We start from the raw sequence: 57,671 nt of genomic DNA on the forward strand, positions 1-57,671 counted from the left end.
CGGCATCCAGGTCGAACTGAAGATCTCGCTGCCGGGTTTCGAGCGCGAGGCTGCCGAAAAGCTGGTCGAACAGGCGCACCAGGTGTGCCCCTACTCGAACGCAACGCGCGGCAATATCGACGTGACGCTGACTGTGGTCTGATCCTGCAGGCATGGAAAAGGCCGGTATCGCGAAGGCGATACCGGCCTTTTTGTTTGGTCGCCCTGGGGGCTACTGATCCGGCTCGCCTGCTGGCAGTTGCGCGCAAAATGCCCGCTTCTGCGTCGAACTCAAGCGCTTGATCTCGATTTCCGCCTTCAACGCTTCGGATTTCGTCTCGAAGCGCAATTGGCCCAAGACGCGTATGGGCTTGCGCGATCGCGTGTATTTGGCACCTTTTCCGGACAGATGCTCGGCGAAGCGGCGGGCAACATCGGTCGTGATTCCGGTGTAGATGGAATCACCGGTGCATTCGAGCAAATAGAGATACCAGGCGCCGTCAGCCGACATGGATGGGTAATGGGGGATTCAGCGAGGAATTCAGCGGTAATGGTATTACGCCGGAGCGGCGGCGAGCCATTGCATTTTCGCCGCGCCAAAGCAAAAACCCCCAGCCTTTTGGGGCTGGGGGTTCTGCGGAATAAGAGCCTGGCGATGACCTACTTTCACACGGGTATCCGCACTATCATCGGCGCGGAGCTGTTTCACGGACCTGTTCGGGATGGGAAGGGGTGGTTCCAGCTCGCTATGGTCACCAGGCATGAGGGGTTGCAGCGCTGAGGTTGAGGTCAACGCTGCGAATAGGGATGTAGTTGGGGTTGTGCGTCTTGTGTCAACTGTTTCGGCACAGTCGCGATCACACACCAGGTGAAACACACTGGTTATAGGATCAAGCCTTACGGGCAATTAGTACTGGTTAGCTTAACGCATTACTGCGCTTCCACACCCAGCCTATCAACGTCCTGGTCTCGAACGACCCTTCAAGGAGGTCAAGCCTCCAGGGAATCCTCATCTTCAGGCGAGTTTCCCGCTTAGATGCTTTCAGCGGTTATCTCTTCCGTACATAGCTACCCTGCGATGCCTCTGGCGAGACAACAGGTACACCAGCGGTACGTCCACTCCGGTCCTCTCGTACTAGGAGCAGCCCCCGTCAAGATTCCAACGCCCACGGCAGATAGGGACCAAACTGTCTCACGACGTTTTAAACCCAGCTCACGTACCTCTTTAAATGGCGAACAGCCATACCCTTGGGACCGGCTACAGCCCCAGGATGAGATGAGCCGACATCGAGGTGCCAAACACCGCCGTCGATATGAACTCTTGGGCGGTATCAGCCTGTTATCCCCAGAGTACCTTTTATCCGTTGAGCGATGGCCCTTCCATTCAGAACCACCGGATCACTATGTCCTGCTTTCGCACCTGCTCGACTTGTCGGTCTCGCAGTTAAGCACGCTTTTGCCATTGCACTTTAGGTACGATGTCCGACCGTACCAAGCGTACCTTCGAACTCCTCCGTTACACTTTGGGAGGAGACCGCCCCAGTCAAACTGCCTACCATGCACTGTCCCCGACCCGGATTCACGGGTCAAGGTTAGAACCTCAAACAAACCAGGGTGGTATTTCAAGGACGGCTCCACGTGAACTAGCGTCCACGCTTCAAAGCCTCCCACCTATCCTACACAGATCGGTTCAAAGTCCAATGCAAAGCTACAGTAAAGGTTCATGGGGTCTTTCCGTCTAGCCGCGGGGAGATTGCATCATCACAAACACTTCAACTTCGCTGAGTCTCGGGAGGAGACAGTGTGGCCATCGTTACGCCATTCGTGCAGGTCGGAACTTACCCGACAAGGAATTTCGCTACCTTAGGACCGTTATAGTTACGGCCGCCGTTTACCGGGACTTCAATCAAGAGCTTGCACCCCATCATTTAATCTTCCGGCACCGGGCAGGCGTCACACCCTATACGTCCACTTTCGTGTTTGCAGAGTGCTGTGTTTTTATTAAACAGTCGCAGCCACCATTTTATTGCAACCCCTTCACCCTTCTGGCGCAGGCCAGTCAAGCTACCAGGGCGTACCTTATCCCGAAGTTACGGTACCAATTTGCCGAGTTCCTTCTCCCGAGTTCTCTCAAGCGCCTTAGAATACTCATCTCGCCCACCTGTGTCGGTTTGCGGTACGGTCTCGTATGACTGAAGCTTAGAGGCTTTTCTTGGAACCACTTCCAATTGCTTCGCAGCACTAGGCCGCTCGCCCCACATCCTTGAATTCCGCGCCCGGATTTGCCTGAGCGCCTTCTCCAATGCAGGGACCGGGACTTCCAACACCCGGACAACCTTCCGCGATCCGTCCCCCCATCGCATCATACGACGGTGCAGGAATATTAACCTGCTTCCCATCAGCTACGCATCTCTGCCTCGCCTTAGGGGCCGACTCACCCTACGCCGATGAACGTTGCGTAGGAAACCTTGGGCTTACGGCGAGGGGGCCTTTCACCCCCTTTATCGCTACTCATGTCAGCATTCGCACTTCCGATACCTCCAGCATCCTTTACAAGACACCTTCACAGGCTTACGGAACGCTCTCCTACCACGCACATTACTGTGCGTCCGCAGCTTCGGTATATAGCTTAGCCCCGTTACATCTTCCGCGCAGGACGACTCGATCAGTGAGCTATTACGCTTTCTTTAAAGGGTGGCTGCTTCTAAGCCAACCTCCTGACTGTTTTAGCCTTCCCACTTCGTTTCCCACTTAGCTATATTTGGGGACCTTAGCTGGCGGTCTGGGTTGTTTCCCTCTTGACACCGGACGTTAGCACCCGATGTCTGTCTCCCGTGATTGCACTCTTCGGTATTCGGAGTTTGCTATGGCGGGGTAATCAGCAATAGACCCCCCAACCATGACAGTGCTCTACCCCCGAAGGTGAGACACGAGGCACTACCTAAATAGTTTTCGGAGAGAACCAGCTATTTCCAGATTTGTTTAGCCTTTCACCCCTATCCACAGCTCATCCCCTAACTTTTCAACGTTAGTGGGTTCGGTCCTCCAGTACGTGTTACCGCACCTTCAACCTGGCCATGGATAGATCATCTGGTTTCGGGTCTACACCCAGCGACTCAACGCCCTGTTCGGACTCGCTTTCGCTACGCCTTCCCTAATCGGTTAAGCTTGCCACTGAATGTAAGTCGCTGACCCATTATACAAAAGGTACGCCGTCACCCGTTGCCAGGCTCCGACTGTTTGTATGCATGCGGTTTCAGGATCTATTTCACTCCCCTCCCGGGGTTCTTTTCGCCTTTCCCTCACGGTACTGGTTCACTATCGGTCGATCACGAGTATTTAGCCTTGGAGGATGGTCCCCCCATCTTCAGACAGGATTTCACGTGTCCCGCCCTACTTGTCGTACACCTAGTTCCACAACGCTGTTTTCGCATACAGGGCTATCACCTGCTATGGCCGGGCTTTCCATCCCGTTCTGCTAACAATGCTGCTAAAGAGTACAAGGCTCTTCCCATTTCGTTCGCCACTACTTTGGGAATCTCGGTTGATTTCTGTTCCTGCAGCTACTTAGATGTTTCAGTTCGCCGCGTTCGCTTCCCTGACCTATGTATTCAGTCAGGGATGACCCATACGGGCCGGGTTTCCCCATTCGGACATCTCCGGATCAAAGCTTGTTTGCCAGCTCCCCGAAGCTTTTCGCAGGCTACCGCGTCCTTCATCGCCTGTGATCGCCAAGGCATCCACCACATGCACTTGTTCGCTTGACCCTATAACGAGTGTGTCTCGATTGCTCGAAACAGTCGCTACAGGATGAGTTCTCGCATTTGTGCCGTATTCCAAGTCATCTTTCGATCACTTAAATACATTTTGGTTGATACAATCACAACCCGGTATCGCGTTTGGTACTGCAGCGTCTCATCAACGCTTCGCGACACCTTTACTACATCCCATATTGTTAAAGAACAGCCGATCTTGCGATCGCTTGGCAATGCCAAATGAAAACACTCGCAACTCAGCGTCGCGAAGCGCTTTCATTTGACAACCAATCCAAGGTACCAGGTGATGGTGGAGGATGACGGGATCGAACCGACGACCCCCTGCTTGCAAAGCAGGTGCTCTCCCAGCTGAGCTAATCCCCCTTCCGGATAACTTGGTGGGTCTGGTAGGACTTGAACCTACGACCCCCGCCTTATCAAGACGGTGCTCTAACCACCTGAGCTACAGACCCTTGGCTGTAACAGCAAACAAACCGATAAGTGTGAACGCTAGGCTTGAGACACAAGCCTCTAGAAAGGAGGTGATCCAGCCGCACCTTCCGATACGGCTACCTTGTTACGACTTCACCCCAGTCATGAACCCTGCCGTGGTAATCGCCCTCCTTGCGGTTAGGCTAACTACTTCTGGCAAAACCCACTCCCATGGTGTGACGGGCGGTGTGTACAAGACCCGGGAACGTATTCACCGCGGCATGCTGATCCGCGATTACTAGCGATTCCAGCTTCACGTAGTCGAGTTGCAGACTACGATCCGGACTACGATGCGTTTTCTGGGATTAGCTCCCCCTCGCGGGTTGGCAACCCTCTGTACGCACCATTGTATGACGTGTGAAGCCCTACCCATAAGGGCCATGAGGACTTGACGTCATCCCCACCTTCCTCCGGTTTGTCACCGGCAGTCTCTCTAGAGTGCCCTTTCGTAGCAACTAGAGACAAGGGTTGCGCTCGTTGCGGGACTTAACCCAACATCTCACGACACGAGCTGACGACAGCCATGCAGCACCTGTGTCCACTTTCCCTTTCGGGCACCTAATGCATCTCTGCTTCGTTAGTGGCATGTCAAGGGTAGGTAAGGTTTTTCGCGTTGCATCGAATTAATCCACATCATCCACCGCTTGTGCGGGTCCCCGTCAATTCCTTTGAGTTTTAATCTTGCGACCGTACTCCCCAGGCGGTCAACTTCACGCGTTAGCTACGTTACTGAAGAAATGAATCCCCAACAACTAGTTGACATCGTTTAGGGCGTGGACTACCAGGGTATCTAATCCTGTTTGCTCCCCACGCTTTCGTGCATGAGCGTCAGTGACGTCCCAGGGGGCTGCCTTCGCCATCGGTATTCCTCCACATCTCTACGCATTTCACTGCTACACGTGGAATTCTACCCCCCTCTGACATACTCTAGCCTTGCAGTCACAAGCGCCATTCCCAAGTTGAGCTCGGGGATTTCACGCCTGTCTTACAAAACCGCCTGCGCACGCTTTACGCCCAGTAATTCCGATTAACGCTCGCACCCTACGTATTACCGCGGCTGCTGGCACGTAGTTAGCCGGTGCTTATTCTTCCGGTACCGTCATCGACCCCGGGTATTAACCAGAGCCATTTCTTTCCGGACAAAAGTGCTTTACAACCCGAAGGCCTTCTTCACACACGCGGCATTGCTGGATCAGGGTTGCCCCCATTGTCCAAAATTCCCCACTGCTGCCTCCCGTAGGAGTCTGGGCCGTGTCTCAGTCCCAGTGTGGCTGATCGTCCTCTCAGACCAGCTACTGATCGTCGCCTTGGTAGGCTTTTACCCCACCAACTAGCTAATCAGACATCGGCCGCTCCTGTAGCGCGAGGCCTTGCGGTCCCCCGCTTTCACCCTCAGGTCGTATGCGGTATTAGCTAATCTTTCGACTAGTTATCCCCCACTACAGGGCACGTTCCGATGTATTACTCACCCGTTCGCCACTCGCCACCAGGCCGAAGCCCGTGCTGCCGTTCGACTTGCATGTGTAAGGCATGCCGCCAGCGTTCAATCTGAGCCAGGATCAAACTCTTCAGTTCAATCTCTGTGTGGACCCTCGCGGGCCCTCGCTCTTTCGAGCGGTCGCTCACTCTCAGAAAACTGACTGACCAGATCCGAAGATCCAGTCACGTTTTGCTGTGCGAGCACTGTATAACTTGTGAAGCAACACCGTCCGAAGACAGTGGCGTCCGCTACCCAGCGCCCACACTTATCGGTTGTTTGTTTGTTAAAGAACTTCGCTGCCGGCTTTGCCGTTCAGCGCTGCTGCGTTGTCTGCAGCAGAGAAACGAGATTATGCAGAGCTTTCTTCGTTTCGTCAACCGTTTCAGCAATCTTTTTTCGCTGCGGTCAGCGCGCTAACTTCGCTGCGCCAACCTCTCCGGTCGACCCCGCAACCCTTGCTGCGTCTGCTTTGCAGCGCTGCGTTGTGTTGCGAGGGGGCGAATATTAAGTGACCGCAGCGGGGTTGGCAAGGGGTATTTCGAAAAAAAGCCAAACCACCTAGGAAATGCATTTCAAGCCACTTCAGCCCCCGCCCGGCGCTGCTTATAGAATGGTTGCTCCGGCCCGCCGGGCCGCTCTCTTATAGATGGGGACGTTTGATGACTATCCAAGCGACCTGGCAACCAAGCCAGGGCAACAGCATCTGCCACCTGACCAATGGGACTGCCGAGTGGCAGGCCGACCTGGATGCATCTGCCGGCGGCGACACCCAATACCCGAACCCGCATGACCTGCTGGATTCGGCCCTGGCCGCCTGCACCACGCTGACTTTGCAGCTGTACGCCAAACGCAAGGGCTATGCGATCACCGAAGTCCATGTATCGGTCGGTCATGAAGAGGCCAACGGGACCTACACCATGAACCGCGAGGTCAAGGTCAGCGGTGAGCTCACGCCCCAGATCCTGGATGACCTGCTCCGCGTGGCCAACCGCTGTCCGGTGCACAAGACCTTGTCGGGACAGTTTTCCATCCAGACTTCGATTGCCTGACTCCAACCGGCAAGATCGCCCTTTGCTATTGTCAACTCAAATGATAATCGTTATCATTTGAGTTCTCAGACTGTGACACGACCTGAGTCAGCAAATGGGTTCACCGGACACGCACGTGTCCGGTCTTTTCTTTCCGGCGACCACCGTCGCGGCCGTCCCGTTCCGGCTGATTCCCTCCCGCCTGATGTCATCGTCCTGACGCACGCGGTGCGATACCGTACCTGCCGTGAACCACACACGTGCCCCACCCGTTCGAGGGGCATCCTGCCCCGGTGTGTTGGCTGGCCCACCAAGGTTTCGTCGCATTCCGGTCAAACCGGCGCCGCGCGCTTTATCTGCCATGCACCGCAGGCTTAGCATGAACGGAAAGCAGAACAAGTAGAAGGCGCCAATAGAAAGCGCCGATACATCGAAGCGAGCGGGGGGATTCCTTGACCAACTTCATCGAAGCGTATTGCGCGCAGGTTCGGCTTGCGGGCGCAGTCGGCGTGATCGCCAAACCGGTTGTGGTGGCACAGGACAGCACCTACGCCATGCACTACGTGCCCTGCGAATACCTGAACACCCAGGCACCCCTGGTGCTGGTCAGCACCACGCCCGGCCACGCCCATGTGCGGCTGGCCGCCGCCGTCACCGAGGAACTGATGCGCGCCCATGCACCCGGCCGCGTGATCCAGCGCGAGAACAAGCGGCGCGTCGAGCTGGGCGGCAAGCTGGTGCGGCCCAACCTGATCCGGATGCTCGACCATTTCCGGGTGCCGGAACTGGTCGGCCTGCCGCACGCCGCGGCATTGTGGAACGACGGGTTCGAGCGCCTGCAACCGCTTGCCTTGCTGCCGCATGCCACCACGCGGCGCTGTCTGGCGTTCGACGGGCCACTGGAAGAACTGCTGGAGACACCGATGCTGCGCGAGGTATTCGAAGCGCAGTTCCTGGGCGCCGTGCGGCAGATGCGCACGGATGCGCTGTACATCGCGCTGGGCCGTACCGCATGGGCAGGGCTGCGGCATGCAGTCAGCCGCCGGGTGCTGGCAAAGCATCAACTGCTGGGGATGATGCCAGTGCCGGCGCGCGCCGGCAGCATGGTGCGCTACTTCCTGCGCGAGATCGCCGCCAGCGACCTGTCGGCCAAGGACCCGGTGCGCCATCGCGTGGCCTGGCTCGATGCCGCCCATGCGGAACTGGAAGCCAGCGTGCGCAAGCTGCGCACTGCCATCCGGCCGGACCCGCACTCCACCTACCTGATCGCGTAAGGGATCGCTCGCCTCCATGATTATGCTCGATAGACCCCACCAAAGTGGGGTCTCGGTGGCCCACACTGTGCCGATAACGTCTCCTGAGGCATCTGACACGCCTCGCATTCCCGATTTTTAGCGGCCCCGCGTGGGCCGCGATTTTTTTGAGATCACCAATCGGCATCTCCCGGTCAGGCGGCTACGCCGGCGGCGGCGTCTGCCCGACGCTTCGCCGCAGCGCATCCGATACTTGCGCCATCAGCGCGCCCTCGTCATCGACCGTGCGGTCGCCGGCCAGCAATGCCTCGCGCACGCTGACGACCTTGCCCGCGTCATAGCGCCGGCCGCTGTCGATGGCCGCTTCGAACGCATTGGCGCGCGCGTTGATCTGCACGGGGTCGGCGCTGACCAGCAGCACCGCATGGGCCAGCACCAGGTGGCGCTGCCCGTCGGGCGCTTGCAGGGCCGCGGGTGCGCGCCGCCAGTACTGCGCCGTGCCGGCGATCTTGCGCGCGGCTTCGGGCGGGCCCCAGGCCAGGTTGAAGCGGCCGTCGCAGAAGGAGCCGTCCACCGCCTGCCAGTGCGTGTCGACGCCCAGCGCTTGCAGCGCGTTGCCGATGACCTCGCACAGGTGCAGGTAGACCGCGTCACTGCGCGCACCCGGCGGCTGCCCCACTGCGTAGGCCAGGCTCAGGTTGAGGATGCCGGGGCCCTGCGGCACCAGCCCGCCGCCCGACATGCGCAGGAACACCGGGCATCCCTGCTGCGCGAAGTCGGCGCGCGCGGTTTCCAGCGCGGCGTGGCGCAGGTAGGTGCGAGGCACCACCAGCGACAGCGGCGCCTCCCACAGCTGCGCCACCTGCCGGCCCAGTGCCGCGAGATCGAGCAAGGCCAGCTCATCCTGCAGCGGGTCGCCGCCCGCCTGCCCGGCATGAGCCGCATCAACAAATTCAAACGGCATGGGATAGCACCGGCCTCCGGATGGCAACGTGCGGAGTCTAGCAAGGCTAGCCGTTGAGCACATCGAAGTATGCCAGCGCCTTCGACGCATACATGGCGCCGGGTCCGCCCCCCATCTCGATATTGATGGCCAGTACTTCGGCCATCTGCTCGCGCGTGGCGCGATGGCGCAGCGCCTGGCTGGTGTGGAACAGCACGCAGTCGTCGCAGCCCTTCTGCACCGCCAGCGCAACGGCGACCAGTTCCTTGACGGCGGCCGGCAGGCTGCCGTCCTGCGTGGCGGCCTTCATCACGCCCTGGAAGGCGCTCATGGCGGCGGGCTGGGCCTGGCCGAGCGCACCGAATTGCTTGTTGATCTCGGTCAGGCGGGTCTTCAGGTCTGTGGTCATGAGGTGTCCTGTCTTGAATTCGAACAAGGCGAACTGGCCAAGCGGATGGCGCCCTGGGGCGGCGCCATCCGCGCGCGGCATCAGCCGGCCAGATGCTTCTTCAGCAGCGCGTTGAAGTCATTGGCCTTCTCCATCTGGCTCATGTGGCCAGCATCGGCAAAGACCTTGACGGTTGCTCCCGGCGGCACGGCTTCAGCGTGCGCGACCGGGATGATCCGGTCCTGACCGCCCCACACCACCAGCACGCGCTTGCCGCTGCCGGCCAGCCGCTGGCCAGGCTGCTCGCTCTGGCGGCCGCCGCCGAAGAGTCCCTGCCCCAGTGCCGTCAGCGCCTCGGTGACGCCGTCCAGCCGCTTGTAGCGCAGCAGGTCGTCCAGCATCTGGCGGCTGACCAGCCCCGCGTCGGCGAACAGCAGTTCGACCACGGGCTTGAGCTCGCGCCGGGACTGGGCACTGACGAAGCCTTCGGTATAGCCGCTGTTGACGGCGTCGCCAAAGCCCACCGGCGACACCAGCGCCACCGACAGCACCCGCTGCGGTGCATCCACAGCCAGCTGCGCCGCCACGCCGCCGCCCATCGAATGGCCGACTACATGCGCTGCCTCGATCCCGGTCTCGTCCATGAAGCGTGCTACAAAGCCGGCCATCTGCGCCAGCGTCGTGCCCGCGAGCCGCGGCGACGACTGTCCGTGGCCGGGCAGGTCGAGGGCCACGACGGTGTACGCGTCGGCCAGTGGATCGAGGTTGAACAGCCAGTTGTCCAGGTCTCCGCCAAATCCGTGGATGAAGAGCACGGTTTCGGCGCCGCCACCCTTGCGGGCATAGCGGACCCGGATGCCGTCGACGTCGGCAAACTGGTACGCGGCAGCGGCGTCTTCTTCGCCAGCGTCGTCCGCCGGCGTTTCATAAGCCGCGACATAGTCATCGATTTGCGCATCGCTCACCTCCGCAGGTGCCAGCACGCCGAGCAGCGCCTTCACCGGCAGCACGTCGCCGGCCTGCGCCACCTTGCGGCGCAGCGTGCCCGCGTCGGGCGCCTCCACCGCATTGGCGATCTTGTCGGTTTCCACGTCGAGGATCGGCAGGCCCACGGTAATCTCGGTACCTTCGTCGACCAGCCAGGCATTGACCGTGCCTTCCTTCATCGACAGGCCCCACTTGGGCATCACGATCGGGACAATCGTGGGGGAAAGTTCGGTTGCCATCAGTGCTTGCCTCCCTTCATGGTCTTGCGCGCGGCGGCCACGATCTGCGCGGCGCTGGGGATATACAGGTCCTCCAGCGTCGGCGAGAACGGCACCGGCGTATGCGGCGGGCACACCATCTCGATGCCCGCCTTGAGCGCCCCGAACGCCTGCTGCGCAACCTGCGCCGAAATATCGGTGGCGATATTGCAGCGCGGGCTGGCCTCGTCGACCACCACCAGCCGGCCAGTGTTCTCGACCGATTCCAGCACGGTGTCCATGTCCAGCGGCGAGAGCGTGCGCAGGTCGATCACTTCCGCCTCGATACCCTCCTTCGCCAGCGCGGCGGCCGCTTCCAGCGCGCGATGCACCATCAGCCCGTAGGTGACGATCGACACGTCCTTGCCGTCACGCACGATATTGGCCTCGCCGAACGGGATCGCGTAGGCGCCTTCCGGTACCTCGCCTTCCAGGCCGTACAGGTTCTTGTGCTCGCAGAAAATCACCGGGTCGTTGTCGCGGATCGCCTGGATCAGCAGGCCCTTGGTGTCGTACGGCGTGGACGGGCACACCACCTTCAGGCCGGGGATATGCGTGAACAGCGGCGTCAGCATCTGGCTGTGCTGCGCGGCCGCGCGAAAGCCCGCGCCGACCATCGCGCGGATCACCACCGGGGTCTCGGCCTTGCCGCCGAACATGTAGCGGAACTTGGCCGCCTGGTTGAAGATCTGGTCGAAGCAAACGCCCATGAAGTCGATAAACATCAGCTCGGCGATCGGGCGCATGCCGCAGGCCGCGGCGCCGATGGCGGCACCCACGTAGGCGGATTCAGACAGCGGCGTGTCCAGCAGCCGGTCGCCGTGCTTGGCGTACAGGCCCTTGGTCACGCCCAGCACGCCGCCCCAGGCGTCCTTCTCGCCGTCCGCGCCGGCGCCGCCGACAATGTCTTCGCCCAGCATGATGACGCTGGGGTCGCGGGTCATTTCCTGGTCGATCGCCTCGTTGATCGCCAGCTTGATGCTCAGTTTGCGAGCCATGGTTTGTCTCCTGATATTGGGTTAGCGCGTGGCGGATCAGTAGCTGACGTAGACGTCGGTGAGCAGGTCTTCGGGCCCCGGCTGCGGTGCGGCCTTGGCCTCCTGCACGGCATGCTCGATCAGCGCGGCGACCTCGCGGTCGATCGCGTCGAGTTCTTCGCGCGCGACCACGCCGGCCTGGGTCACGGCGCGGCCAAACAGTTTCAGGCAATCCTTGTTGGCGCGGATGTCGTCGAGTTCGCCGGCGGCGCGGTAGGTTTGCGCATCGCCCTCGAAGTGGCCGTAGAAGCGGACCATCTTGCATTCGAGCAGCGACGGCCCCCCGCCTTCGCGCGCGCGCCGGATCACTTCGCCGGCCGCTTCATGGACGGCGAAGAAGTCAGTGCCATCCACCGTCACGCCCGGGATGCCGAAGCCGGCGGCGCGGTCCACGTAGCTGTCCACCGCGGTGCCGTAATCGCGCGAGGTCGATTCGGCATAGCCGTTGTTCTCTATCACGAAGATCACCGGCAGGTTCCAGACCGCGGCCAGGTTCAGGCTTTCCAGGAAGGTGCCCTGGTTGGAGGCGCCGTCGCCGCAGAAGGTGATGCCGACCTCGCCCTTGCCGCGGAACTTGGCGGCCAGCGCGGCGCCGCAGATCAGCGGCGCGCCCGCGCCCAGGATGCCGTTGGCGCCCATCATGCCTTTGGACAGGTCGGCGATATGCATCGAGCCGCCCTTGCCATTGCACGAGCCGCCCTTCTTGCCGTAGATCTCCTTCATCATCGCCACCGGATCGACGCCCTTGGCAATGCAGTGGCCGTGGCCGCGGTGCGTGCTGGCGATGCGGTCGCCATCGTTCAGGTGGTGCAGGATGCCGACGCCCGCGGCTTCCTCGCCCGCGTACAGGTGGACGAAGCCCGGGATGTCGCCGCGCCCGAAGTCCACGTGCAGGCGTTCTTCGAAATCGCGGATGGTGCGCATCTTCCGGTACACCGTCAGCAACGTCTCCTTGTCGAGCGGCAGCGCGGCGGAATCTTGAGAAGCTCTGGCTGTCATGTCTGTCTCCTTCGTTTTCAGGTGTTGCACTTCAAGAAAGGGGAAAAGCGGGCGGACGCGGTGCCCGCGTGTCATCCCACCGCGGCGTGCTGCGGCAGGCGGCGCATCAGGTGGTGGCGCGCGGCATGGCGCATGCAGGCCGCGACGTCGATGCTGCGAAAGGCGTGGTCATGCAGGGTGACGGTGACTTCGTCGTCCGGGCCGAAGGCCAGTTCGCGCTCGCCGTCCAGCGCGACAATGCCGCTGCGCTGGCGCACGCGATGGGGCCGGCCGTGTTCGAGCCGCTGCCAGCCGGCCACCGGCACGGTGCACATCAGGCCGGGTGCGATCGGCGCGCACAGGTCGAATTCGCCTTCGCCAGGGGCGGCCAGCTCGATCGCGAGGCCGCCCTCCTCGCGCCGGCCCACCGGCTCCAGCAGCCCGGCGATGGATGACAGGCCGATGGCCTCGGGGTCGGCAAAGGACACGTAGACGGCGGCAAGCGTGTCGGTCTTCCACAAGGCACGCGCGCCGATGAAGTGCTCGTGCGAGATCACCGCATCCACCAGCGCAATATCGCGGCGAAAGCCGCCGTTGCCGTCGCGGATGACAATGTCGAGCCGCTTGTTCGACGCCAGCGCCTGCGCAGGGGGAATGCGGCCCGTGGCATAAAGGCCGGTGGCCAGCCCGATGATGGTGGGCTCGCGCATTTCGGGGTAGGCATTGTTGGTGCCGGTTGACAGGCCCGCGATCGGCACCGCGCCGCACTCGCGCACCACCGCGCGGTGGGTGCCGTCGCCGCCCAGCACGATGATCGCGGCCACGCCCGCATCGGCCATGCAGCGCGCGGCGCGCAGGGTGTCGTCGACGCGCGCTGTGACCGGCATGTCAAGGTAGTCGACCGCGGGCAGGCCCGAGTCCGGCCCCTGCCGGCGTGCCAGGTGCCGCGCCAGCATGACGCGCAGGCCTTCGCGGTCGGGCATCATCAGCACGCGCTCCACGCCGCAGGACGCCAGCGCGGCCAGCAGGCGCAGCACGATATTGACGCGGTCGGCCAGCTGCAGGCTGTTGGCGTTGGCGATCACACGACGGATGTCGCGCGCGGAAATCGGGTTGGCGATGATGCCGACCACTGGCGCGATCTGCGCGCTGGCGCCTGCTGCGTGCCCCATTGCCTGTCTCCTGTTGTCGTTGTCTTGCCAGGCGTATTTGCAATGGCCGTGCCAGTGCGCGCAGGCAGTGAAAACCGGGGAAACAGGGGTATCAGCGGGGTTGGATCCGAGGGATTACCCCGAGGCGGCAGGGCAAAAACGACGCTGCGCTGTGACAGGTGTCACAGCGCAGGTGTACAGGGGATGGGCAACCGTATCGCAGGGATGGCGCGCGTGCGCCGTGCTGCCTGCCGGCTTATGCGTCGGTGGGCTCTGGGCCGCCGTCACGCCGGTTGGGCGACTGGATGCCGTAGCGCTCCATGCGCCGGTACAGCGTCATGCGGCTGACGCCGATCTGCCGCGCGACCGCGCTCAGATTCCAGCCGGACGCGCGCAGGTATTGCATCAGCAGCATGCCTTCCGGCGGCAACTGGTGCGGATCAAACGGCGCCGCAGCGGGTGACTGGGCGGGCCCTAGCTGCGGCAGGGCGGCGGACGGAGCGGGTCCCGCCAGGCTGTCAGGCAGGTCCGGCACATCGATATAGCCGTCGGCGCAGACCGCGCGCGCGTACTCCAGCACGTTGCGCAGTTCGCGCAGGTTGCCGGGCCAGCGGTGGCGGTGCAGCCGCTCGCGTGCCGCGGGCGACAGCGTGATCTCGCCGCCTTCTGCGCCCCCTTCCTGCAGCAGCTTGCGGACCAGCCAGTCCAGGTCGGTGCGCGCACGCAGCGGCGGCAGCGTAAAGCGCGCGCCGTTGAGGCGGTAGTACAGGTCCTCGCGGAAGCGCCCGTCGGCCACCAGTTGCTCCAGGCTGTGGTGCGTGGCGGAGATGACCCGCAACCGCACCGGCACCGGCCGCGCGGCGCCGACAGGCAGCACTTCGCCCTCGGCCAGCACGCGCAGCAGCCGCGACTGCAGTTCGCGCGGCATGTCGCCGATCTCGTCCAGGAACAGCGTGCCGCCGTCGGCTTCCTGGATCAGGCCGCGCTTGCCGCGCGGGCCTGCGCCGGAGAAGCTGTTGGGCAGGTGGCCGAACAACTCGCTTTCAATCAGTGTTTCAGGGATCGCCGCGCAGTTCACCGCTACGAACGGCCCGCCGCGGCGCGCGCTGGCAAGATGCAGCGCCTTGGCCAGGAACTCCTTGCCGCTGCCGGTCTCGCCGTGGATCAGCAGGTTGATGGGCGAATCGACCAGGCGCGCCGCGCGCTGCAACTGCTGCTGCAGCGCGGCATCGCCGCCGGTCAGCGCCGCCAGGGCAGGCGGCATCGTCACCTGCGTTTCGGCGGGCGGCGCCTGCCAGCGCAGCGCGGGCGGCAGTACGCTCAGGTACAGCAGGCCGCCGCTGCGGGTCAGCGCCACCAGGCGCTGCTCGCTCGGGCGCGAATAGACATAGTGGCCCAGGTCTTCCAGGCGCGCGTCGAACAGCGTCTCGAACCGCTGGCCCAGCACGGTGGCGCCCGGTGCGCCACCCAGCTCGCCCTCCAGCATCAGCCTTGCGCGGTGGTTGTGGCCGACGATGCGGCCGGCCTCGTCCAGCGCCAGCAGGTATTCCGGATTGACGTCGACGAACTCCGGCGCCACGTTCAGCTTCAGGATCCAGTCGCGGCGGTGCGCACGCAGGAAGTTGGCGTTCTCGATATGCGCGGCGTAGATGCGCACCATCTGCAGCGCCAGCCCCTGGCTGTCCTTGGCCTGCGGCGAGGTCAGCGCGGAGATGTCGAGGATGGCGTGCAGGTTGCCGTGCGTGTCGAACAGCGGCGCGGCGGTGCAGGTCAGCGGGATATGGGTGGCGTCGAAATGATCGGCCTGGTGCACCGTCAGCGCCTGGCCGGTGGCCAGAGCGGTGCCGACCGCGCAGGTGCCGGCGCCGCTCTCGCTCCACTCGGCGCCCAGGTACAGGCCCGCGTGGCGCAGCGCGGCATCGCTGCGGGCCTCGCCGATATAGTCGACGGTCACGCCCTGCGCATCGGTCAGCAGCACCACATAGCCCAGGCCCGCCACCTGCCCATACAGGCTCTGCAGGCCGTGGCGCGCGATGCGCGCGAAGTCGTCGATGCGTTCCTGGTGTTCGCGCAGGCGCGGCTGCGGCAGGATGCGCGCCTCCTGCATGCGCGACGGATCCAGGCCGTACTGGTGCACGCAGCGGCGCCATGAGTTCTGGATGATGGCGTCGTGCGCGATCCGGTCCGCAAGCACGGCCGGCGGGGCAAGGTATGTGGTGGCCTGGACCACCGTCTCGATGTGCTCGCGTTGCCGCAGGTCCATCGCTGTCTCCTGTCGTCGCTGCCGTCGGCCCCACGGGTGATGGATGGGGTGGTGGATCGGGCGGACTGTCGGGCGCGTGCTGCGGGAGCCGCGCCTCTGTGTCTCGGGCCTTCTAATGTATCCGAGCGGATCGGCGGCGCGCAAACAGGATTAGGGGAGGCGCGCTCACGGGCGCACGCCGCAAGTGCGGCGCACGCCATACCGGAGCATCGCAGGCGCTCAGAGCGCCGATGAGGTCTTCAGGCTGCGCGCCGCATCGGCGGCGATGGCGAACGAGCGCAGGCGCGCCTGGTGGTCATGGATCTGCCCGGCCAGCATCAGCTCGTCCGGGCGCAGGTCATCGACAAAACGCTGCATGCCGGCACGCACGGCGTCGGGATCGCCCACTACGGAGCACGCCAGCGAGCGGCGGATATGGTCGGCCTCGCTCTCGGTCCACAGTGATTCGATATCGTCCACCGGCGCGCGCAGCTGCCCCGGAGTGCCGCGCACCAGCGCCAGGAACTGCTGCTGCAGCGAGCTGAACAGGCGGCGCGCCTGGTCGCCGGTCTCAGCCGCGAACACGTTCAGGCCCAGCATCACATAGGGCCGGTCCAGCGCTTCGGAGGGCCGGAAGGTGCGCCGGTACAGGTCCACCGCCTGGCGCATGAAGCCCGGCGCAAAGTGCGAGGCAAAGGCGAACGGCAGGCCCATCGCCGCGGCCAGCTGCGCGCTGAACAGGCTCGAACCCAGCAGCCAGATCGGTACCTTGAGCCCGGCGCCGGGCACCGCACGCAGGCGCTGGCCGGGGCGCACGTCGTCGAAATAGGCCTGCAGTTCTTCCACGTCCTGCGGGAAGGTATCGGCGCTGTCGGCCGACAGGTGGCGGCGCAAGGCGCGCGCGGTGGCCTGGTCGGTCCCTGGCGCACGGCCCAGGCCCAGGTCGATACGGCCCGGGTAGAGCGAGGCCAGCGTGCCGAACTGCTCGGCGATCACCAGCGGCGAATGGTTGGGCAGCATCACGCCGCCCGAACCCACGCGGATGGTCCTGGTGCCGTTGGCGACATAGCCGATCAGCACGGCGGTGGCGGCGCTGGCAATGCCGGGCATATTGTGATGCTCGGCCAGCCAGTAGCGGTGGTAGCCCAGCTGCTCGGCATGGCGGGCCAGGTCGAGCGAGTTGCGCATGGCCTGGCCGGCATCGCTGCCTTCAGGGATGGGGGCCAGGTCCAGCACGGACCAGGCAACGCCTGCGCCGTTGGGGATAGAGTCGTGATTCATGTGGTGGATGGCGGGCGGCTGGTGCCGCACGCGGGCAATGCATATGGCTCGCTATCTTAGTGACCCCGGCGCGATCGTGCTGGCGGCCTGATCGCGGCCCTTCGGGCGGCGTGGGTATAGTCGGGGGCACGAAAGATTGAGTCGCGCCGCGCTTGCCCGTACCATGCAGCCCGATGCGAAGGAACAAGCGATGACACTCAAGACACTGGACGGTGCGCTGGCCCTGCTGACCCACTTCACCGTGCGCCAGCCGACCTGGGGCGTGCGCGAGCTGGCCAAGCACAGCGGCGTGCACTACGCCGTGGTGCACCGCGTGCTGGCCACGTTTGCCGCCAACGGCTTCCTGGTGCAGGACGCGGCCACCGGCAAGTATTCGCTCGGACTGCGGTTGTTCGAGCTGGGACAGGTGGTACGCAAGAGCTTCTCGCCCGACGAGATCGTGCGGCCGGTGCTGGAAAAGCTCGCCGCGCAGAGCGGCGAAACCGTGTTCCTGTCCTGGCTCGATGGCCATGACGGCCTGTGCGTGGGACTGGTGCAGAGCCAGCACCAGCTGCGCTTTTCGATCGAGCTGGGCGAGCGCTTCCCGCTCTATGCGGGCGCGCATGCCAAGGCCATGCTGGCCTTCCAGGACGATGCCTTCCGCGATGAGGTCTACCGCCAGGGGCTGGCGCGCATGGCCCCCCACACGACGCCGGACCGCGAGCGCATCGAGCAGCAGCTGGCCGAGGTGCGCGAGCGCGGCTGGGCCCACACGCGCGAGGAAGCCGCCGCCAGCGTGGCCGGCCTGGCGTTGCCGCTGTGGTCGCGCGACCGCAGCGCGGTGGTGGGCTCGGTCGCCATCGCGGGGCCGCAGCAGCGGCTGGACGAAGCCGCGGTGCCGCGCCTGCTGGAGGCGCTGCGCGATGCCAGCGGCCGGCTGGAAGACGTCATCGGCTTCGTGCGCTGACGCGCTGTCTCCTCACGCCAGCAGGGCCTTGCCCACGGCCCCGCCCAGCACGCGCTGGCCGATCGCATGGCCCAGCGCGCGGTAGCTCTCCCATTGCGCCTCATCGAAGAACTGGTCGCCGGTGGCCTCCTGCGGAAACGCGGGATGGGTCGCGCCGTAGTGGCGCACGTCGGCCGCCGCCCATGACACCAGCCGCGGCTTGAGCAGCACGATGCGGCAGGTGCGCGCGCGTGGCGCCCCGCACTCCGGGCCGGTGCGAAAGACGTTAAGCAGCACCGCGCATTTGTCGCCGGTCGGCGCGCCCGGCATGAAATCATCCGGTACGCCGAAGACCCGGCTCAGCACCGGATGCGTGGTGGCAGCCTCGGTATCGACCACGAGCTCCAGCCCATGGTCGATGCGCGCCAGCCGGATCAGGTTGGCCAGGTCGCCGAAGCGGTAGTCGCGGTCGCCCCCGCAATCACACAGCACGATCAGCGAGACATCGCGGCCCGGGCGCAGCAGCTCGTACACGCCGGTGTTGTCGAAATGCCCGCCATCGGAAAGATACTGCCAGCCGCGCCGTGTGCCGTGGAAGCGCGCGCTCAGTTCGCAGCCCAGGTAGTACTGCGTGCGGAACAGCGCGATGCCCGCGGCCAGCCAAGGATGCGTGGCGCGTTCCGGATGGCGCCTGGCGCGGCCCCGGCGCCCGCCTTCGCGCGCGTGGCTGGCCGGATACGACGGCCACCATATGCCCAGCCGCAGGTTCGCCAGGCCAAGCAGCATTGATGTGCCCAGCGTGGTCGCGCGCCCCAGCCTGGTGGAGACGGCCGCGCCCGAGATCGCCATCCAGTCTCCCACCGTGCGCGATTCGGCCAGTTTGCCCGACGACGGCCATGACACATCGGGGCAGCAGCCCCGGCCGTCGATGGTGAAGCGCGCGTAGGCGTCCGGCGGGATTGCCGTCGCCACGCCGGACTGCACCACGCAGGGGCCGGGCGCCAGGCACAGCGGCTTGCCCTTGCGGTCGCGCTGCACCAGTTGCTCGGCCGGGTCGACGGTGAGATTCAGCGTGACGTTGATCAGGTGCAGCGGCGCCAGCACGCGCGGATCGTAGTAGGTGTTCAGGCTGAGCTGGTCGCCGGGCACGGGCTCGGCCACGCTGAAGCGGGCGCGCTGGCTGCCGTCCTGGTCGGTCGTCGGATCGGGCGGCACAAAGCGCTCACCGTTGGACGCCCCCAGGTACGCGCGGGTGAGCCGCGCCGCATAGAACGGCTGCAGCGTCGACAGGTTCAGGAAGCCCGCGAAGCGCCCCACCACCAGCGCCAGTGCCAGGCTCACCACGGTCAGCATGGCCAGCGCCGGGCCGGTATAGGCGTTGCCGAACACCAGCCAGTCGACCGGCTCGCGCCCGTCCCAGCGCACCCACAGCACCAGCCACGACCACAGCACGAACAACAGCAGGGCCAGCACGGCCGCCACCGCGCCCGCCAGCAGCGATACCGGCAGCCGGGCACACAGCGCGCGCCATGGCGTGTCGGTGCTGCCCTGGCGGCCGGCGTCGCGCCAGCGCGATCCGTAGCGCACCAGCCAGACCAGCACCCCCAGCACGGTTGCGGGCAGCGCCGCGCCCCACTGGTGGTGGGCCTGGTGGGCAAACAGGTAAGCGGTGCGTGCAATGGTGTCGGCAATGCCCAGCGCCGACAGCCAAAGGGTCAGCGTCAGCGCGCCACGCAGTGCGCGCGTGGCACGCACCCGGTAGGCGGCCACGGTGCGCGGCTCGCCCTGCAGCAGCGCCAGGCACCACAGCACGCCCAGCAGCGTCAGCACGCCCAGCGCGGCAAAGAGCTTGCCGATGACCAGCCCCGAACCGAGCCATTCCGACCAGCGCGCCGCAGCCAGCAGCATCAGGCCCAGCAGCGTGGCGAGCAGCGGCGCGGGGCTCAGGAAGCGGACCGTCGCCTGCGGATCGTTGGCGCGCGGGTAGATCAGCCAGTAGGCCAGCCCGGGCGGCACCGCGCCAGCCAGCGCGGTGGCCAGGGGCAGCCACAGCAGCGTGCTCCACCAGATCGCGCATTCGCCCTGGTTGTAGGCCTGCCGCGCGTCGTGCAGCAGGTCCATCTCATGGCGCCCCAACCCGTAGGAAACGCCCACCGCAATGTGTTGCCCGAGCGCCAGCGCAGCCAGCAGCACCAGCAGCGCGCTGCCGATCACGAAATGCATGGCCAGCCAGTTGCGCACTACCAGCGCGGCGGCATAGAGGTTGTCGCCGGCGCCGGTGGGCGACAGGTAGCGGCCGTTCTCGCGCAGCCATGCGACCGCGCCGCGGCCGGGGTCGGCGGCGTAGGACATCGAGGTATGGATGCGCCCCGGCGGCTCGCATTGCAGCGTGTGATAGGCGTCGGTGGCGGCCTGGACCGGGCCTGCGCCGCGGCGCAGGCGGCCGGGCACGAACAGGCTGACGAAGAAGGCGCCGAGGTAGCCGCCGCCGCTGACGGTGGACAGGTAGTCGAACTGCGCCAGCAGCGAGGCCAGGCCCGGCACGGTCTGCGCCGCGGCGGCGGTGGCGGCCGCCGGCGTCGCGGCCTCCGGCTCGGGGGCCGGCGCTGCCGCCTTGGCGGGCATCGCGGTGCCCGCCATCGCCTGCATCACGCCCAGGCAGAAGGTGGCGCTGCGGATGCCGCCGCCGGACAACGCCAGGGCCCAGTTGCGCTGGCCGTCGCCGGCGCGCGGCGTAATGCCGAGCTGGCGGCGGCGCTGGGCGATGCGGGTGGCCTCGTCGCCGGATCCGCCGGATCCGCCGGTTCCGTGGTGTTCCGCGGCCATGCGCGTCCTCCCGGTAACAGTCGGTCTGCGCCAAGTATAGGCGGCGGCGCTCCACCGTTGCCGCCGCCGGCATTCGCCCGGCGCGGCCATCCGGCCCCGCGTTAACCCTGATTGTTGAGAGCCGGGCCGAAGCCGAGCATTTCTCCGTATCAGAGACGCTGTCTCTTATATAGAGACACAAGCAGTCGACGCAACCACCCACCATGCTTAAGACCCTGGACGGCGCCCTGGCGCTGTTGACCCATTTCACCGCCCGCCAGCCCAGCTGGGGCGTGCGCGGACTGGCGCGCCACAGCGGCGTGCACCACGCCGTGGTGCACCGCGTGCTGGCGACCTTTGCCGCCAATGGCTTCCTGGTGCAGGACGCGGTTGGCCGCTACGGCTTGGGCTTGCGCTGGTTCGAGCTGGGACAAGTGATACGCAAGACGAGCAGATCCACACGCTGCTCAGGCGCGAGCCGCGCAAGGTGCTGTTCGTGCCGTTCGCCGGCGTGACCTTCAGCTTCGACACCTATGAAGGCATGGTCAAGCCGGTGTTCGAGACGCTGGGCTACGCGCTGGAATCGATCCACCACAGCGGCGATCCGCTGCGCGCCGTGGAGCAGGCCGAGGCCATCGCGGTCGGCGGCGGCAACACCTTTGCGCTGCTCAAGCGCATGTACGACGCCGGCATCGTCGACGCGATCCGCGCCAGGGTGCGCGCGGGCACGCCGTACGTGGGCTGGAGCGCCGGCAGCAACGTCGCCTGCCCGACCATCCGCACCACCAACGACATGCCCATCGCGCAGCCGCCGTCGCTGCGCGCGCTGGGGCTGGTGCCGTTCCAGATCAACCCGCACTTCATCAGCGGCAAGCCCGCCGGCCACAACGGCGAAAGCCGCGAAGAGCGCCTGGCCGAGTTCCTGCACATCAACGCGCCGGAGCAGGTGTTTGCGCTGCCGGAGGGTTCGGCACTGTTCTCGGACGGCACCCGCGGCACCGTGCTGGGCGAGCGCCATGCGCTGTGGTTCCCGGCCGAAGGCAAGGTCGAAACCATCCGCGAAGGCGAGACCTTCCCGCTGTCGCAGATCACCGGTCCGGCCGGCATGCAGGACTGGCCGGGCTTTGCTGCCTGAGCCGGCGGCACTGCCTTGAGCCACTGACGCACTGACCCGGGCCGGTCCCGGGCACAACAAAGAGAAAACCGCCCCGCGGGCCGCGCCGTGCCGCCCGCGCAAGCCCCCTTTTGCCTTTTGGAGGAGAAAACAAGATGAGCCACACCACTCGCCACGCGGCCCGCCTGGCACTGCCGTTGCTGCTGGGCCTGCCGGCCGCCGCGATGGCGCAGTCCGGGGTGACGCTGTATGGCGTGATCGATACCGCGCTGACCTACCAGACCCATTCGAACCCGGCGGGCGATGCCCAGATCGGGCTGCAGCAGGGCGGCGAAGGTTTCCTGTCGGGCAGCCGCTTCGGCCTGCGCGGCATTGAAGACCTGGGTGGCGGCCTGAAGGCCGGCTTCGTGCTGGAAAACGGCCTGCTGGCCGACACCGGCAAGCTGGACCAGCAGGGGCAGCTGTTCGGGCGCCAGGCGTATGTGAAGATCGGCAACCAGTGGGGCGAGCTGGCGCTGGGCCGGCAGTACACCACGGCCAACACCATGCTGTACTACGTCGACCCGCTCGGCGTGGGCGCGGCGCCGTCCAATGCGTGGATGGTCTACCTGACCGGCCAGCGCTACGACAACGCCGTCAGCTACACCGGCAACTTCGGCCCGGTATCGGTGATCGCCGAATACACGCTGGGCGAAACCGCGGGCAACACCCGCGCGACCTCGTCGATGTCGTTCGGCGTGAGGTACGCCGCCGGCCCCATCACCGCAGTGGGCGATTTCCAGCAGACCCGTGACAGCCAGAGCCGCGCCGCGAGCATCTACCTGGCCGGCCTGAAGGCCGCGGTGGGCCGGGCCAGCCTGTTCGCCAACTACATCCACAGCGACCGCGACGCGGGCTTCGATTCGTCCAAGGGCGGCACCGACACGGCCACCATCACCAGCATGTCAACCGCGGCCACGCCGACCAACCGCGCCGCCATCAGCTCGGTCTTCGGCGGCAGCCGCCACGACGATTTCTTCACGCTGGGCGCGAGCTACCCGGTCACCGGCAATGTCACGCTGATCGGCAGCGTGATGCACAACCGCACCCGTGCCGACGGCTTCAGCGGCAACCGCACCACCGCCTACGCGGTCGCCGACTACGCCTTCAGCAAGCGCACCGATGCCTACCTGGCGCTGGCCTATGACCGTGTGCACGGTGACTGGTCGGGCCTGTTCGGCAACAACACCACCAGCTGGACCGGCGGCAGCGGCAAGCCGCTGGACGGGCGCGACAGCCAGACCACGGTGATGGTCGGCCTGCGCCACCAGTTCTGACTTTTTGTAGACGCCCTGCCCGCGCCGCGCGGGCAGGGCACATCATTTGGAGAAAGCCATGGCCCTGCAGCAGACGCTGGTCATTCATGAAGCCCTGGACAGCCCGCACGCCAACGGTGCGGTCGTCAGCGAACTGTTCGCGCCCTATGCCGGCGCCGGCGCGAGCGTGGAAGTGACCACGATCCACAACGCCCCGCCCGAGAACACGGCCAACACCACCGACTTCATCACCATCGTGATCCCCGGCACCACGGGCAAGCGTAGCGGCGGCAGTGCACCGACGCTGGGCGTGATCGGCCGCAACGGCGCGATTGGCGCGCGCCCGGAACTGGTGGGGCTCGTGTCTGACGCCGACGGCCCGATCGGCTGCCTGGCGGTGGCGCTCAAGCTGGCGCAGATGAAGGCGCGCGGCGACCACCTGGTGGGCGACGTGATCGTGACCACGCACCTGTCGACCAATGTCTCGATGCAGCCGCACGACCCGGTGCCGTTCATGGGCATGCCGGTCTCGTCCGACACCATGAACGACTACCAGGTGCTGCCGGAGATGGACGCGATCCTGTCGATCGATGCCTCCAAGGGCAACAGCATCATCAAGCACCGCGGCTTTGCGATTTCGCCGACGGCGATGCAGGGTTACATCCTGCGCGTGGCGCCAGACCTGGTGGCGACCATGGAGTCCACCACCGGCTGCCCGGCGGTGACCTTTCCGATCTCGCAGCAGGACATCACGCCGTACCACAACGGCCTGTACCACTTCAACAGCATCATGCAGCCGCACGTGGCCACCCAGGCGCCGGTGGTCGGCGTGGCGGTGACGGCACAGTCGGTGGTGTCGGGCAGCGCGACCTCGGCCAACCACGAGATCGACATCGCTGAAGCCGTGCGCTTCTGCGTGGAGGTGTCCAAGCGCTTCGGCGCCGGCAAGTGCCAGTTCTTCAATGCCGCCGAGTGGGAGAAGATCCGCGCGGTCTACCCGGACCTGTCGGTCTTCCAGACCGCGGGCAAGCGCTGAGCGCAGCGCCGGCGGCCTGGCAGGTTCAGGCGGCTTCGGCCGGTCCTGGCTGGTTGGCCGCCTCGGTCGGGGCGGTGCCGCCGTGGCGCCGCTTCCATTCGTCGAAGCCGCCGGCCAGAGCCCAGGTCTTCGGGTAGCCGGCCACGCGCAGGCGCTCGGCCAGCAGCGCGGCGGACAGCTCATTGGGGCAGGCGCAATAGACCACGATGTCGGCCCCGGCGTGCGGCACACCCAGCGCGTCCAGGCTGTCCAGCGCGCCCTGCATGTCGAGCACCACCGAGCCGGGGATGCGCTCCATCGGCGTGTCGCCGTGGGCGCGCACGTCGATCACCACCGGCAGGCTGCCGGCCAGCCGGCGCGCTTCCAGCTCATCCACCGTCATGCGCGGCACGCGCCGCGTGCGGCGCAGCAGCCGGAAGCGGCGCCACCAGCGCCACGCCAGGAACAGCGCGAACGCCACCAACAGCCCCACCACGGCCATATGCCCGTAGGCGCTGAACGCCTCCAGGATGGCATCGATAAAATCACTGAACACCACGCCGATCAGCAAGGCACTGCCAGCCCACACCAGCGCGCCGATGGCGTCATAAAACAGGAACACCGGCAACGGTGTGCCCGTCATGCCCGCCATCGCGGTGGACAAGGCCCCGGCACCGGGCAGCAGCTTGGCAATCACCAGCGAGCGCGGCCCCACGCGCAGGTAGAGCGACTGGGTCTGGCGGATGCACGAATCCTGCGAAATCGATACCCGGCAGATCGTGCGCAGCATCGGCTGCCCCAGCCGGCGCCCGGCGAAGTACCAGCCGGTATCGGCAATCAGGCAGGCGAAGATGACCGCAGCCAGCACCGCGCCGATCGACGGCCCGGTCTCCTGCATGCCCAGCGCGCCGGCGACGAACAGCATCGGGTACGCCGGCACCGGCAGCCCGGCCTGCTCGACTAGCACGTTCAGGAACACCAGCATCAGCCCGTGGTTTTCCAGCAAGGCCTGTAACTCTCCCACCATGTTCTCCCCGTCAGTCCAGGATGCCAGTGTGCCAGTCGCCGGGGGCCCGTGCACCGGCAGCTTTGCATGGGTGTTTCAAATTTCCTGAGTGGAGGGCACGCCGGCAGGGGGTCGTCGTGACCTACGTTGTCCTACAACATTACATCCCAGCCTCACCCGACCTCACCATAGTACGACCGCCGCCTCAGGCACGAAGTGCCCCTGACTGCGCATTTATGTCGTTTTTTGAACGCCCGCAACGCTCTCCAGCGGAAACGCCGGCCGCATCCCGGTTAACCCCGAATGATCACCCGCCCTATTGCCTTCACCAAAACCTTGTCGTACGATGACTGATAACTCGGATGACCTGCGCCGCCGCAGTCAGCCGCCACTGCCACCCGGGGCCACTGGCCCGCTCAGGATTGCCGCAATGCTCGCACCCAACGAACTCAAGCAAATCGTCTCTGAAGGCCTGCTGTCCTTCCCCATCACCGACTTCGACGCCCAGGGCGACTTCACGCCGCAGTCCTACGCCGCGCGGCTGGAGTGGCTGGCCCCTTACGGCGCCACCGCGTTGTTCGCGGCGGGCGGCACCGGCGAGTTCTTCTCGCTGACGCCGCAGGACTACTCGGCCGTGGTCGACACCGCCGTGCGCACCTGCGCCGGCAAGGTGCCGATCCTGGCCGGCGCCGGCGGCCCGACCCGCACCGCCATCGCCTACGCACAGGAAGCCCAGCGCCTGGGCGCGGCCGGCGTGCTGCTGCTGCCGCACTACCTGACCGAAGCCAGCCAGGACGGCATCGCCGCGCACGTGGAGCAGGTCTGCAAGTCGGTGGACATCGGCGTGATCGTCTACAACCGCGCCAACTCGAAGCTGGATGCAACGCAGCTGGCACGCCTGGCCGAGCGCTGCCCTAACCTGGTCGGCTTCAAGGACGGCGTGGGCGACATCGAGGCCATGGTCAGTATCCGCCGCAAGCTGGGCGACCGCTTCTCTTACCTCGGCGGCCTGCCCACGGCTGAGGTCTATGCCGCGGCCTACAAGGCGCTGGGCGTGCCGGTGTATTCGTCGGCCGTGTTCAACTTCATCCCCAAGACCGCGATGGACTTCTACCGCGCCATCGCCGCGGACGACCACGACACCGTGGGCCGCCTGCTCGACAACTTCTTCCTGCCCTACCTGGCCATCCGCAACCGCAAGGCCGGCTATGCCGTGAGCATCGTCAAGGCCGGGGCCCGCCTGGTCGGCCGCGACGGCGGCCCGGTGCGCGCGCCGCTGACCGACCTGACCGGCGAGGAGATGGAGATGCTGGGCACGCTGATCAACAAGCTCGGCCCGCAGTAAGCGGCAGGACCCGCCGTCCTCGCGTTGCACTTCGACTGGCCGGCCGCGGGGCATATGCCCTGCGGCCGGCTTTCCCGTTCCAAACGTTGACAAGGAATCCTTCCATGCAAATCACCGGCGACATGCTGATCGGCGCGCACGCCATGCGCGGCTCCGAAGCCCTGCTGCAGGCCATCAATCCCGCCAGCGGCCAGGCCCTGGGCCCTGACTTCCACGGCGGCGGGCAGGCCGAGGTCGAGCGCGCCTGCGCGCTGGCCGAAGCCGCCTTCGACACCTACCGCAACACCACGCCGGCACAGCGCGCGGCGTTCCTGGAGGCCATCGCCAGCGGCATCGAGGCGCTGGGCGACACGCTCATCGAACGCGCCCACCTGGAAAGCGCGCTGCCCATCGCGCGCCTGCAGGGCGAGCGGGGCCGCACCGCTGGCCAGCTGCGCCTGTTCGCCACCGTGCTGCGCGAGGGCCGGTGGCAGCAAGCCACCTTCGACCCCGCTCTGCCCGAGCGCAACCCGCCGCGCCCGGACCTGCGCATGCAGCGTATCGCCATCGGCCCGGTGGCGGTGTTCGGCGCCAGCAACTTCCCGCTGGCCTTCTCCGTGGCGGGCGGCGACACCGCCTCGGCGCTGGCCGCCGGCTGCCCGGTCGTGGTCAAGGCGCACTCGGCGCACCTGGGCACGTCCGAGCTGGTCGGGCGCGTGATCCAGAAGGCCGTGCAGGACGCCGGCCTGCCCGAGGGCGTGTTCTCGCTGCTGGTAGGCGCGGGCAATGTCATCGGCACGGCGCTGGTCTCGCATCCCGCGATCCAGGCGGTGGGCTTCACCGGCTCGCGCGCGGGCGGCATGGCGCTGATGCGCGCCGCCAGCGCCCGCCCGCAGCCGATCCCCGTGTACGCGGAGATGAGCAGCATCAATCCGGTGTTCCTGCTGCCCGCCGCGCTCGATGCGCGCGGCGAGGAAATCGGCCGGCAGCTGGTGGATTCGCTGGTGCTCGGCGTCGGCCAGTTCTGCACCAACCCCGGGCTGGTGATCGGCATCGAAGGCCCTGCGCTGGACAAATTCCGCGCCGCGGCGCTCGGCGCGCTGCAAGGCAAGCCGGCGGCAACGATGCTGACACCCGGCATCCATGCCGCCTATGAGCAAGGCGTGGCACAGCTGTCGTCGCTCGACGGTCTGCAACGCATTGGCGACGGCGTCGACAGCAATGGGGCCAACCAGGCGCGGCCGGTGATGTTCGAGACCACCGCGGCGCAGTTCCTGGCGGATCACCGCATGCAGGCCGAAGTATTCGGGCCGTCGACGGTGCTGGTGGTGTGCCGTGATCTCGACGAGATGCTGGCGGTGGCGCGACAGCTTGAAGGCCAGTTGACGGCGACGATGCAGCTCGATGATGCCGACCACGCGGTCGCGCGGCGCCTGCTGCCGGTGCTGGAACGCAAGGCCGGGCGGGTGCTGTGCAATGGTTATCCGACTGGGGTTGAGGTTGCCTATGCGATGGTGCATGGCGGGCCGTTCCCGGCGACTTCGGATGCGCGATCCACTTCGGTGGGGGCGACGGCGATTGACCGGTTCTTGCGGCCGGTTTGTTATCAGAACTTGCCGCAGGCGTTGTTGCCGGAAGCGGTGAAGGGTTGATCCCGCAGGCCCTTCCGCTCATGCCCACGTACATCGCGTCGAAGAACCGGGCGAGTGGGTGGGCTGCTGCGAGTTGTCGCTACGCGGACGGTTGTTGGTCTTGGCAGGCGTGGGCTGTTTCGCCGGCGTAGCCGGCGAGTTACTTCTTGTCCAAGCGACAAGAAGTAACCAAGAAACGCGTCGCCTGGGCGGCTGGCCATCCATTACACGGCGATGGTGGTTCGAGCGGTGGTGATTTCCGTTCGATGGGGTTGGTGGTTCGACCCTGCTACGCACCCTGTCTGGTGCCTACGTCAACGGACTATTGGACGAACCCGACTTTAGGCGGTTGGCAGCCTGCTAACCACCGCGTCGGTGGGACGCCTTCGGCTGCGCTTCGCGCCGGCCCTAACGTGGCAGAACGAACGGCCACTCCCTGATTTGCGCTTTTGGCCTGGCACTATGACAGCGCCGTGCGAGCGCAGCGATGCGCTCCGTGCGTGGGCACCTAACCTGCGATACTGAGTGCGCGCAGCGCAGCCGAAGGCGTCCTACCGATGACCTGATTAGCAGGCTGCCAATAGACTAAAGTCGGGTTCGTCCAATAGTCCGCGGACGTAGGCACCGGACAGGGAGCGTAGCTGGGTCGAACGGGCAACCACGCCCAAATAGCAAGCACCGCCGCCATATGACCAACACCGTGCAATTTATGGCCAGCCGCCCAGGCGACGCGCTCTTTGCCTACTTTCTGTCGCTCGGACAGAAAGTAGGTCGCCGGCTGCGCCGGCGAAACAGCCCACGCTAGTCAAGAGCCACAATCCGACCGCATGGCACGAAGGCAAAGCAACCCCACCCCCACGAACCCCTTACGCCATCAGCAACGCCCAACAAAAAACGCCCTCGGTAAGGGCGTCTCTCGTTGGGCGCAGCGGAGAAGCTCCCACTCAAGCCTCCAGCCTGATCCCCGCCTGCTTCACCACCCCCGCCCATCGCGTCTGCTCGGCAACAAAGAACTTCCCAGTCTCCCCCGGCGTCATCGTCACCACTTCCGCCCCCTGGGCCACCAGCTGCGCGCGCAGGTCCGGCGCGCGGATGATGCGGATCAGCTCGCCACTGAGGCGCGCCACCATCGCATCGGACATGCTGGCCGGGGCCATCACCCCCTGCCACGTTCCGGATTCGAAATTCGGCACGCCCTGCTCGGCGATGGTCGGCACGTTCTGCAGCAGCGGCATGCGCGTGCGCTTGGACTGGGCGATCAGCTTGAGCTTGCCCGACTGCACATGCGGCAGCGTGGCCAGCATGCCGTTCATCAGCACCTGGGCGCTGCCGCCCACGGTATCGGCAATGGCCTGCGAGCCGCCCTTGTAGGGTACGTATTGCCACTTGGCGCCGGTGGCCTGCTCCACCGCCACGCCGGCCAGGTGCGGCGCGCTGCCGATAGCGGTCACGGCGAAGTTGAGCTGGCTGCGCTGCGACAGCGCCACCAGTTCCTTCACGCTGGCCGCCTGCACCGACGGATGCACCACCAGCAGGTGCGGCGAGTAGGCCAGCATCGACACCGGCTTGAGGTCCTTGGCGATATTGAAGGTCAGCTTGGTATAGACCGACGGGCTGATCGCCAGCGCGCCGATATCGCACAGCATCAGCGTGTGGTTGTCGGTGGCCTGCGCGACCAGCGCCGCGCCGACGTTGCCGTTGGCGCCGGGGCGGTTGTCCACCACCACTGACTGGCCCAGCGCCTCGCCCAGCTGCTTGCTGATCAGGCGCGCGATGATGTCCGACGAGCCGCCGGCGGTGTACGGCACCACCAGGCGGATCGGGCGGGTGGGCCAGTCCTGCGCGGCGTGCGCGGCCGAGGACAGGCCCGCGAGCGGGCCCGCAGCCAGGCCGGCGGCCAGCGCGGAGGATTGCTTGAGGAAGTTGCGGCGTCCCTGGGTCATGCTCATGTCTCCTGTCAATGGCGCGCGCGCCGGCGCAGCACGATGGGCGTGCGTGGCCGGCGCGTTTGGTGCTTCGGTGTGCAGCTTCAGTCCAGCGGCTTCAGTCCAGCGCGATCTTGCCCTTCTCGATCACGCTCTTCCAACGCTGCAGCTCCTGCGCCTCGAACTGGTTGAACTGCTCGGGCGTGTTGGCCACCACCTCGAAGCCGCTCTCGGACAACTTCTGGCGCATCTTCGGGTCGTTCAGCGAGGACACCAGCGCTCCGTGCAGACGGCTCTTGATCTGGGGCGGCAGGCCGCGCGGCGCGGCCACGCCTTGCCACGAGTACACCTCCACATCCCTGATGCCGGCCTCGGCCATGGTGGGCACATTGGGCAGCACCGGCGAGCGCTTGTCGGAGGTCACCGCCATCGCCTTGAGCTTGCCGGCGCGGACGTGCTGCAGCACGGCATTGATGTTCTGGAACGACACGTCGACCTGGCCGGCAAGCAGGTCGGAGATTGCCGGGCCGCCGCCCTTGTAGGGCACGTGCAGGCCGTCGGTGGCGCTCTTCTGCCAGAAAAGCGCCGCGGTCAGGTGGTCGGACGAGCCCGCGCCGGACGAGGCAAAGCTGACCTTGCCCGGGTTCTTCTTCATGTAGGCCACCAGCTCCTGCAGAGTGTTGGCCGGGAACTGCGGATTGGCCACCAGCACGTTTGGCGCGCGCACCGCCACCGTCAGCAGGTCGAAGTCCCTGGCCGGGTCATAGGCCAGGTTCTTCTGCAGGAACGGGTTCACTGCATACACGCCGATCGACGCCACCATCATGGTGTAGCCGTCCGCCGGCGCGCGCTTGACGAAGGTGGCGCCGATGGCGCCGGTCGCGCCGGGGCGGTTGTCGATGACGAAGGGCTGGCCCAGCTTTTCATTGAGCGGCACGGTCAGCATGCGCGCGATCGCGTCGCTGGAGCCGCCCGGCGGGAACGGCACCACGACCGATACCGGGCGTTGCGGCCAGTCCTGTGGCGCGGCGGTAGCCGTGGCGCTGACGGCGGTCAGGGCCGCCACCGTGAAGGCGCAGCCGAGCGCGACGGCGCGCAGCCAGTGGTGCGGGCGCAGCGCGCCCTGGCGTTGGAACGTGTACATCGTTGTCTCCTGCAATGTCCTGGTGAGATGAGCCGGCCGTTCCGATGACGGCCGCGGCTGTTGGCGTCGTTGCCGGTAGCACGTCAGCGCACCATGCAGGGCGCCTTGTTGTTGAACTTCCAGCCGGGGATCAGGAACTGCATCGCCGCGGCATCGTCGCGTGCCCCCAGACCCTTGCGCTGGTACAGCTCGTGCGCGCGCGCCAGGGCGTCCATGTCGAGCGCCACGCCCAGGCCCGGCGTCTTGGGCACCTGCACCAGACCGCCTTCGATCTTCAGCGGATTGCGGGTCAGGTGTTCGCCGTCCTGCCAGATCCAGTGTGTGTCGATGGCCGTGACGCGCCCCGGTGCGGCCGCGGCCACGTGGGTGAACATGGCCAGCGAGATGTCGAAGTGGTTGTTCGAGTGCGAGCCCCAGGTCAGGCCCCATTCGGCGCACATTTGCGCCACGCGCACCGAGCCCTGCATGGTCCAGAAGTGCGGGTCGGCCAGCGGGATGTCGACCGACTGCAGCCGCACCGCATGCCCCATCTGGCGCCAGTCGGTGGCGATCATGTTGGTGGCGGTGGGCAGGCCGGTGGCGGTGCGGAACTCGGCCATGATCTCGCGCCCGGAATAGCCGTCCTCGGCACCGCACGGGTCTTCGGCATAGGCCAGCACGCCGCGCTTGTCGCGGCACAGGCGCACGGCCTCGGCCAGCGACCAGGCGCCGTTGGGATCCAGCGTGATGCGCGCCTTGGGAAAGCGCTCGGCCAGCGCCAGGACCGCTTCCATCTCTTCGTCGCCGCGCAGCACGCCGCCCTTGAGCTTGAAGTCGTTGAAGCCGTAGCGCTCGTACGCGGCCTCGGCCAGGCGCACCACGCCCTCGGGCGTCATCGCCACTTCATTGCGCAGGCGGAACCACGCGTTGTCGGCATCGGGCTCGGTGCGATAGTCCAGCGTGGTACGCTGGCGGTCGCCGATATAGAACAGATAGCCCAGCATCTCCACGGCGTCGCGCTGCTGGCCCTCGCCCAGCAGCGCGGCCACCGGCACCTCCAGGTGCTGGCCGAGCAGGTCGAGCAGCGCCGACTCCAGCGCGGTGACGGCGTGGATGGCGATGCGCAGGTCGAAGGTCTGCAGGCCGCGGCCGCCGGCATCGCGGTTGGCGAACGTCGCGCGCACGCGGTTCAGGATGGCCTGGTACTGGCCGATGGGCTGGCCCACCAGCAGCGGCCGCGCGTCTTCCAGCGTCTGGCGGATGCCTTCGCCGCCCGGGACCTCGCCCACGCCGGTATGGCCGGCGCTGTCGCGCACGATCACGATATTGCGCGTGAAGTACGGGCCATGGGCGCCGGACAGGTTCATCAGCATGCTGTCATGCCCGGCCACGGGCACCACGGTCAGTTCGGTCACGACCGGGGTGTGGGCGGACGCCATGGGGGCGGCGGTTGGGGTCATCTCTGGGTTGTCTCCGGCATTTCCGACGGCGGGCGCAGTATCGTTCACCCGGACCATCGTGTCGCGTATGTTATCTGTCATCGTATGACTGATAACCCAGTATAATGAGGCCATCTCGAACCGGTCAAGTCCGGGAAACCCCGCCCGTATCCACCATGCCGAACTCCACCCCCGCCCAGTCCGTTCCGCCCGTTTCTGCGCCGCAAGCGCCGCTGCGCCGCCGCGGCCGCACGCTTGCCGAGGAAGTGGTGCAAGCCCTTGGCGAAGAGATCCGCCAGGGCCAGCTCAAGCCCGGCAACAAGCTCCCGACCGAGTCGGAGATCATGGCGTCGATGGGGGTCAGCCGCACCGTGGTGCGCGAGGCACTGTCGCGGCTGCAGGCCAGCGGCCTGGTGGAGACGCGCCACGGCATCGGCACCTTCGTGCTGGCGCGCGCGGCCGAGGCGCCTTCGCCCTTCCGCATCGGGCCGGACGCGCTGGGCACGGCCATGGATGTGATGGCGATGCTGGAATTCCGCGTCAGCCTTGAAGCCGAGGCCGCGGGCCTGGCCGCATCGCGCCGCACCGACACGCAGCTGGCCGCCATGCGCCAGGCGCTGGATGAGCTCAAGCGCAGCGCCGGCGCCGGCAACGACGCCGTGGAGAGCGACTTTGCCTTCCACCTGGAGATCGCGCGCGCCACCGGCAACCGCTACTTCACGGACATCATGGGCCACCTGGGCACCATGGTGATCCCGCGCAGCCGCCTGCAGGTCAGCACCCCCGAGCGCGAGCAGTACCTGGAGCGCGTCAGCATCGAACACGAGAACATCTACGACGCGATCGAGCGCCGCGACCCCGACGGGGCCAAGGCCGCCATGCGCATGCACCTGACCAACAGCCGCGAACGGCTGCGCAAGGCCTCAGGGACAGCCGGCGCCCAAGGCTGACCGGCGCGCACGCACCCGGCTGGGTGCAGCCCGCCAAGTCATACGATGTCTAATGAGAATGACCGGGATCACGGCGTCAGCCGGCAGCGCCGCGCAAAGTCCACCAGCTCCACCAGGGACGAGACCTGCAGCTTGCCCATGATGCGTGCCTTGTAGCTGCTGACAGTCTTGTTGCTGATAAAGAGGCTGGCGCTGATGGACTTGTACGACAGGCCGCGCGCCAGCATCTGCAGCACCACCAGTTCCTTGTCGGAGAGGCGCCGCAGGATCTCCTCGTCCGCCGACATGGCCTGGCGCGGCGCGCCGCCGCGGCTGAGCACCGGGAACACGGTATAGCCCGCCAGCACCGCCTCGACCGCACGCAGGATTTCCTTGATGTCCTGGGTCTTGCTGACGAAGCCCTGCGCACCGGCCTGCCATGACCGGCTGATGAACACGGCCGGGTCCAGCGCCGTCACCACCAGAATACGCACCTGCGGATGGATCGCGCGCAGGCGCGGCGCCACATCCAGCCCGCTGGAGCGCGGGATGTCCAGGTCGAGCAGCACGAGGTCCGGCGTGTGCGCGCGCACCAGCTCGATGGCGCACTGTCCGTTGTCTGCTTCGATCACCTCGTCTACGCCAAGCAGCTGCAACAGGTGGTGCCTGAGCACCAGCCGCATCGCCGGATGGTCGTCAACGATCAGGATGGTTGTCATGCGTGGCTTCGTAGTCCGGGAACGCATCGGCGACCAGGCGCATTCCACCCGGGCATGGAATGGCAGGGGCGATGAACACGCGGGGCGCGATGCTGCGCCAGTATAGGGAGCCGCGGACGCTGGCAGGATGGGAGAAATCGGTTTCGCATGAAGCCGAATCCTAGGCCCGCCTCAGACGCACGCTCATGCCGGAGCACCGGGCCGCGGCGGTGTGCCCCTGCGCACGGCAGGGACAACGGCAAACGGCCAGTGGTGCTACTCTATTCCGGAGTGTTTCATCCATGGAGAACACTGTGCCTCGCAAGACCCCCATCGAGCGCTACCGCAATATCGGCATCAGCGCGCATATCGACGCCGGCAAGACCACGACGACCGAACGGATCCTGTTCTACACGGGCGTCAGCCACAAGCTGGGCGAAGTGCACGATGGCGCTGCCACCATGGACTGGATGGAGCAGGAGCAGGAGCGCGGCATCACCATCACGTCGGCCGCCACCACTGCCTTCTGGAAAGGCATGGCCGGCAACTACCCCGAACACCGCATCAACATCATCGATACGCCGGGACACGTCGACTTCACCATCGAAGTCGAGCGCTCCATGCGCGTGCTCGACGGCGCCTGCATGGTCTATGACGCCGTCGGCGGCGTGCAGCCGCAGTCCGAGACGGTCTGGCGCCAGGCCAACAAGTACGCGGTGCCGCGCATTGCCTTCGTCAACAAGATGGACCGCGTCGGCGCCGACTTCTTCCGCGTGCAGACGCAGATCGCCGACCGCCTCAAGGGCCGCGCCGTGCCGATCCAGATCCCGCTGGGCGCCGAGGACCATTTCCAGGGCGTGGTCGACCTGGTCACGATGAAGGCCATCGTCTGGGACGATGCCAGCCAGGGCGTGCGCTTCGAATACCAGGACATTCCGGCGGACCTGCTGGCCACCGCGCAGGAATGGCGCGACAAGATGGTCGAAGCCGCCGCAGAGGCCGACGAGACGCTGCTCCACCAGTACCTGTCGGGCGAGCCGCTGACCGAGGAGCAGATCAAGCGCGGCCTGCGCAAGCGCACCATCGCCAACGAGATCGTGCCGATGCTGTGCGGCAGCGCCTTCAAGAACAAGGGCGTGCAGAGCATGCTGGACGCCGTCATCGACTACCTGCCCTCGCCCGCCGACGTGCCGGCCATCCTGGGCCACACCGAAGACGACCGCGAAGCCGAGCGCCATCCCAGCGACGACGAGCCGTTTGCCGCGCTGGCGTTCAAGATCATGACCGACCCCTTTGTCGGCCAGCTGATCTTCTTCCGCGTCTATTCTGGCGTGGTCAAATCCGGCGACACCGTCTACAACCCGGTCAAGAGCAAGCGCGAGCGCCTGGGCCGCATCCTGCAGATGCACGCCAACGTGCGCCAGGAGATCAAGGAAGTGCGCGCCGGCGACATCGCCGCGGCCGTCGGCCTGAAGGAAGCGACCACCGGCGACACGCTGTGCGATCCCGACAAGGTCATCATCCTGGAGCGCATGAGCTTCCCGGAACCGGTGATCTCGCAGGCCGTGGAGCCGAGGACCAAAGCCGACCAGGAAAAGATGGGCATTGCGCTGAACCGCCTTGCGCAGGAAGACCCGTCCTTCCGCGTGACCACGGACGAGGAATCCGGCCAGACCATCATCTCCGGCATGGGCGAGCTGCACCTGGAAATCCTGGTCGACCGCATGCGGCGCGAGTTCGGCGTGGAGGCCTCGGTCGGCAAGCCCCAGGTGGCCTACCGCGAGACCATCCGCCAGCCGGTCAAGGACGTGGAAGGCAAGTTCATCAAGCAATCGGGCGGACGCGGCCAGTACGGCCACGTGGTGCTCAACCTCGAGCCGATGCCGCACGGCGGCGGCTATGAGTTCGTCGATGCCATCAAGGGCGGCGTAGTCCCGCGCGAGTTCATCCCCGCGGTGGACAAGGGCATCCGCGAGACCCTGCAGTCAGGCGTGCTGGCCGGCTACCCGGTGGTCGACATCAGGGCCACGCTGGTGTTCGGCTCCTACCACGATGTCGACTCGAACGAGAACGCGTTCCGCATGGCCGGCTCAATGGCGTTCAAGGAAGGCATGCGCCGGGCCCGGCCCATCCTGCTGGAGCCGATGATGGCCGTCGAGGTGGAAACGCCTGAGGAATTCACCGGCAACGTGATGGGCGACTTGTCGTCACGTCGCGGCATGGTGCACGGCATGGAAGACATCGCCGGTGGCGGCGGCAAGATCGTGCGCGCCGAGGTGCCGCTGGCAACCATGTTCGGCTACTCCACCACGCTGCGCTCGCTGACGCAGGGGCGCGCGACGTACACGATGGAGTTCAAGCACTATGCCGAGGCGCCGGCCAATGTGGCCGAGGCGGTGATTTCGGCGAAGCGGGCAGGGTAACGAAGGTTTGCTCCCCCTCTCCCGCTTGCGGGAGAGGGGCCGGGGGAGAGGGCTGACGCAGCCACGCGCCCGCGCCCTCCCCCCTCACCACCTCAGCAGGCCGCCGCCGTCATCTTGAAGATCCCCTGCGCATTGCCCGCATCAAACCCCAGGTCATAACGCTGCGGCGCTGCCGCTTCTTCGGCAAAGCGGTCGCGCGTGATGAACTCGTAGAACGATCCCGGCACGTCCCGCTCCACCGTCTCGCCCTGCGAGCCGACGAAGGCGCGGCGCACCGTATCCGCGCGGAACGCGGTCTGCTTGACGCGGCCGCTGCGCGAGACTTCCACCTTGTCCTTCATCGGCCGGCCCAGCTGCTTCTGCTGCTCGGCGAGCGCGAACACGTCATCGACGCGGTCGGTGGCGTGGTTGAAGGCGTTGCCTTCGGTGGCGACCCAGGCCATCTCCGCCGATTCACTCAGCAGGGTTTCATAGTCGGCCAGACTCGGCGTGGCGTGCTGGCGCTCGAAGCATGGCACCAGCAGGCCGACCAGCTCGGCGCCGTCGGCCAGGTCCAGCGCGCCGTCGCGCTCAAGCTGCCACAGCAGGGTCTGCGCGCGCGGCGTGAGCGGGTCGGCGGAGGTGCCGGTGACGCGGCTGACGGCGGCGCGGAAGGCGTCGCTGAAGCGTTCCGGATGGAATTCGCTGAGGAAGAACTGGGCGATGTCCTCAGGCGCGTCGGCATGCGCGTATGAGCGGCCGGTCATGCCGATGCGGTCCAGCGGATAGGTGCCGTTGAGCACGTAGCCGAGAGGGCGCAGGATGCGGGTGAAGGCGGCCTCGCCTTCGGGCAGCGCGCCGTTGTCGCGCCACTTGACCGTGCGCAGCGCGCCGTGGTCGAAGGTGACCTTGCCGCCGGCGGCGGCGACATCGTCGGTGTAGGCGCGGCCGCTCGGCACGCGCTCGAGGATGCCGCCGAACAGCACCATGTTCAGGGCCTGGGCGATTTCCGCGCGGGTGGCACGGCCCGGCGGGGCCTGCGGCAGATCCGCGGGCAAGGTGACCAGCGCGAGCAGTTGCGCGCCGCGGGCGGCGCCGACGTTGGCGGTGAGAAGCGTGGAGAGTTTGGAGGTCATGGGCGCAAACAGGTGAGCACTGGAATGGCAGCCGGGCTGGCGACGATACGCGAGGCAGGATAGGGGCGCCCCCATGGCGCGCACAAGCGCGCATTGCGCACAACGTTGTGCGTGCGGCGCACGACCGCGGTAGTGGTGCCGTCTGACGGTGCAGGCTGGCGCCGCTGTTTATACTGTCAGCCTTCCTTCCCTCGCAGTCCCATGAGAAACGACATCCCCAACCTGGGCGCGCTGCAGGCCTTCGAGGCCTCGGCACGGCTGGGCAGCTTTACCCGCGCCGCGGCAGAGCTGGCGCTGACACACAGCGCGGTGGGGCGGCAGGTGGCGCAGCTGGAGCAGCGCCTGGGCATGGCGCTGTTCACGCGCGTGCGCCGGCGCCTGGAGCTGACCGATACCGGGCGCGAATACGCCGCGCGCATCCGCCGGCACCTGGACCACCTGCAGCGCGACACGCTGGAAATCACCACCGGCCGGGCCATGGGCTACACGCTGGAGCTGGCGGTGGTGCCCACCTTTGCCACCCAATGGCTGATCCCGCGCCTGCCGGACTTTGCGCGGCGCCATCCCAATGTGACGGTCAACCTGTCGGCGCGCTCGCAGCCGTTCTCGTTCCAGGAATGCGCCTATGACGCGGCGATCTACTTCGGCGACCAGTTCTGGCCCGGCACGCGCGGCGGCGTGATCTTCCGCGAAGGGGGCATGGTGCCGGTGTGCAGTCCCGCCTTCCTGGCCGGGCATCCCGTGACCGGCGCCGCCAGCCTGGCGCACTGCCGCCACCTGCACCTGAGCACGCGCGCCAACGCCTGGCGCGACTGGTACGCGGCACAGGGCTGGGCCTATGACCTGGCCGCCTCGCGCGGGCCGCGCTACGAACTGTTCACGATGATGACGGCCGCGGCGGCGGCCGGGCTTGGCATCGGCCTGGCGCCGCGCCTGCTGATCGAGCGCGAACTGCAGACAGGCCAGCTTGTGATCCCGCTGGCGGGCATGCTGGACGAGCAGCAGGGCTACTACTTTGCCTATCCGGAGGGCCGGCCCGAATCAGAAGCGCTGGCGGCCTTCCGCAGCTGGATCCTGGGCCTGTCGCGCGATGCGCCGGCCACGGCTGCGGGCAACTGATCGCGCCACCTCGCTGCGGTCGATGAAGCACTTTCCGGGGAGCGTTTGCGCTATGCAGGTCATCGGCAGCGACGACGGCCGCGCCAGCTACAACGCCGGCCCTGAGGCCGGAAAGGAGGGGATTCCTACGGCGCTATACGCTGAACTGTATGGTCGCTTCGGTGGGTACTTGGCCCGACGCCCCGACTTCATGCGAAGTATCTGCACAAGCTAACCGGGCGTGTCCTGCCCTTGGTACATTGATCGCGCCGACCAGATCGGCGTTTGCCTCGAAGCCGCATTCGACACAGGCGAAGCGCTCCTGTGTGCGTTGAAGCGTGGCCGCAGCACGGGCAAGTGCGGCTGGTATTCTGCGGCGGCACGGCGATGAGATAGCCGCCGTTCCACGCCAGCTTGTAATCCAGCTGGCGGCGGAACTCGAACCAGCCCTGATCGAGGATGGACTTGTTCAGACCGGACTTGGCTCGAACGTTACTGCCTGGTACTTCGGTTGTGCCTGCTGCCGACCTGGACATCTTCCGCACCTGCAAGTCCTCGATACACACCATCGCTTGGTTTTGGCTGATCGTGGTTGAGCACTTGTGCAGGTAGTCGCGGCGGGCGTTGCCGATGCGGGAGTGAATCTTCTGGACGCGGGCTTTGGCCTTCTTCCAGTTGCTGCTGCATCTGGTCTTGCGGCTCAGCGCCCGCTGCGCCTTGCGCAAAGCGATTTCATGCCGCTGGAAACTGTGGAGCGGCGCGATAGACGAACCGTCCGAGAGCGTGGCGAAGCGGGCGATGCCCAGGTCGATACCCACCGCGCCGCCGTGCGGCACAGGGGTTTCAACCTCGCGCCGCGCCTGAATGCTGACGAACCATTTGCCGCCGCTCAGGCTGACGGTGACATTGCGCAACTCGCCCAGCGTTTTCCGGCTATTGCGGTAGCGCAGCCAGCCCAGCTTGGGCAGGAAGAGGCGGCCATTGGCCTGATCGAGCTTGATCTGTTTCGGGTCGGGGTAGCGGAAGCTGTCGCGTTGCCCCTTGCGCTTGAAGCGCGGGAAGTCCGCCCGTAGGCTTTGTCGAGGTCTTTGAGCGCATGTTGCAGAGGATGGACGGGCGCATCCTTCAGCCAAGCCGTCCCCAAGCTGTTGCGCCACGCCGTCAGATGCTTCGCCATCGCGATATGGCCGATGAACTTGCCGCCCGCGTCGTGATTTGCCTTTTGCAACGCCAGCGCTTTGTTGAACACGAAACGGCACGAGCCAGCGAAGCGGCGCATGTGGCACTGCTGATCGCCGATCGGCATCAGTTCGTACCTGAAGGCCTGGATGCGTTGCATGGCCGGAGTTTTACTCCTGGCCTATGAGCAGTGAAAACGATATTCGGCATGGGCGGCACTGCGTTTACCTGATGCACGTCCACTTGGTCTTTGTGACGAAGTATCGCCGTGAGGTGTTCACTAAGAAAAGGCGCGCAGCGCCACGCTGACGCGCCCTTCTTCCATGCCGCGCGAAAGAATTACCACGGCGGCAGCTGGCAACTTCAGCCCCATGCGCACGGCGCCACAAACGGCGCAGGCATGGTCATTGCGCATGCCATGCATTCCAACGTCTTGCGACAAGGAGCAAAGCATGCGGAACCAATCTCCCACCAGTGAAGGCGCGGCCATCATCGGTTCAGGCGTGGGCGAAGGCCCGGGCCCTGAAGTGATGGCGGCATCGAGCCTTGACGGCACCAAGGCCTATTCATCCGATGGCGAACACGTCGGCAAGATTTCCGAGATCATGCTGGATGTGCCGCACGGCCGCATCGCCTACGCGGTGCTGACCACCGGCGGCTTCCTCGGCATCGGCGACACGCTGCACGCCATCCCATGGAATGCACTGGTCATGGACACCGACGAGAAATGCTTCCGGATTGCCGTGACGGCGGACCGGCTCAAGTCCGCACCGGGCTTCAACAAGGACAGCTGGCCGAGCATGGCCGATCCCCTGTGGGGCAAATCGCTGCACGAGTACTACGGCCGCGACCCGTACTGGGTGCCCCCGCCGCTGTAAGGCTGCGCAGGGGCTACGCCCAGGTTGCAAGCAGCCAGCGCGCGGCCAGCGCGGCCAGGCCGATACCCGCCACGCCCGGCAGCAGGCGCCGCACCGCGCGTGGCGCATAGGACAGGCCCAGCGCCACGGCAAACGCGCTGGCGGTCAGCGTGCCAAGCCACGACACGGTTCCCAACGGCCCGCCGTCGGCAGCAACATGGAGCGACCAGGCCAGCGCGAGCGCGCCGGCCAGCAACCGCCGCCGGGCCGCGCCCCTGCAGCCACCAGGCCACCCTCAAAAAAAGAGGCGGCTCGGCAAAATATCTCTTGTAATGAGATCGATTCCCATTTACTATTCGATCACTGCCTGACGTACGGCGCACCGCCCGACAGGCAGACCGGCCAGGTCCGGCGCGCCGCGGCACGCGGCAGCAACCGAAGCTGGCAGGAACAGGATTTCCGGATACCGCCGCTGCGGCATTCGACACCGACTTTTGTGGGGACCGCTCCGTCACGCGGAGCGTTTGGCAGTAGCCAGTCTTCGGAAGATCGGGAAAGCAACCAGACCCCGCTTTCCCGATCGCGTCTTCCGGTGACAAGCCAGGCCACCTTTTTATTCCGCGCGTCGTGCAGGCACGGCGCGCCGCCAGGGACGGGAGCGCCAGCGCTGGTCCGCCCCTGGCGCTTCAGCCTGAAATCCCGCCAAGCCATCGACGCCGCCCGTGCGCGGCGCCAGGCCGGGCGCTGCCCTGCCCGCGGGGCGCCAGCCGCATGCCAATGCCTTCCGCCATGTCATTCGAGAGCACAAACCCGATCCATCTCAAGCGCGCCGGCCTGAAGGCCACCTCGCCGCGCATGCGGATCCTTGAAGTGTTCCGCACCAGCGCCCGGCGCCACCTGAGCGCCGAAGACGTCTACCGCATCCTGCTGACCCAGGACGAGGACGCGGGACTGTCCACGGTGTATCGCGTGCTCAACCAGCTGGTGCAGGCCGACATCCTGCTGCGGCACAGCTTCGAGTCCGACCACGCCGTGTTCGAACTCAACGAAGGCGGCCACCATGACCACCTGATCTGCGTCGCCTGCGGCCGCGTAGAGGAATTCCGCGACGAGAGCATCGAGCAGCGCCAGCGCCAGGTAGCCGCCGACAACGCCTTTGTTTTGCGCGAGCACATGCTGGTGCTGTACGGTGTCTGCCCGCAATGCCGGGCCGGCGCCAATGAGGCCGAGCCCACGCCGGGGCTGCCCGCCCGCTCGTAAGCACCCCGCCGCCTCATGCCGCGCACCTGACGGAGCCATCCATGGAGCGCCTGAACAAACCGCTGTCCGAACTCAAACGCCTGCTCAACCTGTGCCTGCGGCAGGAACCCGGCTGCCACGACTGCCAGCTGCGCGCGGTCTGCGTGCACCGGCCCGACCACACCGGCTGCAACTGGAGCGCCGAAGTCGACTTCCCCGAACGCAGCGAAGCCGACGCCGTGCGTCACCTGCGCCAGGCACGCCGCGTGGTGATGATGGTGCGCGAGCAGTACAACGTGGCGGCGGGCACGGCGGCACAGGCCTGAACCGCAGGTTCAACGTTCGACCGCAACACTGCGGGCCGGCCGGGCGCCCTGCTCCCCCCCCGCCACCGGCCGCAACACCAGCCACACCGCCACCCCGATCAGCGCGCCACCCGCCGCATGCGCCCACGACAGTGCCTCGCCCAGGAACAGCGCGCCCCAGACAATGCCGAACGGCGGGATCAGGAAGGTGACGCTCAGCGAGCGCACCGGGCCCAGGTCGGCAATCAGGCGGTAATACAGGATGTAGGCCAGCGCCGTGCACAGCACGCCCAGCCCCAGCATGGCCGCCCACACGCCGGCTCCGGCAGCGGGCAGCGTGTTGTGGCGCCACAGCGCGGCGAGGCAGAAGGGCAGCAGGAACACGGTGGCGCCGACCATGCTGCCGGCGGCGACCAGCCGGCTGTCGAGCCCGCCGCGCTGCGTGATCCAGCGCCGCGCGAGAAAGCCGGACAGGCCGTAGCAGGCGGTGGCCACCAGGCAGGCCAGCGCGCCCAGCAGCACGTCGGCCGAGAACGCCACGGGTCCGGTGCGGGTCAGCACCGCGACGCCCGCCACGCCCAGCACCACGCCCGCGGCCTTGGCGCGCGTGAGCCGTTCGGAAAACGCCAGCGCGCCGATCAGCACGCCCATCAGCGGGGTCATGGCATTGAACACGGCCGAATAACCGGCCGGCAGCCACAGCGCGGCGATGGCGTACATGACAAACGGGATACCGGAATTGACCACGCCCAGCGCCAGCACCGCCGGCCATTTACCCTGCATATCCCAGCGCAGCTTCAGCAGCGGCAGGCATGCCGCCAGCGTGAGCGCGCCGATCAGCACCCGGGCGAAGGCGGTCGGCATCGGTCCCAGCACTGGCACACCGATGCGGATAAACAGGAAACTGGCGCCCCAGATGGCGGCCAGGGCAAGCAAGCGGGCGAGATCGGCGGGTTTCATCAGGGGAACCGGGAGGCGCCGGGCAAGCTGGCGCGGGTTGAGGGTCGCCGCGATTTGACGCCTGTGCAGCGCATACCGCAAGCCGGATTCGGACCTGTGCCCCGCCGTCGCCACGCTGGCGGCCCGCTTTCCGCCTGGAATTTGAATGATGTTGACGGATCTACGACATTCTTGAGCGCCGTTCTCCGCACAATATCACGCAAACTCGTCACTTTTCTTACCAGAGCCTTTCATCATCACCCCACGCTGGAGGGGGCGCTGTTACCGACGCGTGACAAGCCGCCTTCGATTAAATTAAACTCTGGTCTGCGCCAGAGTTAATTGACCCCTCCGACGCATTCCCGACAAGCCGCCAGGGCTCCTGGCGGCTTCTTTTTTGTCCGAACGGGTAAAATGCGCCTTGCCCGGCGCATCGAGCACTGCCAGTCCAACAGGATGACAGGCTGCCACGCCGCCGGCGTCACAACGCCTGCAAACCCCGAGCTCCGGACAGCGCCTGCGTCAACCGGCGCGGCGTCTGCCGCGTTGCCAGTCCACATGAAACGACAGTTCCTGGGCCTGCTGGCCCGCGTCTACGTCCTGCAATTTGCGCTCGAAGTCCCGGCTACGGTGGCGATGCTTGCCGACATGTTGCTGGAATACGGCTTCCAGGTCGATATCGGCTCAGTGCGCCCGTTGCTGCGCGCCCTGCAAATGGAAGGCTATCTGGAAAGCGTGCTGCGCGACGGCATCGGCCGGGTCTACCTGCTGACCGAGCACGGCCGCGAAGAACTGCAGGCCAGCCGCAAGCGCATCGACGATCTCTACCGCCGCCTGCACGCCGGCCAGCCGGCCACCGACGAAGTGCCGCGCCCGGCCTGATCCGGCCAGGGCGGCCGCCGCGGCGCGGGGAGCGTACCCGTTTCTGCGGGCCATCCCCTCCCCGCCGGGCGCGCCTTGTGCCTTACTTCTTCTCTGCCTTCCCTTCGTAGCGCTTGCTCCATTCAGCCAGGATGCGGTCGCGGTTGTCGCTCGCCCAGCGGAAGTCGTTCTTGATCAGGCGCTTCTCGTAGTCGGCGGGCAGCAGCGCGTCGGGCTTGGCAATGCCGGGCACGGCCAGCACGGCAAAATTCTTCTCATACAGCGCCATCGCTTCGCGCGAGGCCGAGAAGTCAGCCAGCTTGCGCGCGGCGTCCAGGTTCTTGCTGCCCTTGACGATGGCGGTGGCCTCGATGTCCCAGCCCAGGCCTTCGCTCGGCAGCACGATATCGATCGGCGCGCCTTCCTTCTTCGACTTCATGGCACGGTACTCGAACGCAATGCCGATCGGGAACTCGCCCTGCGCGGCCATCTTGCACGGCTTGGAGCCCGAGTGCGTGTACAGGCCGATGTTCTTGTGCAAGGCATCCATGTACTGCCAGCCCTTCTGCTCGCCCATCATCTGCAGCCAGGCGCTGACATCGAGGAAGCCCGTGCCCGACGAGGCCGGGTGCGGCATCACCACCTTGCCCGCGTAGATCGGCTTGGTCAGGTCGGCCCACGAGGTCGGCTTGGGCAGGCCCTGCTTCTGCGCCTCCACGGTGTTGAAGCAGATCGCCGCGCCCCACACGTCCATGCCGACCCATGCCGGCGGGTTGGCCGGGCTGCGGTACTTGGCATCGATCGCGGCCAGGTTCTTCGGCGCATACGGGTCGAGCATGCCTTCCTTGTCCAGGATCGCCAGGCTGGAGCCGGCCAGCCCCCACACCGCATCGGCGCGCGGCGCGGCTTTTTCCGCCAGCAGCTTGGCGGTGACGATGCCGGTGGAGTCGCGCACCCACTTGATTTCGATATCGGGATGCACCTTCTCGAACGCAGCCTTGTAGGCGGCGATCTGGTCGGCTTCGAGCGCGGTGTAGACCGTCAGCACGGTGGCGGCGCTGGCATTACCCGCCAGCATCGGCAGGGCGGCCGCGGCGGCAAGCGCCGCGACAAGGTTGGTGATGCGGGACATGGTTTCTCCTTGGGTTCGGTGAGTGTTCCGGAATGCAGGGGTACGGCGAATCGGGCAAAGGTCAGCCGGCACGCCAGCGTTGCGCGCGGCGCATCCAGCCGGCCGAGACCGCGTGCAGCAGCAAGGCCGCCAGCACCGAGGTCAGCAGGATCAGCGTCGACATCGCGGCAGCGGGCGCGGTGTCGCCGGCATCGTCCATGTTCAGCACCGAGATCGCGGCCAGCACGGTGTCGGGGCTGTACAGGAAGATCACCGCCGAGACCGTGGTCATTGACGACACGAAGAGGTAGCGGAAGATATCGAGCAGTGCCGGCAGGCACACCGGCACGGTCACGCGCCAGCACGTCACCAGCGGCGCCACCGCGAGCGACAGCGCCGCGGCCTCGAACTCGTTGTCGAGCTGGCGCAGCGCCGCGGCCGCGGTCAGGTGGCCGGTGGTGTAGCAGTGCGCCACGTTGCACAGCACCAGCAGCGCCATGGTGCCGTACAGCGCGTGCAGCGGATTGCCAGGCGCGTTGAAGAAGAACACATAGCCCAGGCCCAGCACCAGCCCCGGCACCGCCATCGGCAACAGGAAGCCCGCGCGCAGCACGCCGTGCAGCCAGGCCGGGCCGCGCGTGCGCAGCGTCAGCCAGGCGCCCAGGAAGATCGCCGCCGTGCCCGCGAGCGCGGTCAGCGCCGACAGCTTCAGGCTGTTGCGGTAGGCCAGCCAGCCGCCGCCGTCCATGTTGTCGAAGTCGTAATGCGCCAGCGTCGGGCCCAGGTTGTACGGCCACAGCTTGACCAGCGACGCGCCCACCGCGGTGGCGATCACTGCCAGCAGCGCGGCACTGACCAGCGCCACCAGCAGCAGGCACGCGCTGTCGCGGCCGCGCTCGGGCGCCGGCACATACACTTGCGCGCGGCTTCCCATCTGCGTGCGCTGGCGCTGCTGCATTGCCATGTCCACGGCAAAGGTCAGCAGCGCCGGCGCCAGCAGCAGCATGCCGATCAGCGCGCCGCGGTCGAACTGCTGCTGCCCGACCACCGCCTTGTATGCTTCCAGCGCCAGCACCGGGTAACCGCCGCCCACCACCTTGGGTACGCCAAAGTCCGTGATCACCAGCGTCAGCACCAGGCAGGCGGCGGCGAACAGGCCCTGGCGCGCGCCCGGCAGCGTGACCGTGCAGAAGGTGCGCCACGGGCTGGCGCCCATCGTGCGCGCCGCTTCATAGAGGCGCGCATCGGCCAGCGACAGCGTCGCCACCAGCACCATCAGCGCATGCGGGAAGGTGTAGAAGGCCTCGCCGAGCACGATGCCCCAGAAGCCATAGATGCCCCCCGCGCCGAATGCTCCGCTAAAGATGCCCTGATTGCCGAACAGGTAGACCAGCGCGATCGCCGGCAGCAGCGACGGCGCAAACAGCGGCAGCAGCGCAATGCCGCGCCACAGCGGCCGCAGCGCGATGCAGGACCGCTGCAGCGCATAGGCAAAGCCAAATGCCAGCGGCACCACCAGCGCCACCACCGCCAGCGGCACCGCCACGCTGCGGCCGAGCATCGGCAGGAAGTTGGGGCTGGTCACCAGCGCCGCCATGCGCGCGCCCAGCGCCCATTGGCCCGCCGCATCGAACCAGGCCTGGCGGAACAGCGCCAGCAACGGCAGCAGCAAGCCGACGGCCAGCCCGGCCAGCCAGAGCCACTTCATCGCGGCCGGGGCACCGTGCGCCAGCCGGGAGGCCAGGCCGGTGCCGCGCGAGGATGCGGCCTGCGTGCCCGGGTGCAACTCGACCGTGGCTGCGGCGCGCATCATGCAAACACCCGCAACGCCTGCGCGGGCAGCGCAATCCAGAACTTGTGGCCGCCCGCGTCGGGCAGCCGGTGCCGCGCCTCGCGCGCCACGTCGGCAAACAGGGTCAGCCCCGGCAGGCGGTCCGCTTCCAGCGCCAGCCGGTAGCGGTTGCCGAGGTAGGTCTGGTCGATCACGCGCGCCAGCAGCCGGTTGGGCTCGGCGGGATCCGGGTCCAGCCGCACCGCTTCCGGCCGGCAGCACAGCCGGCCGGCGGATGCCGCCGGCTGCGGCGAGTCAACCAGGAAATCGACGGCCTGGCCGCCCTCGCCAACGGTGAAGCGCCCGGCCTGCGCGCTGCGCCCCGGCAGCCAGTTGGCCTGCCCGACAAAACCGGCGACAAAGGCCGACGCCGGCTGCTCATAGATCTCGGCGGGGGTGCCGGCCTGCACGATGCGCCCGCCGTCCATCACGGCAATGCGGTCGGCCATGGTCATGGCCTCTTCCTGGTCGTGGGTGACCATCACGGTGGTGATGTTCAGGCGGCGCTGCAGCTGGCGCAGCTCCAGCCGCAGGTGTTCGCGCACGCGCGCGTCGAGTGCCGACATCGGCTCATCCAGCAACAGCAGCGAAGGCGCCGGCGCCAGCGCACGGGCCATCGCCACGCGCTGCTGCTGACCACCGGAGAGCTGGCCCGGGAACTTGCGCTCGCTGCCGGCCAGGCCGACCAGGCCGAGCATCTCGGCCACGCGCGCGTCGCGGTGCGTGCGTCCCATGCCGCGCCCGTGCAGGCCATAGGCCACGTTCTGCGCCACGGTCAGGTTGGGAAACAGCGCATAGGACTGGAACAGGATGCCGTAGTCGCGTGCCTGCGGCGGCAACCTGGTCAGCTCACGCGCGCCGGCATGGATGCGTCCTGCGTCCTCGCGCTCAAGTCCCGCGATGATGCGCAGCAGCGTGGTCTTGCCGCACCCGGACGGGCCCAGCAGGCACAGCAGCTCGCCCTGCCCGACCGACAGCGACACGCCGTCCAGCGCCACAAAGCTGCCAAAGCGCTTGCTGACCTGCTCCACCGCCAGGAACGCCCGGCCCTCCGCGGACTTGCCTGCCTGCATGACCGAATCTCCGCAATCTCAATTGAATCGGTCGCCAGCATAGGCAGCGCAGATGCCAGCCGTGTGGCAGATCGGCAAAGTATTTCGATGGAGGTATCGGGGGATTTGGGATGGGGCAGCGGCGCGGGCGCGCCGGCAAGTTATGAATGGTGCCCCTGGACGGCTATGACTCGCGCAGCGCAGTGGCGCCCGCAGACGTGGGGGGCGGCACCCGAATCCCCTGTTCCAGGATCTCCCGCAGCGCCTGCTGCGGCACCGCCTGGCTGAACAGGAACCCCTGCAGCCCGTCGCACCCCTGCGCCCGCAGGAACTCGAACTGCGCCGCCGTCTCCACCCCTTCGGCAATCACCTTGAGGTGTAGCTGGTGGCCCAGCGCGATGATCGCCGCGGCCACCGCCTGATCGTGGCCGGGGGTGGCCACGTCGTCGACAAAGGACTTGTCGATCTTGAGGCGGCTGATTGGCAGCCGGGTCAGGTAATTGAGCCCGGAGTAGCCGGTGCCGAAGTCGTCGATCGACAGCCCCACGCCCAGCTCGCGCAGCCGGCGGAAGGTCTCGATGGTGGTCTCGCCGCCGTCGACCAGGATGCCTTCGGTGACTTCGATCACCAGCCCCTGCGGCGGCAGGCCGGCCTGCTGCAGGCAGCGCGCAACGGTATCGGGGAAGTTGGCCTGGCGCAGCTGCAGCGGCGAGATATTGACCGCGACCTCGATCTCGCTGCCCAGCGCCTGGCGCAGCGCCTGGATTTCGCGGCAGGCAGTGGCCAGGGTCCATTCGCCCAGCGGCGCCACCAGGCCGCTCTGCTCGGCGATGGGGATGAACTCGGCCGGCTGCATGGCGCCGCGTTCCGGGGTGTTCCAGGTAATCAGCGCCTCGACGCCGGTGATGGCCAGGGTCGCGGCATCAACGATCGGCTGGTAGCGCAGCCGGAACTCATCGCGGGCGAGCGCGCGCCGCAGCAGCCCTTCGATGGTGAAGCGCGCCAGCGAGGCCTCGGCCATGGCGCTGGCAAAGCGGCGCAACTGCGCGCGGCCGTCGTGCTTGGCCGCGTAGACGGCCGAGTCGGCAGCCTTGAGCAGCTCAGTCAGGCTATCGCCATCGTCCGGGAAGATCGCCATGCCGATCGACGGCGTCACGCGCAGGCGCTGGCCGCCGGCCTGCAGTTCTTCATTGACGCGCACCTGGATCTTGGCGGCAATCAGCTCGGCTTCGCTGTCATGGCGCAGGCCGCCCAGCACCACGCCGAATTCATCGCCGCCCATGCGCGCCACCAGGTCGCCCTGCCGTACCGTGCCCTTGAGGCGGTCGGCCATGGTGCGCAGCACGTCGTCGCCAACCGGGTGGCCGAGCGAGTCGTTGATGTGCTTGAAATGGTCCAGGTCGAGCAGCAGCAGGGCCACGCGCTCGCCGTGGCTGCGCGCGTGCAGCAGCAGCGCCTGCGCGCGCTCGCTCAGCTCGGCGCGGTTGGGCAGGCCGGTCAGCGGGTCGTGCAGCGCCAGGTGTCGGATGTACTCGTCGACGCGGAGGCGCTCGGTCAGGTCGTAGCCGATGGCCTGGTAGCCAGGCGATGGCGCGGGCCGGGGCTCGGCACCATCGGCGGGACCGGCTGGCGCTGCGTCGGCGGCCGCAGCCTCGATGGGCGCCGGCAAGGCGAACACCGCCAGTTGCACCGGCATGCGCGAGCCGCCCTTGCGCACCCAGGTCCATTCGCGCTCGTCGGTCAGGCCAAGCCGTGCCTTGGCCATCAGGGCGGGCAGCCCCGGCGGCACCGGCTCGCCCAGTTCGCCACTGAGCATGCGGGCATGGTCGGCCAGTTCGTCGGCAATATGCAGGCCGGTCATGTGCATGTGCCCGACCAGCTCCGCGGAGTTGTACCAGAGCATGCGCTGGCCAGCCGCGTTGATGCCGGTGATCAGCCCGTCCTCATCGAAGGTGATGACGCAGAAGGCGGCATGGTCGAGCAGCCCGGCATAGCGCGCGGCCTGCACCGCGGCGGCCCGCTGGGCGCGCCGTTCCGGCTCCAGGTCCGTGACCGCCCACAGCCAGTGCGCGGTGCCGCCGCCGGCCACAGGCAGGCGCGCGGCGCCGGCGCGCAGCGCGAAGCGGCTGCCGTCTGCGCGCACGCCCGCCAGTTCACGGTGGGCCTCGGCCCCTGCCGCAGCGCCGCTGGGGACTACGCCGGTGGCGCCGGGTACCAGGGTGTCCAGGCTGCGCCCGGCCAGTGCCGCCGGATCGGCGCCGAACAGTTGCCCCGCCCGCTCGCTCGTGCGCACCACCACGCCCTCTGCATCGGCCAGCAGGAAGCCGTCGGCCGACTGCGCCATGCACGCCTGCAGCATGGCATTGTCATCTTCCCAGGCATGGACGGCCTGCGCTTCGCGCTGGCGCGCGGCGCGGCCCTGGCGTGCCAGTGCATGGGTGAGCCACGCCAGCAGCAGCGTGGCCAGCGTGCCCGCGGCCAGCACCAGGTATGCCTGCCGCGGGCCATGCGCGGCTTCGAAGGCGGGGCGCGTGGCGCCGCGCAGCGTCCAGGTGACGCCGCCATACTGGAGCTGGCGCTCGCCCTGCAGCAGCGCGGCACTGCCGTCCTCGCGGCGCTCGCCCTCGGTCGGCCCGCCGGACAGCATCGGCCCGAGCGCGGCCGGGGAGCCCTCATACAGCGACAGCTCCAGTTCCGCCGCCGCCGGGGCACTGACCGCGCGCATCAGGTCGCCCAGGCGCAGCGACACGTAGACATAGCCGAGCACCGCCTGGCGCCGCTGCGCCACCGTGCTGACCGCCGCCTCCCCGGCGTAGACCGGCAGGACTACCAGCGCGCCGTGCTGGCGCTGCGCCGCCTCGGCTTCGCGGATCAGTGCCAGGCCGGGCGTGAGCCGCGGTTCGCCGCTGTCGCGGGCGGCTTCCAGCGTCGCCCGGCGTGTCGGCTCGGACAGCATGTCAAAACCGGCTGCGCGCGTGTTGCGCCCGTCCAGCGGTTCGATATAGAAGATCGGTGCGTACAGGTCGCGCTTGCCGCCGGGATGAATGTCGTAGTCGGCAAGGCCGTCGGCACGGGCGGCGTGCACCAGCCGCGGCACCTGCTGCAACGGCGTGAGCGGCGCGTAGCCGATCGACTGGGTGCCGGCGGGCAGGTCGTCGAGCTGGGCGGTATAGAGATAGTCGCGCCACTGCGCGCGCGAGGTGTCGGGGTTGGCGGTCAGCACGGCGGCCACGCCGCGCAGCAGGCGTTCGTTCTCCAGCATGCGCTCGCGCAGCGCGCTGCCGGCCTGGCCCAGCAGCGCGTCGAAATGCTGCTGCGCCTCACGGCGCTCGAGCCGCTCCGCCTGCAGCCATGCCCCTGCCGTCAACAGCGCGCCGCCGGCCGCGACCAGCAATGACAACAAGGCAGGGGAAAGCGAAGTCAGTCTCATGGTCGATCGGTTCCGGCATGCAGCAGGGGCATGCCGTCTGCGTGGACGTGCCTTCGCATTAACGGGGGACTATACCGTGGCACAGGCAGCCCGCACACCCCCGCCGGGGATGAACCCGTTCGGGGGAAAGACCGCATGCCCCACCACGGCGGGGTATGGTAGGGTTGCACCGGAGATGCCCCCCAGTACGGATGCCCCCAAAGTACGCGACAGTCCGCGCCACTAGTGCCCTGTTCCGTAGATACCTTGCCAAAATGAAATCATCCGGTTGACTGTCAGGCCAGGCGCGAGGAGGCGCCATAGCCGTAGCTATGGCAACGACGAGCAACGACGCATGGCGGGCAACTGGACGATTTCATGGCAAGGTATTTGCGGAACAGGACACTAAGGACCCTAGCAAAAATAACTTGAACAGTTGTCCTCGCGTCTATACGATGCGCACATGGATATCAGCGAGGCAGTCGAAGCGAAGTTTCGGGCCCTGCAGGCGCGCCTTGATGAGGCGACGTTGCGCCTATGGGCCGCCGCCGAAGCGCGCAGCCTGGGGCGTGGGGGCGTGAGTCTGGTGGCCAAAGCGATAGGCATCTCGCGCACCACGATCTATGCGGGACTGGCCGAACTCGAAGCGGCCGGTGGAGCGACGCGGGACATGACGGCCAAGCGCATTCGTGCCCCGGGAGGCGGGCGCAAGAGGCTAACTGAGCTCGATGCGAGGTTGTTGGAGCACCTGGATGCACTGGTGGAGCCGACCAGCCGGGGTGACCCGATGTCAGCACTACGATGGACGTGCAAGAGCACCACCCGTCTGGCCGAAGAGCTCAACCGGCTGGGGCATCGCGTGAGTCAGCGCACGATCTGCGATCTGCTGACGCAGACGGGCTACAGCTTGCAATCGGTGCGCAAGACACGCGAAGGCGCGCAGCACCCCGACCGCGACGCGCAGTTCCACTACATCGCCGACAAGGTGGCGCAGTATCAGCGCCAGCGTCAGCCGGTCATCTCGGTGGACACGAAAAAGAAGGAGCTGATCGGCGATTTCAAGAACGCTGGCCGCGAATGGCAGCCCAAGGGCCAACCCGAGCAGGCGCGTGTGCACGATTTCATCGACGATGAACTGGGCAAGGTTGCCCCGTATGGCGTCTATGATGTGACGGCCAACGAGGGCTGGGTCAGCGTGGGCATCAACCACGACACCGCCGAGTTCGCGGTTCAAAGCATCCGTCGCTGGTGGCTGGAGATGGGCCGTCCGTTGTATCCGAAAGCCAGGCGACTGCTGGTCACCGCCGACTGCGGTGGCAGCAACGGGTATCGTGTGCGGCTGTGGCGGGTGCAGTTGCAGCGACTGGCCGACGAACTCGGTTTCGCTGTGCAGGTGTGCCACTTTCCGCCGGGTACGAGCAAGTGGAACAAGATCGAGCATCGCCTGTTCTGCCATATCACGAACAACTGGCGCGGCCGACCGCTGTTGACGCGTCAGGTGGTAGTGAACCTCATCGGCAGCGTGAGTACCGCTGAAGGGCTGAAAGTGCGTGCGGAACTGGACGAGAACATGTACGACGCAGGTATCAAGGTCAGCGACGCCGAACTCGCTGCCGTGGCCATTGAGCGCGACGAATTTCATGGCGAGTGGAACTACCGCATCAAACCTCGAACATCTCGTCGCAAGACGTAATTGTTCAAGTTATTTTTGCTAGGATCCTAACGCCCCAACTGCGCCCTACATGCCCGTCTACACACCCACGCTGAAAGCGCGCATTGCGATCATCACCACGGTGCTGGCCGCGGTGTTCGGCACCGGCATCGTACTGACCGCCCTGTACGACGCCCACCGCGACCTGCACGAAGCGCTGCAGGTCCAGCAGGACTCCGTCGTCAAGCTGACCGCCAGCCAGCTCGACACCGCCATGAACGACCGCATCGTGCTGCTCTCGCACCAGGCTGCGCAACTCAGCGGCCTGCTGGCGCAGGCGCACGGCGCGCAAGCCGCGGCGGTGCGCGAGCGGGCGCTGGATACGCTGTCTGCAGCGATCCCGGTGCCGGCCGCGTTCAACGCGCTGCTGGTCGCCGACATGCAGGGCAACATCGTCAGCAACCGCGGCACCGGGGCGGACATTGGCGACCGCAGCTATTTCCGCGAGGCCGCCCGCTCGCTCGCGCCCGTGGTGTCGCCGCCCATCCGTTCGCGCACCAACGGCCAGATGGGGGTGATGGTGGCGGTGCTGGCGCCGAACCAGACCTTCGTCGGCCTGGTGGGCGGCTGGCTGGACCTGTCCAGCGCCAACTTCCTGGTCGAGATCCTGCACAACCGCCTCGGCACCACCGGCTACTACTGCCTGGTGTCGGCCGGCCCCGAGCCGGTCTACATCCGCCATCCCGACCCCGCGCAGGCGCGCCAGCCGGCGCTGGCCGTGGCCGATACCTGCGGCGAGGATGACAGCGCCGCGCCGCTGGAATTCCTCACGCCGGCGCGGCCGGTGATTGCGCGCTACCTGATGTCGAGCACCGGCTGGGAACTGGTGGCGCTGCTGCCCGCACGCGAGGCCTACGCACCGCTGCACCAGATGCAGCAGCGCTTCCTGGGCATGGCCGGGGTGGCCATGGCGGCTGTGGCCCTGCTGATCTGGCTGGCGGTGCGGCGCCAGCTGGCGCCGCTGGCGCGCCTGCACAAAGTAGTGCAGGCCAGCGCCAACGATCTGTCCGCGTTCGAGCGGCTGCCGACACGGCAGCAGCGCGACGAGATCGGCGACCTGACGCGCGTCTTCCTCAAGCTGATGCGCGACGTGCGCGAGCGCCGCCAGGCGCTGGACCGCAGCGAACGGCGCCTGCGCGCGGTGACCGACACGCTGCCGTCGCTGCTGGCCTTTATCGACACCGATGAGCGCTATGTGTTCAACAACCAGGCCTACGAGCGTGTCTTCGGCCTGAAGCCGGAGGAACTGCGCGGCAGGCACGTGCGCGAGATCCTGGGCGAGACCCGCTACGCGCGCGTGCAGCCATTCATGCAGCGCGCGCTGGCGGGCACTGCGGTGACCTTCGAAACCGAAGACAGCGACCCCGAATACCACTGCATGGAGAGCAGCCTGCGCCCGGAATGGAGCGCCGACGGCAGCGAGGTGGTGGGCGTGCATATCCATGTGCAGGACATCACGCAGCGCAAGCTGGAGACGCAGCGCCTGGCGCGCATGTCGCGCACCGACCACCTGACACAGCTGATGAACCGCAGCGCTTTCGAGGGCCAGCTGCACGCGGCGATGGTGCGCAGCCGCGAGCATGGCACGCTGATGGCCCTGCTGTACCTGGACATGGACCGCTTCAAGGCCGTCAACGATATTCACGGCCACGCCGCCGGCGACCAGCTGCTGCAGACCTTTGCCCAGCGCGTGCGCCGCTGCGTGCGCGAGCGCGAGCGCGACACCGTCGCCCGGCTGGGTGGCGACGAGTTCGCGGTGGTGCTCGAGGACATGACCCAGCCCGCCGCGGCACGCCGCGTGGCGCAGGCCATCCTGCAGGCGATGGGTGAGCCCTTCGACTTCGAGGGCGTGTCCGCCGACGTGGACGTCAGCATCGGCGTGGCGCTCTACAACGGCGGCCCGGCGCAGGACCGCGAACTGATGCGGCTGGCGGACGTGCTGCTATACCGCGCCAAGGGCGCGGGCCGCGGGCGCTATGAGATCGGCCCGCCGGAACTGGCGGGCGAGCTCAACCCGCAGTAGGCAGCCCCGGCCGAGGGCTCAGTGGATGGTGCCGCCGGGCTTGTCCGACGCCGCGCCGCCGGCCCCCTCGGGCTCGAACGGCACGTGGCGGCCGTCGCTGGACTGGTAGCCCAGTTGCGCATCGGCGCCCAGCATCTTCTCCCACGCGATCATGGCCTGGGCCACCGCATCGGGCGCGCCCTTGAACACCACCACGTCGTTGCCGCAGCCGGGGCATTCGCCGCCGAACACGGCATCGATGCCGGGCAGGCCCGGCACGTCGAGCGCGTCGAATTGCGCGAACGCGGTCTTGCAGTGCCCGCAGACCAGCTGGGCGGGGCGCAAGGCCTCAATCTTTGCGCGTGCCTGTGCCGCACGCTCCTCGGGGGTACCCCGCCGTTTTGCCTCGCCCATGATGTGCCTTCCTTCCCCGTGCTGCCGGTGTGTGTTTGCATCGGCCCCGCCAGTGCGGCGGGACCGTGCCTGTTAGATGCGCAATGCGTGCCGGTGGTGCCCGGCCATTGTCGCAGGTGACGGCCGCGCTGCGTGCGCGCCATCGCCGATCTGCTGCGCTCAGTTGGCATTGTAACCAGCGCGGCGCAGCAAATACCGGGCCGACAGGAACCCGCAGCGCCTGCTATTGTGGATAACGATGCCCCGTGCGGGTGCGGATGCGCCGCTTCCGGCACCACGGGCCTCTCCCTCAACCGGCGCCGACGCTGGTGCAGGTTATTCCCGGTTCCATCCACCTACCCCGAAGGAGGACGTTCCATGATCCGACCCACCGTGCAGGAAAACGCCGCCCGCTACGCCGACTGCATTGCCGCCTGCAATGCCGCAGCCGCTGCCGCACTCAAGTGCGCCGCTGCCTGCCTGGAAGAACAGGACGTGCGCAAGATGGCGCGCTGCATCGCGCTGGACATGGATTGCGCCGGCATCGCCCAGCTGGCCGCGTCCTACATGCTGCGCAACAGCGAGTTCGCGCCGCTGGTGTGCGAAGACTGCGCCGAAGTCTGCAAGTGGTGCAAGGAGGAATGCGAGCACCATGACACCGAGCACTGCCAGGAATGCGCCCGCGCCTGCGCAGCCTGCATGGAGCAGTGCCTGAAGATGACGGCTTAGCGGTCCCCGCCCGCTTCCTGCTGCCCCTGCGGCGGCTCGGCCAGCGCGACGAAGGCATCGATCAGCCTGGCGCCGCGCCGCTCGCGCAGGCAGTAGAGATACTCGTGCAGGCAGGGCGAGGCATCGGTGAAGCCCAGCACGCGCAGGTCCGGATGGCTCGGCACCTCGTGCCGGGCGATCACCGATACGCCCAGGTTGCGTATCACCGCCTCGCGGATCGACTCCCGGCTGCCGATCTCCATCTGCGCGGCGGGGCTCACGCGCGCCTGCGCCAGCATGTCTTCGGTGGCGATGCGCGTGGTCGACCCGAGCTCTCGCATCAGCAGGCGGCAGCCCGCCAGCGCACTGACGGCCACTTCGGTGTGCCCGGCCAGCGCATGGGTGCGGTGCACCACCAGCATCAGCGGGTCCACGCCCAGCAGCACGCGCGACAGGCGCGCATCGTCCACCCGCTGCGACGAGGTGGCAATATCGACGCGGTATTCCTGCAGCGCTTCCAGCACTTCCTGCGAATTTCCGGTCACCACGCTGACATCGATGGCGGGAAAGCGCTCGCTGAAGCCGCGGATCAGCTCCAGCACGTAGTAGGGCGCGGTTGCGCCCACGCGCAGGCTGCCGGTGCGCAGGTCGCCCGAATGGCGCAGGAAGAAGTCGATCTCGGTTTCCTGCTGCACCAGCGCCTCGACGCGCGGCAGCAATGCCAGCCCCGCGTCTGACAGCGCCAGGCGGCGCCCGCCGCGGTGGAACAGCTCGACCCCGTAGGCTTCTTCCAGCGCGCGGATCTGCGCGGTGATGGTGGGCTGCGACAGGCCCAGGCGCTTGGCGGCCTGCGTGACGCTGCCGATGCGGGCCACCATGAAGAAGGACTTGAGCTGGGCGATGAGCATGCGGCCGAGGGATGTCGCTAAGGGCAAGGCAAGGCGGCGAGCGTCTGGGC

At 66.8% G+C, this 57,671-nt stretch carries 43 protein-coding genes, 2 tRNA genes, 3 rRNA genes and 4 pseudogenes (1 of these 52 only partly in view); 21 read left to right on the forward strand and 31 right to left on the reverse strand.

Annotation, left to right across the window (positions count from 1 at the left end; genetic code table 11):
* Positions 1-142 carry the 3' portion of an organic hydroperoxide resistance protein gene (locus tag RS901_RS20725; RefSeq protein WP_013951857.1) on the forward strand. Its footprint begins 281 nt before the window's first position, so only the last 142 of its 423 coding nucleotides appear in the window; its start codon lies beyond the left edge, outside the window; its stop codon occupies positions 140-142.
* 69 nt (positions 143-211) lie between these two features.
* Here the strand turns inward: RS901_RS20725 and RS901_RS20730 are convergent, their stop codons facing one another.
* From RS901_RS20730 to RS901_RS20755, 6 genes are all read right to left on the reverse strand, one after another.
* Positions 212-490, reverse strand: a complete 279-nt coding sequence (locus RS901_RS20730) for a GIY-YIG nuclease family protein (RefSeq protein ID WP_316155326.1) — start codon at positions 488-490, stop codon at positions 212-214.
* Positions 491-626: 136 nt separating this feature from the next.
* Positions 627-739 (reverse strand): 5S ribosomal RNA (gene rrf, locus RS901_RS20735).
* A gap of 126 nt (positions 740-865) precedes the next feature.
* A 23S ribosomal RNA gene (locus tag RS901_RS20740) occupies positions 866-3,746 on the reverse strand.
* A gap of 296 nt (positions 3,747-4,042) precedes the next feature.
* Positions 4,043-4,118 (reverse strand) — tRNA-Ala (locus RS901_RS20745).
* A 12-nt stretch (positions 4,119-4,130) separates the two neighbouring features.
* A tRNA-Ile gene (locus RS901_RS20750) sits at positions 4,131-4,207 on the reverse strand.
* Between the two features lie 62 nt (positions 4,208-4,269).
* Positions 4,270-5,801 (reverse strand): 16S ribosomal RNA (locus tag RS901_RS20755).
* Together the 16S, 23S and 5S rRNA genes with 2 tRNA genes alongside form the textbook arrangement of a ribosomal RNA operon.
* 564 nt (positions 5,802-6,365) lie before the next feature.
* Here RS901_RS20755 and RS901_RS20760 point away from each other — a divergent pair.
* Together RS901_RS20760 and RS901_RS20765 are read left to right on the forward strand one after the other, a co-directional pair.
* Positions 6,366-6,755 carry an OsmC family protein gene (locus RS901_RS20760; protein ID WP_010813534.1) on the forward strand — a complete coding sequence of 130 codons (390 nt, stop codon included), beginning with the start codon at positions 6,366-6,368 and terminating at the stop codon, positions 6,753-6,755.
* A 431-nt stretch (positions 6,756-7,186) separates the two neighbouring features.
* Positions 7,187-8,008, forward strand: a complete 822-nt coding sequence (locus RS901_RS20765; protein ID WP_316155329.1) for a hypothetical protein — start codon at positions 7,187-7,189, stop codon at positions 8,006-8,008.
* Between the two features lie 181 nt (positions 8,009-8,189).
* Here the strand turns inward: RS901_RS20765 and RS901_RS20770 are convergent, their stop codons facing one another.
* The 8 genes from RS901_RS20770 to RS901_RS20805 form a co-directional block, all read right to left on the reverse strand.
* On the reverse strand, positions 8,190-8,951 hold the full coding sequence (locus RS901_RS20770; protein ID WP_316155331.1) for a lipoyl protein ligase domain-containing protein: 762 nt from the start codon (positions 8,949-8,951) through the stop codon (positions 8,190-8,192).
* 46 nt (positions 8,952-8,997) lie between these two features.
* Complete coding sequence (locus RS901_RS20775; protein WP_316155332.1) at positions 8,998-9,339, reverse strand: carboxymuconolactone decarboxylase family protein; 342 nt, start codon at positions 9,337-9,339, stop codon at positions 8,998-9,000.
* An 80-nt stretch (positions 9,340-9,419) separates the two neighbouring features.
* Positions 9,420-10,544, reverse strand: coding sequence for an acetoin dehydrogenase dihydrolipoyllysine-residue acetyltransferase subunit (locus tag RS901_RS20780; RefSeq protein ID WP_316155334.1), 1,125 nt, complete (start codon positions 10,542-10,544; stop codon positions 9,420-9,422).
* Entirely contained in the window at positions 10,544-11,560 is a 1,017-nt protein-coding gene (locus tag RS901_RS20785; protein WP_316155336.1) for an alpha-ketoacid dehydrogenase subunit beta, read from the reverse strand. The genes RS901_RS20780 and RS901_RS20785 overlap by 1 nt, the downstream gene beginning before the upstream one ends.
* Before the next feature lie 36 nt (positions 11,561-11,596).
* Positions 11,597-12,598, reverse strand: a complete 1,002-nt coding sequence (locus tag RS901_RS20790; RefSeq protein ID WP_035824681.1) for a thiamine pyrophosphate-dependent dehydrogenase E1 component subunit alpha — start codon at positions 12,596-12,598, stop codon at positions 11,597-11,599.
* A gap of 71 nt (positions 12,599-12,669) precedes the next feature.
* Complete coding sequence (locus tag RS901_RS20795; RefSeq protein ID WP_316155341.1) at positions 12,670-13,749, reverse strand: ATP-NAD kinase family protein; 1,080 nt, start codon at positions 13,747-13,749, stop codon at positions 12,670-12,672.
* Positions 13,750-13,984: 235 nt separating this feature from the next.
* Positions 13,985-15,991: a sigma-54-dependent Fis family transcriptional regulator gene (locus RS901_RS20800; RefSeq protein WP_316155343.1), complete on the reverse strand. Its 2,007-nt coding sequence runs from the start codon at positions 15,989-15,991 to the stop codon at positions 13,985-13,987.
* Between the two features lie 219 nt (positions 15,992-16,210).
* Complete coding sequence (locus RS901_RS20805; protein ID WP_114136121.1) at positions 16,211-17,251, reverse strand: LLM class flavin-dependent oxidoreductase; 1,041 nt, start codon at positions 17,249-17,251, stop codon at positions 16,211-16,213.
* 190 nt (positions 17,252-17,441) lie between these two features.
* Here RS901_RS20805 and RS901_RS20810 point away from each other — a divergent pair, with 190 nt between their 5' ends.
* A complete protein-coding gene (locus tag RS901_RS20810; RefSeq protein WP_316155347.1) occupies positions 17,442-18,197 on the forward strand; it encodes an IclR family transcriptional regulator in 756 nt (251 codons plus the stop codon).
* Positions 18,198-18,209: 12 nt separating this feature from the next.
* Here the strand turns inward: RS901_RS20810 and RS901_RS20815 are convergent, their stop codons facing one another.
* Positions 18,210-21,002 carry a hypothetical protein gene (locus RS901_RS20815; RefSeq protein WP_316155348.1) on the reverse strand — a complete coding sequence of 931 codons (2,793 nt, stop codon included), beginning with the start codon at positions 21,000-21,002 and terminating at the stop codon, positions 18,210-18,212.
* 203 nt (positions 21,003-21,205) lie between these two features.
* Between RS901_RS20815 and RS901_RS20820 the strand changes: the two are divergent.
* The 4 genes and pseudogenes from RS901_RS20820 to RS901_RS20835 form a co-directional block, all read left to right on the forward strand.
* A pseudogene (locus tag RS901_RS20820) lies at positions 21,206-21,430 on the forward strand (helix-turn-helix domain-containing protein); the annotation flags it as partial.
* Positions 21,430-22,116 (forward strand): annotated as a pseudogene (pepE, locus tag RS901_RS20825) (dipeptidase PepE); the annotation flags it as partial. The pseudogenes RS901_RS20820 and pepE, both read left to right, overlap by 1 nt.
* Positions 22,117-22,250: 134 nt before the next feature.
* The gene (locus RS901_RS20830) at positions 22,251-23,411 is read left to right on the forward strand and encodes a porin (RefSeq protein WP_316155350.1); all 1,161 of its coding nucleotides are present in this window, start codon (positions 22,251-22,253) and stop codon (positions 23,409-23,411) included.
* Positions 23,412-23,469: 58 nt separating this feature from the next.
* Positions 23,470-24,426, forward strand: coding sequence for a DUF1177 domain-containing protein (locus RS901_RS20835; RefSeq protein WP_316155352.1), 957 nt, complete (start codon positions 23,470-23,472; stop codon positions 24,424-24,426).
* 25 nt (positions 24,427-24,451) lie between these two features.
* On the opposite strand, the gene RS901_RS20840 is transcribed toward RS901_RS20835, so the two are convergent.
* On the reverse strand, positions 24,452-25,432 hold the full coding sequence (locus RS901_RS20840; RefSeq protein ID WP_011616368.1) for a DedA family protein/thiosulfate sulfurtransferase GlpE: 981 nt from the start codon (positions 25,430-25,432) through the stop codon (positions 24,452-24,454).
* 409 nt (positions 25,433-25,841) lie between these two features.
* Between RS901_RS20840 and kdgD the strand changes: the two genes are divergently transcribed.
* The gene (gene kdgD, locus RS901_RS20845; protein WP_316155355.1) at positions 25,842-26,756 is read left to right on the forward strand and encodes a 5-dehydro-4-deoxyglucarate dehydratase; all 915 of its coding nucleotides are present in this window, start codon (positions 25,842-25,844) and stop codon (positions 26,754-26,756) included.
* A gap of 104 nt (positions 26,757-26,860) precedes the next feature.
* Entirely contained in the window at positions 26,861-28,387 is a 1,527-nt protein-coding gene (locus tag RS901_RS20850; RefSeq protein ID WP_316155357.1) for an aldehyde dehydrogenase (NADP(+)), read from the forward strand.
* Positions 28,388-29,310: 923 nt separating this feature from the next.
* On the opposite strand, the gene RS901_RS20855 is transcribed toward RS901_RS20850, so the two are convergent.
* The 3 genes from RS901_RS20855 to gudD form a co-directional block, all read right to left on the reverse strand.
* A complete protein-coding gene (locus RS901_RS20855) occupies positions 29,311-30,309 on the reverse strand; it encodes a tripartite tricarboxylate transporter substrate binding protein (RefSeq protein WP_316155359.1) in 999 nt (332 codons plus the stop codon).
* 100 nt (positions 30,310-30,409) lie between these two features.
* On the reverse strand, positions 30,410-31,435 hold the full coding sequence (locus tag RS901_RS20860; protein ID WP_316155361.1) for a tripartite tricarboxylate transporter substrate binding protein: 1,026 nt from the start codon (positions 31,433-31,435) through the stop codon (positions 30,410-30,412).
* A gap of 83 nt (positions 31,436-31,518) precedes the next feature.
* Complete coding sequence (gene gudD / locus RS901_RS20865) at positions 31,519-32,874, reverse strand: glucarate dehydratase (RefSeq protein ID WP_316155363.1); 1,356 nt, start codon at positions 32,872-32,874, stop codon at positions 31,519-31,521.
* 155 nt (positions 32,875-33,029) lie between these two features.
* Between gudD and RS901_RS20870 the strand changes: the two genes are divergently transcribed.
* Positions 33,030-33,803, forward strand: coding sequence for a FadR/GntR family transcriptional regulator (locus RS901_RS20870; protein WP_316155365.1), 774 nt, complete (start codon positions 33,030-33,032; stop codon positions 33,801-33,803).
* A gap of 68 nt (positions 33,804-33,871) precedes the next feature.
* Here RS901_RS20870 and RS901_RS20875 read toward each other — a convergent pair whose 3' ends face one another.
* Positions 33,872-34,501, reverse strand: coding sequence for a response regulator transcription factor (locus RS901_RS20875; protein WP_316155367.1), 630 nt, complete (start codon positions 34,499-34,501; stop codon positions 33,872-33,874).
* A 293-nt stretch (positions 34,502-34,794) separates the two neighbouring features.
* Here RS901_RS20875 and fusA point away from each other — a divergent pair, with 293 nt between their 5' ends.
* The gene (fusA, locus tag RS901_RS20880) at positions 34,795-36,903 is read left to right on the forward strand and encodes an elongation factor G (RefSeq protein WP_316157263.1); all 2,109 of its coding nucleotides are present in this window, start codon (positions 34,795-34,797) and stop codon (positions 36,901-36,903) included.
* A gap of 92 nt (positions 36,904-36,995) precedes the next feature.
* Here fusA and RS901_RS20885 read toward each other — a convergent pair whose 3' ends face one another.
* A complete protein-coding gene (locus RS901_RS20885) occupies positions 36,996-38,018 on the reverse strand; it encodes a DUF1338 domain-containing protein (RefSeq protein ID WP_316155369.1) in 1,023 nt (340 codons plus the stop codon).
* Between the two features lie 201 nt (positions 38,019-38,219).
* Here RS901_RS20885 and RS901_RS20890 point away from each other — a divergent pair, with 201 nt between their 5' ends.
* Positions 38,220-39,137 (forward strand): LysR substrate-binding domain-containing protein, encoded by a 918-nt coding sequence (locus RS901_RS20890; protein ID WP_316155371.1) that lies wholly within the window; start codon positions 38,220-38,222, stop codon positions 39,135-39,137.
* A 133-nt stretch (positions 39,138-39,270) separates the two neighbouring features.
* On the opposite strand, the pseudogene RS901_RS20895 reads toward RS901_RS20890, so the two are convergent.
* Positions 39,271-40,455: pseudogene (locus tag RS901_RS20895) on the reverse strand (RNA-guided endonuclease InsQ/TnpB family protein).
* Positions 40,456-40,478: 23 nt separating this feature from the next.
* Here RS901_RS20895 and RS901_RS20900 point away from each other — a divergent pair.
* Positions 40,479-40,574, forward strand: a pseudogene (locus tag RS901_RS20900) (IS200/IS605 family transposase); the annotation flags it as partial.
* Position 40,575: 1 nt separating this feature from the next.
* On the opposite strand, the gene RS901_RS20905 reads toward RS901_RS20900, so the two are convergent.
* Positions 40,576-40,710, reverse strand: coding sequence for a hypothetical protein (locus RS901_RS20905; RefSeq protein WP_316157372.1), 135 nt, complete (start codon positions 40,708-40,710; stop codon positions 40,576-40,578).
* A 37-nt stretch (positions 40,711-40,747) separates the two neighbouring features.
* Between RS901_RS20905 and RS901_RS20910 the strand changes: the two genes are divergently transcribed.
* On the forward strand, positions 40,748-41,173 hold the full coding sequence (locus RS901_RS20910) for a PRC-barrel domain-containing protein (protein WP_316155373.1): 426 nt from the start codon (positions 40,748-40,750) through the stop codon (positions 41,171-41,173).
* 13 nt (positions 41,174-41,186) lie between these two features.
* Here the strand turns inward: RS901_RS20910 and RS901_RS20915 are convergent, their stop codons facing one another.
* A complete protein-coding gene (locus tag RS901_RS20915) occupies positions 41,187-41,408 on the reverse strand; it encodes a DUF3325 family protein (RefSeq protein WP_316155375.1) in 222 nt (73 codons plus the stop codon).
* Positions 41,409-41,923: 515 nt separating this feature from the next.
* Here RS901_RS20915 and fur point away from each other — a divergent pair.
* Both fur and RS901_RS20925 read left to right on the forward strand, forming a co-directional pair.
* Positions 41,924-42,412: a ferric iron uptake transcriptional regulator gene (gene fur, locus RS901_RS20920; protein WP_316155377.1), complete on the forward strand. Its 489-nt coding sequence runs from the start codon at positions 41,924-41,926 to the stop codon at positions 42,410-42,412.
* 41 nt (positions 42,413-42,453) lie between these two features.
* Positions 42,454-42,717 carry a hypothetical protein gene (locus tag RS901_RS20925; protein WP_316155379.1) on the forward strand — a complete coding sequence of 88 codons (264 nt, stop codon included), beginning with the start codon at positions 42,454-42,456 and terminating at the stop codon, positions 42,715-42,717.
* A gap of 9 nt (positions 42,718-42,726) precedes the next feature.
* Here RS901_RS20925 and RS901_RS20930 read toward each other — a convergent pair whose 3' ends face one another.
* Positions 42,727-43,656 (reverse strand): DMT family transporter, encoded by a 930-nt coding sequence (locus tag RS901_RS20930; RefSeq protein WP_316155381.1) that lies wholly within the window; start codon positions 43,654-43,656, stop codon positions 42,727-42,729.
* Between the two features lie 537 nt (positions 43,657-44,193).
* Between RS901_RS20930 and RS901_RS20935 the strand changes: the two genes are divergently transcribed.
* A complete protein-coding gene (locus RS901_RS20935; RefSeq protein WP_316155383.1) occupies positions 44,194-44,517 on the forward strand; it encodes a PadR family transcriptional regulator in 324 nt (107 codons plus the stop codon).
* A gap of 82 nt (positions 44,518-44,599) precedes the next feature.
* Here the strand turns inward: RS901_RS20935 and RS901_RS20940 are convergent, their stop codons facing one another.
* From RS901_RS20940 to RS901_RS20955, 4 genes are all read right to left on the reverse strand, one after another.
* Positions 44,600-45,628, reverse strand: coding sequence for a putative 2-aminoethylphosphonate ABC transporter substrate-binding protein (locus RS901_RS20940; protein ID WP_316155385.1), 1,029 nt, complete (start codon positions 45,626-45,628; stop codon positions 44,600-44,602).
* Positions 45,629-45,689: 61 nt separating this feature from the next.
* Positions 45,690-47,417, reverse strand: coding sequence for a putative 2-aminoethylphosphonate ABC transporter permease subunit (locus RS901_RS20945; protein ID WP_410054228.1), 1,728 nt, complete (start codon positions 47,415-47,417; stop codon positions 45,690-45,692).
* Positions 47,417-48,511 (reverse strand): putative 2-aminoethylphosphonate ABC transporter ATP-binding protein, encoded by a 1,095-nt coding sequence (locus tag RS901_RS20950; protein ID WP_316155389.1) that lies wholly within the window; start codon positions 48,509-48,511, stop codon positions 47,417-47,419. The genes RS901_RS20945 and RS901_RS20950 overlap by 1 nt, the downstream gene beginning before the upstream one ends.
* A gap of 163 nt (positions 48,512-48,674) precedes the next feature.
* Positions 48,675-51,920: a bifunctional diguanylate cyclase/phosphodiesterase gene (locus RS901_RS20955; RefSeq protein ID WP_316155391.1), complete on the reverse strand. Its 3,246-nt coding sequence runs from the start codon at positions 51,918-51,920 to the stop codon at positions 48,675-48,677.
* Positions 51,921-52,362: 442 nt separating this feature from the next.
* On the opposite strand from RS901_RS20955, the gene RS901_RS20960 reads away from it, so the two are divergent.
* Complete coding sequence (locus RS901_RS20960; RefSeq protein ID WP_316149395.1) at positions 52,363-53,592, forward strand: ISAzo13 family transposase; 1,230 nt, start codon at positions 52,363-52,365, stop codon at positions 53,590-53,592.
* A 49-nt stretch (positions 53,593-53,641) separates the two neighbouring features.
* Complete coding sequence (locus RS901_RS20965) at positions 53,642-55,633, forward strand: sensor domain-containing diguanylate cyclase (protein WP_316155394.1); 1,992 nt, start codon at positions 53,642-53,644, stop codon at positions 55,631-55,633.
* An 18-nt stretch (positions 55,634-55,651) separates the two neighbouring features.
* Here the strand turns inward: RS901_RS20965 and RS901_RS20970 are convergent, their stop codons facing one another.
* The gene (locus RS901_RS20970; RefSeq protein ID WP_010814047.1) at positions 55,652-56,026 is read right to left on the reverse strand and encodes a hypothetical protein; all 375 of its coding nucleotides are present in this window, start codon (positions 56,024-56,026) and stop codon (positions 55,652-55,654) included.
* 357 nt (positions 56,027-56,383) lie between these two features.
* Between RS901_RS20970 and RS901_RS20975 the strand changes: the two genes are divergently transcribed.
* On the forward strand, positions 56,384-56,734 hold the full coding sequence (locus tag RS901_RS20975) for a four-helix bundle copper-binding protein (protein ID WP_018313755.1): 351 nt from the start codon (positions 56,384-56,386) through the stop codon (positions 56,732-56,734).
* On the opposite strand, the gene RS901_RS20980 is transcribed toward RS901_RS20975, so the two are convergent.
* A complete protein-coding gene (locus RS901_RS20980; RefSeq protein ID WP_316155404.1) occupies positions 56,731-57,621 on the reverse strand; it encodes a LysR family transcriptional regulator in 891 nt (296 codons plus the stop codon). The genes RS901_RS20975 and RS901_RS20980 overlap by 4 nt on opposite strands.
* Positions 57,622-57,671 lie beyond the last annotated feature (50 nt).

It is taken from the genome of Cupriavidus sp. BIC8F (assembly GCF_032465815.1).
GTDB lineage: Bacteria > Pseudomonadota > Gammaproteobacteria > Burkholderiales > Burkholderiaceae > Cupriavidus > Cupriavidus necator.

Coding starts and splice junctions, on each gene's coding strand:
- RS901_RS20730 (WP_316155326.1), bottom strand. CDS start 490: ATGTCGGCTGACGGCGCCTGGTATCTCTATTTGCTCGAATGCACCGGT.
- RS901_RS20760 (WP_010813534.1), top strand. CDS start 6,366: ATGACTATCCAAGCGACCTGGCAACCAAGCCAGGGCAACAGCATCTGC.
- RS901_RS20770 (WP_316155331.1), bottom strand. CDS start 8,951: ATGCCGTTTGAATTTGTTGATGCGGCTCATGCCGGGCAGGCGGGCGGC.
- RS901_RS20775 (WP_316155332.1), bottom strand. CDS start 9,339: ATGACCACAGACCTGAAGACCCGCCTGACCGAGATCAACAAGCAATTC.
- RS901_RS20780 (WP_316155334.1), bottom strand. CDS start 10,544: ATGGCAACCGAACTTTCCCCCACGATTGTCCCGATCGTGATGCCCAAG.
- RS901_RS20785 (WP_316155336.1), bottom strand. CDS start 11,560: ATGGCTCGCAAACTGAGCATCAAGCTGGCGATCAACGAGGCGATCGAC.
- RS901_RS20790 (WP_035824681.1), bottom strand. CDS start 12,598: ATGACAGCCAGAGCTTCTCAAGATTCCGCCGCGCTGCCGCTCGACAAG.
- RS901_RS20795 (WP_316155341.1), bottom strand. CDS start 13,749: ATGGGGCACGCAGCAGGCGCCAGCGCGCAGATCGCGCCAGTGGTCGGC.
- RS901_RS20800 (WP_316155343.1), bottom strand. CDS start 15,991: ATGGACCTGCGGCAACGCGAGCACATCGAGACGGTGGTCCAGGCCACC.
- RS901_RS20805 (WP_114136121.1), bottom strand. CDS start 17,251: ATGAATCACGACTCTATCCCCAACGGCGCAGGCGTTGCCTGGTCCGTG.
- RS901_RS20810 (WP_316155347.1), top strand. CDS start 17,442: ATGACACTCAAGACACTGGACGGTGCGCTGGCCCTGCTGACCCACTTC.
- RS901_RS20815 (WP_316155348.1), bottom strand. CDS start 21,002: ATGGCCGCGGAACACCACGGAACCGGCGGATCCGGCGGATCCGGCGAC.
- RS901_RS20830 (WP_316155350.1), top strand. CDS start 22,251: ATGAGCCACACCACTCGCCACGCGGCCCGCCTGGCACTGCCGTTGCTG.
- RS901_RS20835 (WP_316155352.1), top strand. CDS start 23,470: ATGGCCCTGCAGCAGACGCTGGTCATTCATGAAGCCCTGGACAGCCCG.
- RS901_RS20840 (WP_011616368.1), bottom strand. CDS start 25,432: ATGGTGGGAGAGTTACAGGCCTTGCTGGAAAACCACGGGCTGATGCTG.
- kdgD (WP_316155355.1), top strand. CDS start 25,842: ATGCTCGCACCCAACGAACTCAAGCAAATCGTCTCTGAAGGCCTGCTG.
- RS901_RS20850 (WP_316155357.1), top strand. CDS start 26,861: ATGCAAATCACCGGCGACATGCTGATCGGCGCGCACGCCATGCGCGGC.
- RS901_RS20855 (WP_316155359.1), bottom strand. CDS start 30,309: ATGACCCAGGGACGCCGCAACTTCCTCAAGCAATCCTCCGCGCTGGCC.
- RS901_RS20860 (WP_316155361.1), bottom strand. CDS start 31,435: ATGTACACGTTCCAACGCCAGGGCGCGCTGCGCCCGCACCACTGGCTG.
- gudD (WP_316155363.1), bottom strand. CDS start 32,874: ATGACCCCAACCGCCGCCCCCATGGCGTCCGCCCACACCCCGGTCGTG.
- RS901_RS20870 (WP_316155365.1), top strand. CDS start 33,030: ATGCCGAACTCCACCCCCGCCCAGTCCGTTCCGCCCGTTTCTGCGCCG.
- RS901_RS20875 (WP_316155367.1), bottom strand. CDS start 34,501: ATGACAACCATCCTGATCGTTGACGACCATCCGGCGATGCGGCTGGTG.
- RS901_RS20885 (WP_316155369.1), bottom strand. CDS start 38,018: ATGACCTCCAAACTCTCCACGCTTCTCACCGCCAACGTCGGCGCCGCC.
- RS901_RS20890 (WP_316155371.1), top strand. CDS start 38,220: ATGAGAAACGACATCCCCAACCTGGGCGCGCTGCAGGCCTTCGAGGCC.
- RS901_RS20905 (WP_316157372.1), bottom strand. CDS start 40,710: ATGCGCAATGACCATGCCTGCGCCGTTTGTGGCGCCGTGCGCATGGGG.
- RS901_RS20910 (WP_316155373.1), top strand. CDS start 40,748: ATGCGGAACCAATCTCCCACCAGTGAAGGCGCGGCCATCATCGGTTCA.
- fur (WP_316155377.1), top strand. CDS start 41,924: ATGCCAATGCCTTCCGCCATGTCATTCGAGAGCACAAACCCGATCCAT.
- RS901_RS20925 (WP_316155379.1), top strand. CDS start 42,454: ATGGAGCGCCTGAACAAACCGCTGTCCGAACTCAAACGCCTGCTCAAC.
- RS901_RS20930 (WP_316155381.1), bottom strand. CDS start 43,656: ATGAAACCCGCCGATCTCGCCCGCTTGCTTGCCCTGGCCGCCATCTGG.
- RS901_RS20935 (WP_316155383.1), top strand. CDS start 44,194: ATGAAACGACAGTTCCTGGGCCTGCTGGCCCGCGTCTACGTCCTGCAA.
- RS901_RS20940 (WP_316155385.1), bottom strand. CDS start 45,628: ATGTCCCGCATCACCAACCTTGTCGCGGCGCTTGCCGCCGCGGCCGCC.
- RS901_RS20945 (WP_410054228.1), bottom strand. CDS start 47,417: ATGCGCGCCGCAGCCACGGTCGAGTTGCACCCGGGCACGCAGGCCGCA.
- RS901_RS20950 (WP_316155389.1), bottom strand. CDS start 48,511: ATGCAGGCAGGCAAGTCCGCGGAGGGCCGGGCGTTCCTGGCGGTGGAG.
- RS901_RS20955 (WP_316155391.1), bottom strand. CDS start 51,920: ATGAGACTGACTTCGCTTTCCCCTGCCTTGTTGTCATTGCTGGTCGCG.
- RS901_RS20960 (WP_316149395.1), top strand. CDS start 52,363: ATGGATATCAGCGAGGCAGTCGAAGCGAAGTTTCGGGCCCTGCAGGCG.
- RS901_RS20965 (WP_316155394.1), top strand. CDS start 53,642: ATGCCCGTCTACACACCCACGCTGAAAGCGCGCATTGCGATCATCACC.
- RS901_RS20970 (WP_010814047.1), bottom strand. CDS start 56,026: ATGGGCGAGGCAAAACGGCGGGGTACCCCCGAGGAGCGTGCGGCACAG.
- RS901_RS20975 (WP_018313755.1), top strand. CDS start 56,384: ATGATCCGACCCACCGTGCAGGAAAACGCCGCCCGCTACGCCGACTGC.
- RS901_RS20980 (WP_316155404.1), bottom strand. CDS start 57,621: ATGCTCATCGCCCAGCTCAAGTCCTTCTTCATGGTGGCCCGCATCGGC.